The sequence below is a fragment of the Pseudomonas ovata genome, assembly GCF_003131185.1.
Lineage (GTDB): Bacteria > Pseudomonadota > Gammaproteobacteria > Pseudomonadales > Pseudomonadaceae > Aquipseudomonas > Aquipseudomonas ovata.
The window spans coordinates 1-52,503 of record NZ_QFFU01000035.1 but is presented as its reverse complement, the minus strand read 5'-3'; the positions used below and the strand labels follow the sequence as shown (position 1 = coordinate 52,503).

General features: G+C 63.0%; 50 protein-coding genes and 3 tRNA genes. 26 read left to right on the top strand and 27 right to left on the bottom strand.

Annotated features, from left to right (window positions below; all coding sequences use genetic code 11):
* The first annotated feature begins 185 nt into the window (after positions 1 to 185).
* The 4 genes from DGA31_RS28010 to DGA31_RS28000 are packed head-to-tail and all read left to right on the top strand — an operon-like array spanning position 186 to position 2,060.
* Positions 186 to 1,109: a DNA cytosine methyltransferase gene (locus DGA31_RS28010; protein ID WP_109514715.1), complete on the top strand. Its 924-nt coding sequence runs from the start codon at positions 186 to 188 to the stop codon at positions 1,107 to 1,109.
* Complete coding sequence (locus DGA31_RS30045) at positions 1,106 to 1,258, top strand: hypothetical protein (protein WP_153811682.1); 153 nt, start codon at positions 1,106 to 1,108, stop codon at positions 1,256 to 1,258. Before DGA31_RS28010 ends, DGA31_RS30045 begins: the two co-directional genes overlap by 4 nt.
* Before the next feature lie 56 nt (positions 1,259 to 1,314).
* Positions 1,315 to 1,701: a hypothetical protein gene (locus DGA31_RS28005; RefSeq protein WP_193551529.1), complete on the top strand. Its 387-nt coding sequence runs from the start codon at positions 1,315 to 1,317 to the stop codon at positions 1,699 to 1,701.
* Positions 1,698 to 2,060, top strand: coding sequence for a hypothetical protein (locus DGA31_RS28000; RefSeq protein ID WP_152035086.1), 363 nt, complete (start codon positions 1,698 to 1,700; stop codon positions 2,058 to 2,060). The genes DGA31_RS28005 and DGA31_RS28000 overlap by 4 nt, the downstream gene beginning before the upstream one ends.
* Before the next feature lie 4 nt (positions 2,061 to 2,064).
* Here DGA31_RS28000 and DGA31_RS27995 read toward each other — a convergent pair whose 3' ends face one another.
* Positions 2,065 to 2,301 (bottom strand): hypothetical protein, encoded by a 237-nt coding sequence (locus DGA31_RS27995; RefSeq protein WP_109514713.1) that lies wholly within the window; start codon positions 2,299 to 2,301, stop codon positions 2,065 to 2,067.
* Positions 2,302 to 2,385: 84 nt separating this feature from the next.
* Between DGA31_RS27995 and DGA31_RS27990 the strand changes: the two genes are divergently transcribed.
* Positions 2,386 to 2,697: a helix-turn-helix domain-containing protein gene (locus DGA31_RS27990; protein ID WP_161959242.1), complete on the top strand. Its 312-nt coding sequence runs from the start codon at positions 2,386 to 2,388 to the stop codon at positions 2,695 to 2,697.
* The gene (locus DGA31_RS27985; RefSeq protein ID WP_109514711.1) at positions 2,589 to 3,680 is read left to right on the top strand and encodes a tyrosine-type recombinase/integrase; all 1,092 of its coding nucleotides are present in this window, start codon (positions 2,589 to 2,591) and stop codon (positions 3,678 to 3,680) included. The genes DGA31_RS27990 and DGA31_RS27985 overlap by 109 nt, the downstream gene beginning before the upstream one ends.
* Positions 3,681 to 3,689: 9 nt before the next feature.
* Here the strand turns inward: DGA31_RS27985 and DGA31_RS27980 are convergent.
* The 3 genes from DGA31_RS27980 to DGA31_RS27970 all read right to left on the bottom strand — a co-directional run bounded on the left by DGA31_RS27980 (position 3,690) and on the right by DGA31_RS27970 (position 4,017).
* Positions 3,690 to 3,774: transfer RNA gene (locus DGA31_RS27980), tRNA-Leu, on the bottom strand.
* Positions 3,775 to 3,828: 54 nt separating this feature from the next.
* Positions 3,829 to 3,904 (bottom strand) — tRNA-His (locus DGA31_RS27975).
* 36 nt (positions 3,905 to 3,940) lie between these two features.
* Positions 3,941 to 4,017, bottom strand: a tRNA-Arg gene (locus DGA31_RS27970).
* 298 nt (positions 4,018 to 4,315) lie between these two features.
* On the opposite strand from DGA31_RS27970, the gene folD reads away from it, so the two are divergent.
* Positions 4,316 to 5,170 carry a bifunctional methylenetetrahydrofolate dehydrogenase/methenyltetrahydrofolate cyclohydrolase FolD gene (gene folD, locus DGA31_RS27965; protein WP_056840390.1) on the top strand — a complete coding sequence of 285 codons (855 nt, stop codon included), beginning with the start codon at positions 4,316 to 4,318 and terminating at the stop codon, positions 5,168 to 5,170.
* A gap of 59 nt (positions 5,171 to 5,229) precedes the next feature.
* Here the strand turns inward: folD and cysS are convergent, their stop codons facing one another.
* Positions 5,230 to 6,612 carry a cysteine--tRNA ligase gene (cysS, locus tag DGA31_RS27960; protein WP_056840391.1) on the bottom strand — a complete coding sequence of 461 codons (1,383 nt, stop codon included), beginning with the start codon at positions 6,610 to 6,612 and terminating at the stop codon, positions 5,230 to 5,232.
* A 9-nt stretch (positions 6,613 to 6,621) separates the two neighbouring features.
* Positions 6,622 to 8,316: a glutamine--tRNA ligase/YqeY domain fusion protein gene (locus tag DGA31_RS27955; protein WP_056840392.1), complete on the bottom strand. Its 1,695-nt coding sequence runs from the start codon at positions 8,314 to 8,316 to the stop codon at positions 6,622 to 6,624.
* A gap of 233 nt (positions 8,317 to 8,549) precedes the next feature.
* On the opposite strand from DGA31_RS27955, the gene DGA31_RS27950 reads away from it, so the two are divergent.
* Positions 8,550 to 9,053 carry a peptidylprolyl isomerase gene (locus DGA31_RS27950; protein WP_109514710.1) on the top strand — a complete coding sequence of 168 codons (504 nt, stop codon included), beginning with the start codon at positions 8,550 to 8,552 and terminating at the stop codon, positions 9,051 to 9,053.
* Positions 9,050 to 9,796 carry a UDP-2,3-diacylglucosamine diphosphatase gene (gene lpxH, locus DGA31_RS27945; RefSeq protein WP_109514709.1) on the top strand — a complete coding sequence of 249 codons (747 nt, stop codon included), beginning with the start codon at positions 9,050 to 9,052 and terminating at the stop codon, positions 9,794 to 9,796. The genes DGA31_RS27950 and lpxH overlap by 4 nt, the downstream gene beginning before the upstream one ends.
* On the opposite strand, the gene DGA31_RS27940 is transcribed toward lpxH, so the two are convergent.
* Positions 9,782 to 10,969, bottom strand: coding sequence for a Bcr/CflA family multidrug efflux MFS transporter (locus DGA31_RS27940; RefSeq protein ID WP_109514708.1), 1,188 nt, complete (start codon positions 10,967 to 10,969; stop codon positions 9,782 to 9,784). The two genes, lpxH and DGA31_RS27940, sit on opposite strands and share 15 nt — an antisense overlap.
* 150 nt (positions 10,970 to 11,119) lie before the next feature.
* Here DGA31_RS27940 and DGA31_RS27935 point away from each other — a divergent pair, with 150 nt between their 5' ends.
* From DGA31_RS27935 to DGA31_RS27910, 6 genes are all read left to right on the top strand, one after another.
* Positions 11,120 to 11,782 (top strand): helix-turn-helix transcriptional regulator, encoded by a 663-nt coding sequence (locus DGA31_RS27935; RefSeq protein WP_056840808.1) that lies wholly within the window; start codon positions 11,120 to 11,122, stop codon positions 11,780 to 11,782.
* A 90-nt stretch (positions 11,783 to 11,872) separates the two neighbouring features.
* Positions 11,873 to 12,697 carry a molybdenum cofactor biosynthesis F family protein gene (locus DGA31_RS27930; RefSeq protein WP_056840396.1) on the top strand — a complete coding sequence of 275 codons (825 nt, stop codon included), beginning with the start codon at positions 11,873 to 11,875 and terminating at the stop codon, positions 12,695 to 12,697.
* Positions 12,690 to 13,478: an SDR family NAD(P)-dependent oxidoreductase gene (locus tag DGA31_RS27925; RefSeq protein ID WP_109514707.1), complete on the top strand. Its 789-nt coding sequence runs from the start codon at positions 12,690 to 12,692 to the stop codon at positions 13,476 to 13,478. Before DGA31_RS27930 ends, DGA31_RS27925 begins: the two co-directional genes overlap by 8 nt.
* Positions 13,478 to 14,239, top strand: coding sequence for an SDR family oxidoreductase (locus tag DGA31_RS27920; protein WP_056840398.1), 762 nt, complete (start codon positions 13,478 to 13,480; stop codon positions 14,237 to 14,239). Before DGA31_RS27925 ends, DGA31_RS27920 begins: the two co-directional genes overlap by 1 nt.
* 134 nt (positions 14,240 to 14,373) lie before the next feature.
* Complete coding sequence (locus DGA31_RS27915; protein WP_109514706.1) at positions 14,374 to 15,672, top strand: NAD(P)/FAD-dependent oxidoreductase; 1,299 nt, start codon at positions 14,374 to 14,376, stop codon at positions 15,670 to 15,672.
* A gap of 28 nt (positions 15,673 to 15,700) precedes the next feature.
* Complete coding sequence (locus DGA31_RS27910) at positions 15,701 to 16,066, top strand: cupin domain-containing protein (protein ID WP_109514705.1); 366 nt, start codon at positions 15,701 to 15,703, stop codon at positions 16,064 to 16,066.
* Between the two features lie 6 nt (positions 16,067 to 16,072).
* Here DGA31_RS27910 and DGA31_RS27905 read toward each other — a convergent pair whose 3' ends face one another.
* The 4 genes from DGA31_RS27905 to DGA31_RS27890 all read right to left on the bottom strand — a co-directional run bounded on the left by DGA31_RS27905 (position 16,073) and on the right by DGA31_RS27890 (position 19,905).
* Positions 16,073 to 16,663, bottom strand: coding sequence for a TetR/AcrR family transcriptional regulator (locus tag DGA31_RS27905; protein WP_109514704.1), 591 nt, complete (start codon positions 16,661 to 16,663; stop codon positions 16,073 to 16,075).
* Positions 16,664 to 16,769: 106 nt separating this feature from the next.
* Complete coding sequence (gene feaR / locus DGA31_RS27900) at positions 16,770 to 17,732, bottom strand: transcriptional regulator FeaR (protein ID WP_056840402.1); 963 nt, start codon at positions 17,730 to 17,732, stop codon at positions 16,770 to 16,772.
* A 114-nt stretch (positions 17,733 to 17,846) separates the two neighbouring features.
* Entirely contained in the window at positions 17,847 to 18,425 is a 579-nt protein-coding gene (locus DGA31_RS27895; protein WP_056840809.1) for a DUF3156 family protein, read from the bottom strand.
* Positions 18,406 to 19,905 (bottom strand): APC family permease, encoded by a 1,500-nt coding sequence (locus DGA31_RS27890; protein ID WP_109514716.1) that lies wholly within the window; start codon positions 19,903 to 19,905, stop codon positions 18,406 to 18,408. The genes DGA31_RS27895 and DGA31_RS27890 overlap by 20 nt, the downstream gene beginning before the upstream one ends.
* Before the next feature lie 289 nt (positions 19,906 to 20,194).
* Here DGA31_RS27890 and DGA31_RS27885 point away from each other — a divergent pair, with 289 nt between their 5' ends.
* Positions 20,195 to 21,523, top strand: coding sequence for an alginate export family protein (locus DGA31_RS27885; RefSeq protein ID WP_109514703.1), 1,329 nt, complete (start codon positions 20,195 to 20,197; stop codon positions 21,521 to 21,523).
* Between the two features lie 264 nt (positions 21,524 to 21,787).
* On the opposite strand, the gene DGA31_RS27880 is transcribed toward DGA31_RS27885, so the two are convergent.
* Positions 21,788 to 26,641 carry an NAD-glutamate dehydrogenase gene (locus tag DGA31_RS27880; protein WP_109514702.1) on the bottom strand — a complete coding sequence of 1,618 codons (4,854 nt, stop codon included), beginning with the start codon at positions 26,639 to 26,641 and terminating at the stop codon, positions 21,788 to 21,790.
* Between the two features lie 444 nt (positions 26,642 to 27,085).
* Here DGA31_RS27880 and DGA31_RS27875 point away from each other — a divergent pair, with 444 nt between their 5' ends.
* From DGA31_RS27875 to DGA31_RS27830, 10 genes are all read left to right on the top strand, one after another.
* Positions 27,086 to 27,445 carry a hypothetical protein gene (locus DGA31_RS27875; protein WP_109514701.1) on the top strand — a complete coding sequence of 120 codons (360 nt, stop codon included), beginning with the start codon at positions 27,086 to 27,088 and terminating at the stop codon, positions 27,443 to 27,445.
* 42 nt (positions 27,446 to 27,487) lie between these two features.
* Complete coding sequence (locus DGA31_RS27870) at positions 27,488 to 28,246, top strand: amidohydrolase family protein (protein WP_109514700.1); 759 nt, start codon at positions 27,488 to 27,490, stop codon at positions 28,244 to 28,246.
* A gap of 209 nt (positions 28,247 to 28,455) precedes the next feature.
* Positions 28,456 to 29,415, top strand: coding sequence for an AAA family ATPase (locus DGA31_RS27865; RefSeq protein ID WP_056840408.1), 960 nt, complete (start codon positions 28,456 to 28,458; stop codon positions 29,413 to 29,415).
* A gap of 4 nt (positions 29,416 to 29,419) precedes the next feature.
* Complete coding sequence (locus DGA31_RS27860; RefSeq protein ID WP_056840409.1) at positions 29,420 to 30,364, top strand: DUF58 domain-containing protein; 945 nt, start codon at positions 29,420 to 29,422, stop codon at positions 30,362 to 30,364.
* A complete protein-coding gene (locus DGA31_RS27855) occupies positions 30,361 to 30,855 on the top strand; it encodes a DUF4381 domain-containing protein (RefSeq protein ID WP_056840410.1) in 495 nt (164 codons plus the stop codon). The genes DGA31_RS27860 and DGA31_RS27855 overlap by 4 nt, the downstream gene beginning before the upstream one ends.
* Entirely contained in the window at positions 30,848 to 31,924 is a 1,077-nt protein-coding gene (locus tag DGA31_RS27850; protein ID WP_056840411.1) for a vWA domain-containing protein, read from the top strand. The genes DGA31_RS27855 and DGA31_RS27850 overlap by 8 nt, the downstream gene beginning before the upstream one ends.
* On the top strand, positions 31,921 to 33,651 hold the full coding sequence (locus tag DGA31_RS27845) for a VWA domain-containing protein (protein ID WP_109514699.1): 1,731 nt from the start codon (positions 31,921 to 31,923) through the stop codon (positions 33,649 to 33,651). Before DGA31_RS27850 ends, DGA31_RS27845 begins: the two co-directional genes overlap by 4 nt.
* Positions 33,648 to 35,297, top strand: coding sequence for a BatD family protein (locus DGA31_RS27840; RefSeq protein WP_109514698.1), 1,650 nt, complete (start codon positions 33,648 to 33,650; stop codon positions 35,295 to 35,297). The genes DGA31_RS27845 and DGA31_RS27840 overlap by 4 nt, the downstream gene beginning before the upstream one ends.
* Positions 35,298 to 35,327: 30 nt before the next feature.
* Positions 35,328 to 36,572 (top strand): exonuclease SbcCD subunit D C-terminal domain-containing protein, encoded by a 1,245-nt coding sequence (locus tag DGA31_RS27835; RefSeq protein WP_109514697.1) that lies wholly within the window; start codon positions 35,328 to 35,330, stop codon positions 36,570 to 36,572.
* Positions 36,569 to 40,210: an AAA family ATPase gene (locus DGA31_RS27830; RefSeq protein WP_109514696.1), complete on the top strand. Its 3,642-nt coding sequence runs from the start codon at positions 36,569 to 36,571 to the stop codon at positions 40,208 to 40,210. The genes DGA31_RS27835 and DGA31_RS27830 overlap by 4 nt, the downstream gene beginning before the upstream one ends.
* 20 nt (positions 40,211 to 40,230) lie before the next feature.
* Here DGA31_RS27830 and DGA31_RS29835 read toward each other — a convergent pair whose 3' ends face one another.
* The 15 genes from DGA31_RS29835 to DGA31_RS30985 form a co-directional block, all read right to left on the bottom strand.
* Positions 40,231 to 40,401 (bottom strand): hypothetical protein, encoded by a 171-nt coding sequence (locus DGA31_RS29835; RefSeq protein ID WP_153811681.1) that lies wholly within the window; start codon positions 40,399 to 40,401, stop codon positions 40,231 to 40,233.
* A gap of 298 nt (positions 40,402 to 40,699) precedes the next feature.
* Positions 40,700 to 40,888: a hypothetical protein gene (locus DGA31_RS27825; RefSeq protein WP_056840416.1), complete on the bottom strand. Its 189-nt coding sequence runs from the start codon at positions 40,886 to 40,888 to the stop codon at positions 40,700 to 40,702.
* Positions 40,889 to 41,049: 161 nt separating this feature from the next.
* Positions 41,050 to 42,225, bottom strand: coding sequence for a lactonase family protein (locus DGA31_RS27820; protein ID WP_109514695.1), 1,176 nt, complete (start codon positions 42,223 to 42,225; stop codon positions 41,050 to 41,052).
* A 61-nt stretch (positions 42,226 to 42,286) separates the two neighbouring features.
* Complete coding sequence (locus DGA31_RS27815) at positions 42,287 to 42,823, bottom strand: hypothetical protein (RefSeq protein ID WP_109514694.1); 537 nt, start codon at positions 42,821 to 42,823, stop codon at positions 42,287 to 42,289.
* 240 nt (positions 42,824 to 43,063) lie between these two features.
* Positions 43,064 to 43,342 (bottom strand): DUF5629 family protein, encoded by a 279-nt coding sequence (locus DGA31_RS27810; protein WP_056840419.1) that lies wholly within the window; start codon positions 43,340 to 43,342, stop codon positions 43,064 to 43,066.
* A 59-nt stretch (positions 43,343 to 43,401) separates the two neighbouring features.
* A complete protein-coding gene (locus DGA31_RS27805) occupies positions 43,402 to 45,795 on the bottom strand; it encodes an efflux RND transporter permease subunit (protein WP_109514693.1) in 2,394 nt (797 codons plus the stop codon).
* Between the two features lie 26 nt (positions 45,796 to 45,821).
* The gene (locus DGA31_RS27800) at positions 45,822 to 46,826 is read right to left on the bottom strand and encodes a WD40/YVTN/BNR-like repeat-containing protein (RefSeq protein WP_109514692.1); all 1,005 of its coding nucleotides are present in this window, start codon (positions 46,824 to 46,826) and stop codon (positions 45,822 to 45,824) included.
* A 261-nt stretch (positions 46,827 to 47,087) separates the two neighbouring features.
* Entirely contained in the window at positions 47,088 to 48,245 is a 1,158-nt protein-coding gene (locus DGA31_RS27795; protein WP_109514691.1) for a glutathionylspermidine synthase family protein, read from the bottom strand.
* An 11-nt stretch (positions 48,246 to 48,256) separates the two neighbouring features.
* The gene (locus DGA31_RS27790; protein WP_109514690.1) at positions 48,257 to 48,988 is read right to left on the bottom strand and encodes a DUF1190 domain-containing protein; all 732 of its coding nucleotides are present in this window, start codon (positions 48,986 to 48,988) and stop codon (positions 48,257 to 48,259) included.
* Between the two features lie 16 nt (positions 48,989 to 49,004).
* Entirely contained in the window at positions 49,005 to 49,430 is a 426-nt protein-coding gene (locus tag DGA31_RS27785; RefSeq protein ID WP_056840424.1) for a DUF350 domain-containing protein, read from the bottom strand.
* Positions 49,431 to 49,459: 29 nt separating this feature from the next.
* Entirely contained in the window at positions 49,460 to 50,119 is a 660-nt protein-coding gene (locus tag DGA31_RS27780; protein WP_056840425.1) for a YjfK family protein, read from the bottom strand.
* 61 nt (positions 50,120 to 50,180) lie between these two features.
* Positions 50,181 to 50,681, bottom strand: a complete 501-nt coding sequence (locus DGA31_RS27775) for a rhomboid family intramembrane serine protease (protein ID WP_056840810.1) — start codon at positions 50,679 to 50,681, stop codon at positions 50,181 to 50,183.
* A gap of 48 nt (positions 50,682 to 50,729) precedes the next feature.
* On the bottom strand, positions 50,730 to 51,434 hold the full coding sequence (locus DGA31_RS27770; RefSeq protein WP_056840426.1) for a PspA/IM30 family protein: 705 nt from the start codon (positions 51,432 to 51,434) through the stop codon (positions 50,730 to 50,732).
* Between the two features lie 34 nt (positions 51,435 to 51,468).
* On the bottom strand, positions 51,469 to 52,122 hold the full coding sequence (locus tag DGA31_RS27765; protein ID WP_109514688.1) for a YjfI family protein: 654 nt from the start codon (positions 52,120 to 52,122) through the stop codon (positions 51,469 to 51,471).
* Between the two features lie 290 nt (positions 52,123 to 52,412).
* The coding region (locus DGA31_RS30985; protein ID WP_152035069.1) for an IS3 family transposase at positions 52,413 to 52,503 on the bottom strand (91 nt) is incomplete at its 5' end.

Genomic DNA, 52,503 nt, shown 5'->3' with positions numbered 1-52,503 from the left:
CTCATCGAGTCCTATCTGGCATCGCAGGAAATTGGCCAGCACCGAAAGCGGCCAGAAGTAGAGCTTGATCTGGACGCGCAGATCGCCGGCATGCTGGCAGGCATGAGGGTAGATCTCCATGCAGGCCTGGCCACAGGCGCCGGCACCACACCGCAAATATCTCAGGCCTGAGCGAGTTATCCCAAATGACCACAGCAATCGACCTGTTCGCCGGCCTCGGCGGATGGAGCACCGGCGCGCGCGCCGCAGGCGTCAAGGTCCTCTGGGCCGCGAATCACTCACCGGCCGCAGTTGAATGGCACGCAGCCAACCACCCCGACACCCAGCACATCTGCCAGGACCTGCACCAGGCGCAATGGGAGAAAGTGCCGGCTCACGATCTGCTGCTGGCATCGCCTTGCTGCCAAGGCCATTCGAAGGCTCGCGGCAAAGCCTCGGGCAACCCGCAGCATGACTCAAGCCGGTCCACGGCCTGGGCGGTTGTGTCAGCTCTGGAGTTTCACAGGCCGCAAGCGGCGCTAGTCGAGAACGTGCCCGAGTTCACTGACTGGGCGCTCTATCCGGCCTGGGTGGCCGCAGTGCAGGCGCTGGGCTACCAGGCTGCGCCGCATGTCGTGGACTGTGCCGACCTGGGCGTGCCACAGCACCGCGTTCGCCTGTTCATCGTGTTGACCCGCAGTCGAGCACCTTTGATGCTTGAGCTGCACAAGCGACAGCATGTGCCGGCCTCGACCTTCCTGGACTTCAACGCCGGCCGCTGGTCACCCATCGTGCGAGAGGGCCGAGCGCCAGCCACGTTGCTACGTGTCGAGAATGGCCGAAAGCGCTTCGGCGACCGATTCATCATGCCGTACTACGGCAAGGGCTCTGGCCTCACTGGGCGCTGTACTGAGCGTCCTATCGGCACTATCACTACCTTGGATCGCTGGGCCCTGGTACGCGGCGACGAGATGCGAATGCTCAGCGCCAGCGAAGCCCTGGCCGCCCAGACCTTCCCGTTCGACACTCTGCGCCCCGACAACCACCGACTCACGATGCACATGGCAGGCAACGCGGTACCGCCGCTGGCGGGCCAGAGGGTTATCCAAGCGCTCATGGAGGCAGCATGACGTGGAATCAGTGGTGGGCCGAACTGCTAGAGCTGGCAGCCAAGCAAGGCCACCACCCCGGTCAGCCCGAAATGTGGAAAAAGTACAACTGGGCGCGCGGACAAACCCCGAAAGAAGCCTATGAGGCTGAATACACGCCGGGGTTCTAGCCCTTCCTCTATCCCCTATCTCTTGATGCTGCCCGGTGGGCGGCAAGGATGAAGTCATGCTGACAGAAAGCAAACTGGCGGAATTAAAAGCTGAAATTGTGAAATATTCGGTTGGCAGTCCACAAATTGAATTGATCCAGTCTGCGAAAGTGGTTCGCGACGAAAACGGCTTCTTCCAGCACCCAGATCTGCCCGACTTTGATGAGGGTGATGGTGAACGCTGCAAGGCCTGGATCGCTGAGCAGGGCCTGCAAGTAAAAATGGTCTCGCTCGAATATCACAGCGATGAATCAATCTCTGAGCGCTACTTTGAAGCAGGCGACCCGGATTGCAGTTACTGGGAGCCTGATCGCCCTGATGGACAAGACTGGTTCTGCCTAGCCATTCACGACACGGACGATGGTCCGGTGTGCTGGTGGGCTCGCCGGGTGGTGACGCCATGAGCGTTTTCGAAATTGTAAGCAGCGGCGACCGCCGGAGCCTGGTTGAGCGCTTCAGCCGGAAATCCAAGCAGCAGGCGATCAGTGAGCTGGTCGACATCCACCTGACGCACTGCACGCGCATTGAGAGGCTTGAGGCCGAGAACGAAACCCTAAAAGCCGCAGCGATGAGCATTCGTGATGTCTGGCGCGAAGATTCGGCCATGAAAGATGTCCTGAGCAAATCGCTCAAAGCCCTTGTAACCGGCGAGTGCGGCCAGCAACTTCTGCAAAATTTTGACAGCGGCCAGGGCTCGGCAACCGACGACGGCAAAGCATGGCTGGCGGCTCGCGCCCTCATGGCCGAGGCGGTGCCGACATGAAGCGCTACAGCCCGGCTTCATCCACCAGGCGCTTTCCAAGCTCGCGGCCTGCAGACTGGGCGTACATGCGATCGACATAGGTCTGCTCGGGCTCAACGGCAGGAATCACCACCTCATCGCGCCCGCGTCTGACCTCAACCTTGATCTGCCACACCTCGCGGCCTTCCTCGTCCTTTTCGCACGTCATGTAATTCCAGAGCCTGAGGCCCTTGTACTCATCGTAGATGTTGTGCTGCGGCATTGTCTGGCCCTCGTGATTGGCCGCGATCCTAACACCCTTCCCTTCCTTTATATGCCTGCCGTCCGGCGGCAACGGAGTACCCACATGCGCCTGATTTCAATTTCCCAAGCGGCCGAGATGCTGAGCATCGGGCGCACCACCGCTTATGCACTGGCAAAGAGCGGAAAGCTTCCATGCGTGCGCGGCCTCGGCCCGCTGCGCGTCCATTACGACAAGCTGGTCAAGATGATCGAGGCCAGCATCCCTGATACCCTCCCCGACGCGGGCGGCGTATCCAAGGAGAGGGCATGCCATACAAAAGAGGAAAAACTTGGTGGATCAGTTTCACCGCAGCAGATGGCACGTACATTAGACGCTCTGCTGGCACCGAGGACTACGCAGCAGCCAAGGCCATAGAGCAGGAACACAGGGGCGCGGCGTGGCGCCAGAGAGAGCTGGGCGTTGATCCGCCCAGGACTTTCGAAGAGGTCATGATTGAATACCTTGACCATGCAGCTACCTCGCAGAAAAGCTTTGATACCACCCAACATCGGGTCAAGGCACTGCGAGAGCATTTTTCGGGCGTGGTGATGAACGACCTGGCGGGTAAGGATATTCGCGAGTACTCATCAGGCAGGACAAAGGCCGGCAAGTCGCCGGCAACCATCAACCGGGAGCTGGCCGCGTTGTCGGCGGCAATCAACTGGTGCGTGGTAGAGCTGGAATGGAAGCTGCCCAACCCGGTGAAGGGGCGGACGCTCAAAGAGCCTGAAAGCCGTGTGCGCTGGATTACCCGCGCAGAAGTTGATGGCCTTTGCCGTACCGCACGCAAGCAGCGGTTCGGTGTGATGCTGGAAGACTTCGTGCGCCTGGCAGTCAACACAGGATGTCGCAAAGAGGAAATGCTGGGGCTGGAGTGGCGCCGGGTCGATTTTGCCAACCGGCTGATTTACCTGGACGGGGTGCATACAAAGGCGGCGAAGCGCCGAAGTATCCCGCTGAATGAAGGGTCGTTGGCCGCGCTGAAAAGCAGGATGGCCGAACGGGCAGAGCATTGTCCGTCGACACCCTGGGTTTTCGCTCGCAAGAACGGCGCGCGCGTCTCCGACCTTTCTGAGGGGTTTGAGCGTGCGTGCGAAAAATCAGGTATCACGGACTTCACGATTCACGATCTGCGACACACCTGTGCAGCATGGCTGGTGTCAGCCGGTGTGCCACTGATCGAGATTCGCGATTTGCTGGGTCATTCGACGATTCAAATGACAGAGAAGTATGCACATCTTGCGCCGGCCAGGGTGCGGGATGCTGTGAGCATCCTCGATATGCCTTTGTCACAATCTCGCTACACCGATACTCCAGTGGGCCTAGGAGAGCCCTGCCTAAAGCTGGTAAAGCATTGATTTATAAGATGGTGCGGAAGGAGAGACTCGAACTCTCACGTCTTGCGACGCTGGAACCTAAATCCAGTGTGTCTACCAATTCCACCACTTCCGCGCGAAACACTTAAAGCAAAGGCGCCAGATTATGAGTCTGGCGCCTTTTCGAATATGGGGTGGACGATGGGGATCGAACCCACGACAACAGGAGTCACAATCCTGCGCTCTACCAACTGAGCTACGCCCACCATATTGCGCGTTACCTGTGCCAAAGCTGCCAGTTATGGCGCACCCGGCAGGACTCGAACCTGCGACCATCCGCTTAGAAGGCGGATGCTCTATCCAGCTGAGCTACGGGCACTTATATAATCTGCATCTTGAACGACGACAAATTAAAGGCTTCAGACCACATCGAAAAAGGCTTTAACCCACCCGACCTGATCAGCATTAACCAGCACCGCATCAAGCTGTGCTTGGCTCTGCCCGACAAGTGCGACGAATCTTATAGACGAGCCAAAAGGTCGTCAACCTCTTTTTAAAAAAAACTCAGGCAGATAAAGGGCTTAGCCACATCGGCAAGCCAAGCGTCTTTGCCATGACGTCATGTCATGCGAGAATACGCGCTCTTTTCAATCCCTCTCGATGGTTATCATCCGTCTATGACTGCAAAACTAATCGACGGCAAAGCGATCGCCGCCAGCCTGCGCCAGCAGATCGCCGAACGTGTCGCCGAACGTCGCCAACAAGGCCTGCGTACACCTGGCCTCGCGGTGATCCTGGTGGGCAGCGATCCCGCCTCCCAGGTCTACGTCTCGCATAAACGCAAGGATTGCGAAGAAGTAGGCTTCCTCTCCCAGGCTTATGACCTGCCGGCGACGACCACTCAGGTCGAGCTGACCGACCTGATCGATCGCCTCAACGATGACACTCAGGTCGATGGCATTCTGCTGCAATTGCCGCTGCCAGCACACCTGGATGCCTCGCTGCTGCTCGAACGCATTCGCCCCGACAAGGACGTGGACGGCTTCCACCCCTATAACGTCGGGCGCCTGGCCCAGCGCATTCCGCTGCTGCGTCCGTGCACGCCCAAGGGCATCATCACCCTGCTGCAAAGCACCGGTGTCGACCTTTATGGGCTGGATGCGGTGGTGGTCGGTGCGTCGAACATCGTCGGCCGGCCAATGGCCATGGAGCTGCTGCTGGCCGGCTGCACCGTGACCGTGACCCACCGTTTCACCCAGGACCTGGCCGGCCATGTGGCCCGCGCCGACCTGGTGGTGGTGGCCGCCGGCAAGCCGGGACTGGTCAAGGGCGAGTGGATCAAGCCGGGCGCCATCGTGATCGATGTCGGCATCAACCGTCAGGCCGATGGCAAACTGGTGGGCGATGTGGTCTACGACACCGCCCTGCCCCGTGCCGGCTGGATCACTCCAGTGCCAGGCGGTGTAGGCCCGATGACCCGTGCCTGCCTGCTGGAAAACACCCTGTATGCGGCTGAAACCCTGCATCAATAAGGCGTTTTTCGCGTACAAAAAACGGCACCCTCGGGTGCCGTTTTTCATTGCAGCGCGTATCAGTCAGCCAGACGCCAGGTTGTACCACCCTTGCCGTCTTCCAGCACCACACCCATGGCGGTGAGCTGGTCACGGAGGCGGTCCGATTCGGCCCAGTTCTTCTCGGCGCGTGCGGTCAGGCGTGCCTGGATCAAGGCCTCGACCTCGGCGGCATCGACCTTGCCTTCAGCGCCGGCACGCAAGAACTCGTCGGCCTCCAGTTGCAGCACGCCCAATACACTGGCCAGCTGCTTCAGGCGGGCCGCCAGACCGGCCGCTGCCGCCGCATCGCTGTCGCGCAGGCGGTTGATCTCGCGGACCATCTCGAACAACACCGCACAGGCTTCGGGGGTACCGAAGTCATCGTCCATCGCCGCCTTGAAACGCTCGACAAAGGCCTCGCCACCGCTCGCTTCGACCGCCGGCAAGCCCTTGAGCGCGTGATAGAAACGCTCCAGCGCGCCCTTGGACTCGCGCAGGCTGTCTTCGGAGTAGTTGATCGCGCTGCGGTAATGGCTCGACACCAGCAGGTAGCGCACCACTTCGGGGTGGTATTTATCCAGCACGTCGCGGATGGTGAAGAAGTTGTTCAATGACTTGGACATCTTCTCGCCATTGATGCGGATCATGCCGCAGTGCAGCCAGGCATTGGCGTAGGTCTGGCCGGTGGCCGCCTCGCTCTGGGCGATTTCGTTTTCGTGGTGCGGAAACTCAAGGTCACTGCCGCCACCATGAATGTCGAAGGTGTCGCCCAGGCAGCAGGTCGACATCACCGAGCACTCGATGTGCCAGCCCGGACGTCCAGGGCCCCACGGCGAATCCCAGCTCGGCTCGCCCGGCTTGACACCTTTCCAGAGCACGAAGTCCAGCGGGTCGTCCTTGGACTCGTCGACCTCGATGCGCGCACCGATGCGCAGGTCTTCGATCTTCTTGCGCGACAGCTTGCCGTAGCCCTGGAACTTGCCGACGCGGTAGTACACGTCGCCATTGCCAGGTGCATAGGCATAACCCTTGTCGATCAGGGTCTGGATCATCGCATGCATGCCGGCAATGTGCCCGGTAGCGCGCGGCTCCATGTCCGGCTTGAGAATGTTCAGGCGCGCCTCATCCTCGTGCATCGCCGCAATCATGCGCTCGGTCAGGTGCTCGAACGGCTCGCCGTTGTCACGCGCCCGATTGATGATCTTGTCGTCGATGTCGGTGATGTTGCGCACATAGGTCAGGTCATAACCGCTGAAGCGCAGCCAGCGGGTCACCACGTCGAAGGCAACCATGCTGCGCCCGTGGCCCAGGTGGCAGTAGTCGTAGACGGTCATGCCGCACACGTACATGCGCACATGGTTGCCGTCGAGTGGCTTGAAGACTTCTTTGCTCTTGGTGAGCGTGTTGTAGATCGAAAGCACTTTCTACCCTCAGCTCCACGAATCGCGAAGCGTTACTGTGCGGTTGAACACCGGTCGGCCAGGCTGCGAGTCCTTGATGTCGGCGCAGAAGTAACCTTCGCGCTCGAACTGGAAACGGTCCTCCGGCTGCGCATTGGCCAGCGAAGGTTCAGCACGACAACCTGTCAGCACTTGCAGGGAGTCAGGGTTGATGTTGTCCAGGAAGCTGGCACCCTCTTCGGCCTTTTCAGGCGAGGCGGAGCGGAACAGGCGGTCATAGAGGCGCACTTCGCACTCGACGCTTGCAGCGGCGGGTACCCAGTGGATCACGCCCTTGACCTTGCGACCCTCAGGGTTCTTGCCCAGGGTGTCGGGGTCGTACGAGCAGCGCAGTTCGACGATAGTGCCGTCGGCATCCTTGATCGCTTCGTCGGCACGGATCACATAGCTGCCGCGCAGGCGCACTTCGCCGTTGGGCTCCAGGCGCTTGTAACCCTTGGGCGGCTCTTCCATGTAGTCGTCGCGGTCGATGTAGATTTCGCGGGCAAATGGCAGCTCGCGCACGCCCAGGTCTTCCTTGGGGTGACGCGGCAGTTCAAGCGTCTCGACCTGGCCTTCAGGGTAATTGGTGATTACCACTTTGATTGGGCGCAAGACGCACATGGCACGCGGCGCACTGCGGTCCAGATCATCGCGGATGCTGAATTCGAGCATGGCGAAGTCGACCACGCCGTCGGAACGGTTGGTGCCGATCATCTCGCAGAAGTTACGGATCGAAGCCGGCGTGTAGCCACGACGGCGGAAACCCGACAGGGTCGACATGCGCGGATCGTCCCAGCCCTGCACGTGCTTTTCGTCGACCAGTTGCTTGAGCTTGCGCTTGCTGGTGACCGTATAGCTCAGGTTCAGGCGCGAAAACTCATACTGGCGCGGCTTGCACGGCACCGGCAGGTTATCCAGGAACCAGTCGTACAGCGGACGATGGCTTTCGAACTCCAGGGTGCAGATCGAGTGGGTGATGCCTTCGATGGCGTCCGACTGACCATGGGTGAAGTCATAGATCGGGTAGATGCACCATTTGTCGCCGGTCTGGTGGTGATGGGCATGCCGAATGCGGTACAGGATCGGGTCGCGCAGGTTCATGTTCGGCGAAGCCATGTCGATTCTGGCACGCAGCACACGGGCGCCGTCTTCGAACTCGCCGGCCTTCATGCGCGCGAACAGGTCCAGGTTTTCCTCGACGCTGCGCTCGCGGAACGGGCTGTTCTTGCCAGGCTCGGTCAGGGTGCCGCGGTATTCGCGGGCCTGCTCGGGGGTCAGGTCGTCAACGTAGGCCTTGCCGGCCTTGATCAGCTCGACCGCCCAGTCGTGCAACTGGTCGAAGTACTGCGAGGCATAGCGCACCTCACCGGCCCACTGGAAGCCCAGCCACTTGACGTCACTCATGATGGCGTCGATGTATTCCTGGTCTTCCTTGGCCGGATTGGTGTCATCGAAACGCAGGTGCGTAGCGCCGCCGAACTCGTTGGCCAGGCCGAAGTTCACGCAGATCGACTTGGCGTGACCGATGTGCAGATAGCCGTTGGGCTCGGGCGGGAAGCGGGTGATGATTTTGCTGTGCTTGCCCGCGTCCAGGTCGGCCTGCACGATCGGGCGCAGGAAATTGGTAGGGACGACAGGGCCTGCCTTTGCGTTCGCAGCGGATTCTGGGGTGGGCTTGCTCATGGGATCCTTGGGCATACGGTTTCGCGGCCAGGAAGGGCCGGTCAAATCAAAGCGCCTATCATAGCCGATGCTGTCAAGCCCCTGACAACACACTGAGCGAAAACTGCCGCTTCTGGCGCGGCGAGGATGAGCGAACGCACAAAAACCCTGAAAAAAGATGTATCGCACACGTTAAACTGCGCGTCAGGGTGACATTACACCTGTTCATGAATGCCAGAGAGAGCGACTTTTTTATGTCCAAAGTAAAACTGACCACCAACCACGGTGACATCGTCCTGCAACTGAACGCTGAAAAGGCGCCGATCACCGCCGCCAACTTCATCGAATACGTGAACGCCGGCCACTACAGCAACACCGTTTTCCACCGCGTCATCGGCAACTTCATGATCCAGGGCGGCGGTTTCGAGCCGGGCATGAAAGAAAAGAAAGACAAGCGCCCGAGCATCCAGAACGAAGCCGACAACGGCCTGCCGAACAAGAAGTACAGCGTGGCCATGGCCCGTACCATGGACCCGCATTCGGCCTCGGCGCAGTTCTTCATCAACGTCGCCGACAACAGCTTCCTCAACCACAGCGGCAAGACCACCCAGGGCTGGGGCTATGCCGTGTTCGCTGAAGTGATCAAAGGCACTGACGTGGTCGACAAGATCAAAGGCGAGAAGACCACCAGCAAGGCAGGCCATCAGGACGTGCCGGTTGAAGACGTGATCATCGAGAAAGCCGAGATCGTTGAGTGATTCTGCTGATCTCCGATCTTCATCTTGAAGAGGAGCGCCCGGACATTACCCGGGCGTTCCTGGATCTGCTGGCCGGCCCTGCCCGCACGGCCCAGGCGCTGTATATCCTCGGGGACTTCTTCGAAGTCTGGATCGGTGACGATGCCATGTCGCCGTTCCAGACCTCGATCTGCCAGGCCCTGCGCGCACTCAGCGACAGTGGCACACCCCTGTTCCTGATGCATGGCAATCGCGATTTCATGCTCGGCAAGCGCTTTTGCAAGGCCGCCGGCTGCACCCTGTTGCCCGACCCCAGCGTCGTATCGCTCAACGGTGAGCAGGTGCTGCTGATGCACGGCGACAGCCTGTGCACCCGCGATGTCGGCTATATCAAGATGCGTCGCGTGCTGCGCAATCGGTTGGTGCTGTTCATCCTGCGCCATCTGCCACTGCGTACCCGGCACAAGCTGGCACGCAAGCTGCGCAATGAAAGTCGTACCCAGGTCAGCATGAAGACCAATGACATCGTCGATGTCACCCCCGATGAAGTGCCGCGTGTGATGCAGCAATACGGGGTGCGCACCCTGATTCATGGCCACACCCACAGGCCGGCGATCCACAAGCTGCAGATCGGCGACCACACCGGCCAACGCATCGTCCTGGGTGACTGGGACCGCGAAGCCTGGGTGCTGCAGGTCGACGAACACGGGTTCGCCCTGCACGCCACAAGCCTTGCGCCCGAGCCCCTGCTACAACTGAGCTGAGACCTTCTGGCGGCGGGCAAAGCGCAACGCCAGCCAGGTGCCGAGACCGGACGCGCCCATGATCAGGCACATTGGTAGCGGCGTACCGTCGTACAGCGCGCCCACCAGCGCACTGCAGGCCATGCCCAGCCCGAACTGACACGCCACCGCCAGCCCGGCCGACGCGCCGGCCTGATGTGGAAAGGCGGCCAGAAGGCTGGCCAGGCAATTGGCCCCCAGCAAGCCGGTGATGCTGACATACAGCACTACGCCCGCCGCCACGGCCGGCAGACCGCCCCAGCCGCTGATCCCGACCACCAGCAAGGCTGCGCCCGCCAGCGCCGCGATCGTCGTACCGATACTGAGCAGCCGCTGCGGCCCAAGGCGCTTGACCAGCCGGGCATTGAGCCAGGTGGCAATGATGATGCCCAGGATATTCAGGCCGAACAGCCAGCCGTAGCCCAGTGGCGACAGGCCAAAATAGTCGATGTAGACGAACGGCGAAGCGGTGATGAACGCGAACATGCCACCAAAGCCCAGGCCCATGCACAGGATGTAGCCGATCGCCAGCGGCTGCACGGCCATACGCCCATAGGCACGAAACACCTGCCCCACCGAGGCGCCGCGCTTGGCGGGCGGCAGGGTCTCCGGAATTTTCCAGGCCACGGCCACAAGGCACACGGCGGAAAACACCGCCAGCAACACAAACAGCGAACGCCAGCCTGCCAGCAGCATCAGGTAACCGCCGATCAAGGGTGCCGCCAGGGTCGCCAGCATGCTCACCAGGTGCATCAGCGACAGCACCCGTGCCGCCTCATCGAGGGGAAACAGGTCACGCACAAGGGTGCGCCCCAGCACCGACGCCGCCGCCCCACCCAGTGCCTGGAGAAAACGCCAGAACAGCAGATGTTCCACCTGCGCGGCCAGGGCACAGCCGAGGCTGGCCAGCAGGTACAGCACGATCCCGCCCAGCAGCAGGCGCCGACGGCCGAACCGGTCCGACAATGGCCCGTACAGCAACATGCCCAGGCACAGCCCCCCGAGAAATACGCCGATGGTCATCTGCACCTGGGCATGCCGGGCACCAAGATCGTCGGCAATGGCAGGCAGGCTGGGCAGGTACATGTCGACCGACAGCGGGCCGAACGCGACCAGCGCGGCCAGCAGGACAATGAGGCGTTGCGGCTTGAGCATCGAAGACTCCGACAAATAACGATTCCGTTAACAAGTTAACTTTTTAATCGCAATTTCTGCAATGCCCTGGCAGCCACAGGCAAGACACCAGGTCGTGCCTCGGTGAATAATGCCGGCCTGTGCCTGATCACTGCCTGTGAGGGTCGCTCCATGAATGTGTGTCGCCATGAACTGGCCCGTCATTGCCTGAACGCCTTCACCCGCCAGGTGCCGGCGGCGTTGGGCGCGTTCTACCGCATCGACGATCATCTGCAGGCCTGCGACTTCCAGTTGCTGGGCATGCAGCCGCCGATGCATGACGCCTGGCTGCAGCACTACCGCTGGCTGGACCCGTTGCAACCCAGCGCCTGCACGGCCATCGGCCAGCCGGTGATTGCCCTGCGCGAGGGTCTGGCGCATCAGGACGCCTACAGTAGCGACCAATACCAGCGGTTTTTACGGCGTCACCAAGTGGTCGACGTAGTGGAAGTCATCGCCCAGGTCGAGGGTCGCCCGCTGCTGGGCATTTCACTGTTGCGCTGCGAGGGCCAGGGTCTGTTCCAGCCCCATGAGCTGGACAGCCTGCTGCCGTTGCATGGACTGATGCAGATGGCCGCGCACAGCCTGCCGCAGGCCACCGCGACCGACCGCCTGCAAGGCCTGACCCCGCGTGAGCGGCAAATCGCCGTACTGTTGCAGGACGGCGCCAGCAACAAGCACCTGGCGCGCCAGCTCGACCTTGGCCTGCCCACGGTCAAGACCCACCTGATCAACCTGTTTCGCAAGGTCGGCGTGAAAAGCCGTACCGAACTGGTCAGCCGCCTTTTTCTGTAAAACCGTCTGCCTCAACCATCCGGTTGATACCGCCCGCGCCCCTGCCCCGGCACCATCGTGCTCATCATTCACCGCACGAGTACTTAACCGATGAGCACCCAAAACGACTGGATCACCGTCGGCGCCCTGGCCGATGGCTTTGCCACCGAATCCTTCATTCTGCCCAACGTTGTCGAACTGGCAGGCCAGGCGTTCGAACTCAATTTCGCCAATGGCTGGCAGATCAGCCACCGCTTCGATGCCGAGCAGGTGCACTGGCAGGCGGCCGATGGCCACAGCACCGGCAGTGCGCCATACCGCGCCACCTCCTTGCGGGCAGGCATCTACCTGGTGGATTTCCTCAAGCATGAAGGCGGCCAGCACTGGTCGATCAGCCTGGTACTCGACACCCTGAGCGCTTCGTTCACCGCCGTGATCGGACGCCTGCCCGAAGCCGCCGACACCCGCGAAGGCCTGTATGCCCGCGCCCTGGCCGGCAAGCAACTGACCGGTGTACAAGCCGAATTCCTGCACGGCAGCCTCAATCAACCCTGGCAGGAAGGCGCCTGCCCGCATGCGCCCACCGATGAACTGACCGGTGTGCGCAACCTGTACCGCTACAGCCCCACTGAGGTCTACGAGCACATCTACCTGAACCGCGACTATTACACCTGGCAGTGCATCAAGGGGGTGGAACAGGGTTTGTGCGACACCGACCGTGCGCATTACTACAAGATTGCCGAGCAACTGTACCTGTTCGTGTGGCGCGAAAAGATCGTGCCGACCCTGGGCCTGATCGTCATCGACCTGCAGCAGCATCGCAGCGACGGCAAGATCTACGGCTATGCCGGCGATACCTTTGACACGCTGAGCAACTTCCCCGTGGCCTCGTACTGCCGCCTGCTCAATGTCACGGAGTACGGCGACGATGCCTGAGACCTTCCTGATCACCGGGGCCGGCACCGGCATCGGCGAAGCCTGTGCCCGGCGCCTGGCCGCCGACGGCGCCAACCTGGTGCTGGTGGGGCGCCGCCGCGAACCGCTGGAGCGCGTCGCGGCCGACACCGGCGCCCTGGTGCTGGTCGGCGACGCTGCATGCCCAAGCACCTGGGACAGTTTCATCGAACAGATTCGCCAGCGTTTCGGTGGCCTCAATGCACTGCTGGCCTGTGCCGGCGGCCACGGCCTGGGCAGCGCCACCGAAACCAGCCCCGAATCGTGGCAAGCGGCACTGCGCAGCAACCTGGACAGCGCGTTCTACAGTGCCCGGGCCTGCCTGCCGCTGCTGATCGAGCGGCGTGGCAGCATCGTGCTGCTGGGCTCGATCGCCTCGGTGGCGGCCGGCCCTGAAGTGTGCGGCTACACCACTGCCAAACACGCATTGCTGGGCCTGAACCGCTCGCTGGCCCGCGACTACGGGCCGCTGGGCGTTCGGGTCAATTGCGTGTGCCCCGGCTGGGTACGCACACCGATGGCCGATGAAGAAATGCAGCCGTTGATGGCGCACTACGCCGAAGACCTGGACGCGGCCTATGCCCGGGTGACTGCCGATGTACCGCTGCGCCGCCCGGCCCTGCCGGAAGAAATCGCCAGCCTGTGCCGCTTTCTGATCAGCAGCGAGGCCAGCATCATCACCGGCGCCATGCTGGTGGCCGATGGCGGCTCCAGCGTCGTCGATGTGCCCACACTGGCCTACACCCACCTGGGAGGTGCCTGATGCTCGACTTTACCGGACACACCGTACTGGTCACCGGTGGTGCCCAAGGCATCGGCCAGGCCATCGTCGAAGCCTTCAGCGCCCGGGGTGCCCGGGTGGTGATTGCCGACCTGAACCTGCAGGGGGCCGAGACGCTGGCCCACAACCTGCGCCAACAGGGCCGTCAGGTCGAGGCCCAGGGCGTCGACCTGGCCGACCGCGAGGCTATCGTGGCCTTGCTCACCCGCCTGGACCGGCTTGATGTGCTGGTGCACAACGCCGGCTACTTTCCGCTGACACCGTTCGAGCAGATCACCCCGGCCATTCTGCAGCGCACGCTGGATGTGAACCTTTCAGCGCTGTTCTGGCTGACCCAGGCCGCCCTGCCGCACTTCAGGCAGCAAGGGCGCGGCACTGTGCTGGTCACCTCCTCGGTCACAGGTCCCAGGGTCGCGTTTCCAGGCCTGAGCCATTACGCCGCGTCCAAGGCCGGGGTCAACGGCTTCATCCGCAGCGCCGCCCTGGAACTGGCACCCCTGGGTATCCGGGTCAACGGTGTGGAGCCGGGCATGATCGCCACCCCGGCCATGGGCAACCTGGGTGATAACGGCCTCAGCGAACGCATTGCCAAGGGCGTGCCACTGGGCCGGCTGGGCGCCCCGGCCGACATTGCCAACGCCATGCTTTACCTGGCATCGGACCTGGCCGGCTATGTCACCGGCCAGACGATCATTGTTGATGGCGGGGCCACGCTGCCCGAGACACTGGCAAACATCGACTGAAGGCTGGCAAACACATACAAGTCCGCCGTCACACTCAGGCAAGACAGCCTGTGGCCTGCTGGCCCTTAATAAGCCTCATCGGCGCAGCGCTTCACGGCGCGGCCGTTGAGTCTTCATTACCCTGGGCCTGCACCATGATCACTATCGAAACGCCGACCTATTACTCAGCGACGAAAAAATACAACCTGAGTTTTCCGACGCTCGAACACGACGTCGAGGCCGACGTGGTAGTCATCGGCGGCGGTTTCTCGGGCATCAATACCGCGCTTGAGCTGGCTGAAAAAGGCATCACCAACATCGTGGTGCTCGAAGCACGCTACCTGGGGTTTGGCGGCACCGGGCGCAATGGCGGGCAGATCATGGCCGGCATCGGCCACGACCTGGAGAAGATCCGCAGCAGCGTCGGCGAAAGCGGCATCCGCGAGATCTTCGAGATCAGCGAGCTGGGCGCCGGGATCATCAAGGAGCGCATCGCCCGCTACGACATCGACGCCGACTTCTGCCACGGCTACGGCTACCTGGGCTTCAACAAGCGCCAGGAGCAGACCCTGCGCAACTGGGAGCGCGACTTCAAGTCAATCAACAACAAGGACGAGATCCGCTTTCTGGCCGGTGCCGAGGTGAAGCAGATCATCGGCTCCGATGTCTATGGCAGCGCCCTGCTGCACATGGGCGGCGGCCATGTGCATTCGCTGAACCTGCTGCTGGGCGAGGCCAAGGCCCTGAGCGGGCTGGGCGTGCGCATTTATGAACACAGCCCGGCGCTGGAGGTGCAATACGGCAAGCGCATTACCGTGCGCACCGGGCGCGGCTCGGTCAAGGCCAGCAAGCTGCTGTGGGCCTGCGACAGTTTCCTCAACAAGCTCGAACCGCAACTGCACAGAACCACCGTCAACACCTATGCCTTCCAGATGGTCACCGAGCCATTGCCGGAAGAACTGATCCAGCGCATCAGCCCGATTCGCGGTGCCTACAGCGACATTCGGCCGGTGATCGACTATTACCGGGTCACCCGCGAAAACCGCCTGCTGTTCGGCTCGGCCACGCCGTTCATCGAGCACATCCCCCGCGACCTCAAGGCCTGGAACCGGCGCCTGATGCTCAAGGTGTTCCCGTACCTCAAGGACGTCAGGATCGACCTGGCCTGGGGCGGACCGATGGCCACCGGTGCCAACCTGTTTCCGCAACTGGGCACGCTCAACGGCCGGCGCAATGTGTTCTACGTGCAGGGCTACTCGGGATTTGGCGTCACCCCCAGCCACATCATCTGCAAGGTGCTGGCCGAGGGCATGAGCGAGGGCTCCGCGCGCTATGACCTGCTCAGCGCCATCCGCCACCCCGACATCATCGCCAAGGACCTGCTGCGCCCGCTGCTGCTGACCGGCGGCAAGACCTTTCACCAATTATCCGGCTACTTCAACGGTCGCCGCTGATTCATTTCATTCCTACAGGAGCACTGCCATGACCCTTACCGTAATCAACAAAGCTGTCCAATTGAGCGAACTCGATGCCTGGGGCCCTGTAGCCGATATGGGCTCGACCGTGCTGGAAGGCGATGTCCAGGCCTTCGGCAAGATGACCTTCGGCGCACCGACCGATCCGGTCAGCAGTGCCTACTTCGGCACCACCCAGGGCAAGTTCCGCATGGTCTACCCATTCGATGAACACGCCACCGTGGTCACCGGCGAGCTGGTGCTGACCGATGAATCGACCGGTGCCGTCAGCCGCTACCAGCCCGGCGACAGCTGGTTTGTGAACAAAGGCACGCCGGTGCTGTGGGAAGTGGTCAGCGAGAGCTTCGTGAAGCATTACTTCGCAGTGGCCTGATCGGCCTCAACGCTGCATCAGCGACAATGAATCGCAGAACAGACGCCACAGCGCCTTGAGCCTTCTGTCATAGGCTTCGGGCGTGGCGTAGATCAACTCCACATGCAGGCTGTCGACGATGCCCTGGTAGGCATCGGCGAGCAGCTGCCGGTCGCCCTCGTCCATAAAGGGGTAACGCTGCCCGAGCAAATGCACAAAGCGTTCGCGCAGCACCGCCAGATAGCCCTCGAACCCGGCACTGATCACCGGGCGCAACGCCGTGGGCGGATAGAACGCCGCACGCAGTAAAAAGCGCAGCGATGCCGAGGTCCGGTGACGCTCGGCCATCTGCTCGACATGCTCGCGGCCCGGCACGGCATTCAGTTCACTGTCAGCGCTGAAACCACTTTCCATGTACAGCCGCTCGTTTTCCAGGGCTCGCTCGAACACGATCAGGTACAGGTCATCCTTGCTGGCAAAGTGCGCGTAGAGCGACGGCTTGCGCATATTGGCCAGGGTCGCAATGTCATTGAGCGACGAGCCGTCATAGCCACGCTCGGCAAAATGCTCGATGGCCAGGCCACAGATTCGCTCGGCCGAAGCACTCAGGGTTTTCATCAATCCATGTCCTGGCAAAGTGCGCGACCTAACGATAGGTCGCAAAACGGGCCACTATAAGAGTCCCTTCTGCACGGGTCAAACCGCACGCCGGAACCTGCACCCGTCACGCCGCCCCCGCTGCATGGGTCAGCCGATAACTGCGAAAGTCCTTGGGCGATTGCTCGAACTGTTTCTTGAACGAGCGGCTGAAATGCGCCGAATCGGTAAAGCCCCACTTGTAGGCAATGGTGGTGATCGACTCGCTGCGCAAAAAAGGATTGGCCAGGTCTTCGGCGCTGCGCTTGAGCCGTGCGCGCTGGATATAGCGGCACACGCTGTCGCCTTCATCTTCGAACAGGCGGTACAGGTGCCGTACGGAAATATTCAGGCGTGTGGCCAGGGCCGATGGCGTCAGGCCCGGCTGGCCGAGGGACTCGTCGATAAGCTTCTGCACATAACTGCGCAGGTTGGCATTGCCCAGCGCCCCGAGTTCCGGACACTGCGCCTGGCTGTGTTCCAGCGCCGAGGGCAACAGGGAAACCAGTGCGTTCTGCAAGCCGTGCTCGTCGCTGTCGGGCATTTCTTCGGCGCCGGTGTCCTTGCACATCTGGTCCATCAGCACATGCAACATGCGCCCACAAGTGCGAGTGGCCGAGACTTTGCCGAAGGTCAGGCGTTCGTGCTTCATGGCCTTGAGCACATCCTGGCGCGGCAAGGACAGCGAAGCGTGCTCAATCAGGCCGAACGGGGTGATTTCACAGGAGCCGGTGGAATCCATCAGCAACAGGTCGCCCGGCGCCAGCTTGATGCTCAGGCCATGCTGGGTGACCTGCGAATACCCGCTGCGCTGGCTGACCAGAAAACAGTCCTGGTCGTTGTCCTGGTCGGCACTGCCGGCCTGACGCAGGATATTGCCGGCATTGGTGCGCAGGCTGGCCAGTTCAAGACCGGAGCGGGACCAGGTGTGAATTTCACCGATGAACAGTGAACGATTGAATGCCAGCTCGGTGTCGAAGCGACCACAGATGGCGTGCAGCCTGGCATTCCATTGCTCAAGGCCATTACGGGCGGTTTGATCAGCGTGCATACCTACCTCTCTGATAAGTCATTCTTGTTATGTGCGCATTGATAACATGTTAACAATATACGCACAACAGGGATGCGACTGACCGGATAAAGGCAGGATACGTGCCAGATGTTTCTAGATCTGCGCCAACACCCTTTGCAGGGCTTTCAACGCTGCAAACAACGCGGCTTTCTGCTCGCCGGCAATGCTGATATAGCGCCTGAACGCCGGCATGCGATTGACCACTTCGCTGCCGCCCATGTGTTCCAGGCGCACGATCCACTGGCCCGCGGCCGCCTCCAGGGTCAGGCGCTTGAAGTCCAGCGGCATCAGCGCCTCGATCAGCGGGCGATCCAGTTCCAGCGCCTGACGCAATGCCGCCAGGGCTGTGTCGTCACCACCGCGATGCCGACAGCGCAGCCCGGTGCGACGAATCGACCCGGTATGGTGCATATCGTAACGACCGCTGCACCGGGTTACAGCGGGCACCGTCAAGACGAACTCACTCATCACCAGGTGCATCAGCAATTGCGACTCGGTGCGCTCGCGCACTTCACAGCTCAGGTCCGGCAGGCTCAGGCGCGCCTTGCGCGGCTCGATCAGTTGCCAGGCCGCGATGCCCAGGTTGCGGCGCAGGTGCTCAAGCGTTACGCCGGGACGGTAACCGCTGGGGTCACGTTCGGCGCTCAGGCCTTCAAACAGTCTTGAGAGCAGCACGGTCAGCCTCCTGTGCCTGCAAGCCGGGTTCGCTGGCGAACTCTTTGGCCAGCACTTCTTCGACCGAGGCGGGCCTGAACGGATGAACGCGCTGCACCACCAGCGTCCAGAACAGCGCATAGGCCGCCGTGGCCGCCAGCATGATGCCGAACGGCACATAGATATCGGCCGGGTTCATGCCCGGTGGCGTAATGAACCACATGCCCAGCAGAATACCGACGCTGGAGACGATCTGCGGCAACGGGAACCACGGTGAACGGTAGGCGCGCGGCAGGTCGGGACGGCGGATACGCAGGCTGACCACCGAGATTGTCACCAACAGGTAGGCGGTGCTCCAGGCACAGACGGCGGCCAGTACCAGGTGAATCATATTGTCGGCGTTGCCACCCAGCCACCAGGCGTGCAGGCATGGAATCAGCATCGCCACCAGAATGCACAGCAGCGGCGTCTTGAAGCGCGGGCTCAGGTAGGTGAACACCTTGGGCAACGCGCCATCGACGGCCATGCCATAGATGATCCGCGGCACACCGGCCATCAGGGTATTGATGGTCGCCGCGCCTGCAAACAGAAAACCGATGCCCAGCCAGATCGGGCCGATGTCGCCCATCACCTGCTCGGCAAATTTCGGAATGGCCATCGGCGTGTCCAGCAGGTGCACGCCGGTGGCGGCATCGAGCAACACGTTTTCGACCTGGCGCTTCATCGCGGCGCCATAGATGAACATGCAGGCGGCCACGCCGAGCAGGCCGAGAATCATCGCCTTGGGCAGCACCCTGGCCGACTGGCGCAGGTCCGGTGCCAGCGGTGTAACGAATTCGCAGCCCACGAACATGAACATCGCCATGCCGACCAGCGACAGGATGGTGATCAGGTCGGTGCCCACCAGTGATACGCCGAACAGGCCGTCCAGTTCGACGGCGGGCGCTGCGATCAGGCCCAGCACACCGAAGGTCATCAGCGTCACCCACATGCCGAAGGTCAGGATGATTTCCACCTTGCTGAACGCGCTGACACCAAACGCGTTGAGGACCCCCAGTACCACGACAAAACCCACGCCCAGCAGCCAGGAGCCACCGGCCGACTCCGCCAGAGTATTGAGGTGCTCGAAATTCACCAGCGCCATGACCCCGGCCAGGATCGTCTCGGCGGTGCCGGCAAACACATGCACGATCAGGTAGGCCGACAGTGTGCCGGTGATCGCGAAAAAGCGCCCCATGCCACAGTTAATGTAGTCGTACACCGAACCGGTGGTCGGCAGGATCGAAGCGGCTTCGGCAAAGGTGGTGGCCTGGGCCAGCATCATGATCACCGCCACGATCATGGCCAGGGCGAAGGCGCTGCCGCCGATGCCGAAGCCCATGGTGGCGGTGAGGATGACCGGGCTGGCCATGATCAGGCCAATGGTGCTGGCCAGGGCGGTAGGAAAACCGACCGTGCCGCGATTCAGATGCTCGGTGAGCTGTTGGTTGAGTGACATGCTGCGCCCCTGCACAGGAGATGGACATAGGCAGTGCTGACGATCATTGGCGACGCTTGAACCTCTGCGCGTCGCCGATGATCGTGGCACTGCGGCATACCAGCCACTTTGCGCCGCCGGTAGCCCTCAGTCTTGCCCGTGGCTGACGGTGATTTTGTTGCAGGCTGCCAACCGTGCAGTGCTGGCGAGCAGAAACAAACCGCTGGCACGCGCTGCAAAGACTTGCACCCCCCGCATGCCCCTAACTGGCAGGGCACTCATTACAGACCACCACCAAGGGGGCAACACCATGGAGCGCTTCACTCGACGCAACACCTTGCCAACACTGATCGGCCTGGGCCTGGCCGGCCTGATGAGCGCCGGCAGCGCACAGGCCATCGAACTGTACAGCGATGAAGACACCACGCTGACCGGCAATTTTCTCGCTGTATACGGCCACTTCAACAGCCGCAAGAACTACGACGGCACCGCCGGCGGCTCGACCTGGCGCGAAGGTTTCATCAAGTACGGGCTGAGCGGCACCCAGGGTATTGGCCTGTTCGGCAGCCTGTACGGCACCGCCAACCTGGTCAGCTCCGCCACCTGGGGCGACGGCGATGCGGCCGGCTTTACCGATGGCAGCGAGCGCACCACAAAATTCGATGAAGCCTTCGTGGGCTGGAAATCGGGTGATCTGTTCCCGGTACTGGGCAAGGATGGCGTCGACCTGTCGTGGGGCCGGCAGATCATTACCCTGGGTGACGGCTTTATCATCAACGACGATGGCCTCAACCTGGGCAAGGGCCCGGCCGATGGCGACCTGAACCGCGGCGGTGCCTACTATCTGGCCGCCCGGCACGCCTTCGACAAGACCGTCGCGCTGCGCCTGGGCGGCAAGGAAGGCCTGCACGGCAGCCTGCTGTGGTTCGAATCGGACAACCACGCCCAGGCCAACACCGAAATGGCCGCCGCGACCCTGGAATACACCGCGGCCCCCGGCACCCTGGGGCTGACCTGGATCCATGGCCTGAATGTGGACGAGCGCTATGCCAGCGACTTTCAGCGCCAGCGCGACGGCATGAACATCTACAGCCTGCGTGGTGCCGGCAACGCCGGGATCGAGAACGCCCACTTCTCGTTCGAATACGCCCGGCAGAACAAGAACGCCGGTGACGAGAACGCCTGGTACCTTGAAGGCGGCTACACCTTCGCCGACCTGCCCTGGAGTCCGGACCTGACCTACCGCTACAGCCGCTACTCCGAAGGCTGGGACTCGATGTTCACCGGCCTGAACCGTGGCTTCGGCACCTGGTTCCAGGGCGAAGTGGCGGCCAACTATTCCGGACCGTTCAACAGCAACACCGGCATTCATCATGTGGGCCTGAAGGTCAAGCCGCTGGAAAACCTGACCCTGGGCGCGCTGTTCTTCGATTTCAAGACTCTGGACACCCGTGCGGCCTTGAACCTGGACGGGCGTGAACTGGACGTATATGCCGAGTGGGCGGTCAACGAGCACCTGATCATCACCCCACTGGTAGGCCTGTACAAACCGCGCAAGGACCAGGACACCGGCGGCAACCAGTTCGGCGGCAACGGCAGCAACCTGTACAGCCAGGTGATCGTGGCCGTACCGTTCTGATTCAACACTATCGCGCAGCAAACAGGGGCCCGGGTAGGAGCGCGCTTGCCCGCGACCGGCTGCGTTAGCAGTCGTAAAATTGTGGCGTTTCCGAGATATTGAATGTGTTTGCAATCAAAAAATTGCAGCGTTTGACACATTTTGCGAGCGCTACGCACTCGGTCGCGGGCAAGCGCGCTCCTACGAAGCGCCGCCGTGGCGTAAAAGCAAAAAACCCCGCCTTTCTCAAGGCGGGGTTTTTCGTTTTACCGCAGCCTCAACCCGTTACAGCGGGTTGGCCTGCGCGCTCATCGCCAGGTCCAGCAACTCGCGGTTGGCCACCGCGTACATGGCGTAGTCGGTGCCGCTGGCCGCACGCAGCTCGACCAGCATGGCACGCCAGCGCTCGACCATGGCCGAATGCTGCTCCAGCCACAGCGCCAGGCGCTCTTCCACGTCTGCCGGACCATCGACCATCTGCAAGACAGAGATGGTGATCGCCCGCTGCTGCCAGTCGATGTCGTCGCGGAACGCCTCGCGGGCCAGGGCCTGCCAGTTGTTTTCCACCGGCAGGCTGCTGATCTGCTGCAGGTACCAGGTGATTTCCAGGGCACTGCCCACCGCAAAGTAGGTCTTGGCCACGTCGGCGGCGTTCTGCCCGGTGACGTCGGAAGCCTCGATGATCGGCAACAGGGTGTACAGGTGCGTGGTGCCAGCCACCATGCGCGCGAGCAATTCCGGCACGCCGGACTCCACGTACGCCTCGTAGCGTTCCTGCCAGACCGTACGGGTACGGCCTTCGAGCAGACCGTCCAGCTTCAGGCCCAGGGCCGCGATGTGCGGACCGAAGTGCGCCACGTCGCGCGCCGCATCCAGCTCGTTGCGGCGGCTGCGCAGGAACCAGCGGGTGGCCCGGCGACCCAGGCGCATCAGCTCGTCCATCAGCGCCAGCTGGATCTCGGCCGGCACCTTGTAGTCCAGCGCTTCGATCTGGCGGAACCAGTGCGGCAGGTGGAAGATGTCACGCACGATCACGTAGGCACCGGCCACGGCGGCGGCGCTCATGCCGGTGGACTCCTTCAGGCGCTGCACGAAGGTGATGCCCATGTGGTTGACCAGGTCGTTGGCGATCTGGGTGCTGACAATCTCGCGCTTGAGGCGGTGATTGCGCATGGCCACAGAGAAGTTGGCCGCCAGCGACGACGGGAACGCGGTTTCCATGTCCCGTGCCAGGTAATCGTCATCCGGCACGCGCGATTCCAGCAGCGCTTCCTTGAGGTCGATCTTGCTATAGGAGATCAGCACCGACAGCTCGGCACGGGTCAGGCCATGGCCGGCCGCCACGCGCTCGGCAATCTGCTCTTCGGACGGCAGGAACTCAATGACGCGGTCCAGCTTGCCACGCAGTTCCAGGTCGTTCATCAGGCGCTTGTATTCGGCAATCCGGTCGTAGGCACGCCGGGCCGCCAGGGACAACGCCTGGGTCTGCTTGTAGTTGTTGCCCAGCACCAGATGGCCGACATCGTCGGTCATGCTTTCGAGCAGCTGGTTGCGCTGCTTCTGGGTCATGTCGCCGGCCTGGACCACTTCGTTGATCAGGATCTTGATGTTCACTTCGTGGTCGGAGCAGTCCACACCACCGGCGTTATCGATGAAGTCGGTGTTGGTCGCGCCGCCATGCAGGCCGAACTCGACACGGCCCAGTTGGGTCATGCCCAGGTTACCGCCCTCGCCCACCACCTTGCAGCGCAGCTCGTTGCCATTGACGCGCAAGGCGTCGTTGGCCTTGTCGCCGACATCGGCGTGGCTTTCTTCGCTGGACTTGACGTAGGTGCCGATGCCGCCGTTCCACAACAGGTCCACTGGCGCCTTGAGCAAGGCGTGCAGCAGTTCGGTCGGGGTCAGCTTGTCGGCCTTGATGTCAAAGCGCGCCTTGATCTGCTCGCTCAACGCGATGCTCTTGGCGCTGCGCGGGAAGATACCGCCGCCCTCGGAGATCAGGCTGGCATCGTAGTCGGTCCAGGCCGAACGCGGCAGGTCGAACAAGCGCTGGCGCTCGGCGAAGCTGGCGGCCGGGTCCGGATTGGGGTCGATGAAGATATGCAGGTGGTTGAAGGCTGCGACCAGCTTGAGCTTGTCGGACATCAACAGGCCGTTGCCGAACACGTCACCGGCCATGTCGCCGATGCCGATCACCGTGATGCTGTCCTGCTGGACATTGATGTCACGTTCACGGAAGTGACGCTGCACGCCCACCCACGCGCCCTTGGCGGTGATGCCCATCTTCTTGTGGTCGTAACCGGCCGAACCGCCCGAGGCAAAGGCGTCGCCCAGCCAGAAGCCGTAGTCGATGGCAATGCCGTTGGCGATGTCGGAGAAGGTCGCGGTGCCCTTGTCGGCCGCCACGACCAGGTACGGGTCGTCGTCATCGTGACGCACCACGTTGACCGGCGGCACCAGCACGCCTTCCTTGAGGTTGTCGGTGATGTCCAGCAGGCCGGAAATGAAGATGCGGTAGCAGGCGATGGCCTCGGCCTGGATCTCGTCGCGACCGCCAGTGGTCGGCAGCCGGCGCGGCACGAAACCGCCCTTGGCACCGACCGGCACGATCACCGAGTTCTTGACCTGCTGGGCCTTGACCAGACCCAGCACCTCGGTGCGGAAGTCTTCTTCACGGTCCGACCAGCGCAGACCGCCGCGGGCCACGTTGCCGAAGCGCAGGTGCACGCCTTCAACGCGCGGCGAATAGACGAAAATCTCGAACTTGGGCACCGGCTTGGGCAGCTCGGGAATCAGGCGCGGGTTGAACTTGAAGCTGAAGTAGCCCTTGCTCTGGCCGTTGGCATCGGTCTGGTAGAAGTTGGTGCGCAGGGTGGCCTTGATCAGGTCCAGGTAGCGACGCAGGATGCGGTCTTCGTTGAGCACCTGGACATCGTCCAGGGCCGTGAGGATCGCCTGCTCCAGACGCAACTGCTTGTCGTCCAGGTCGTCGGCACCCAGCTTGCGCGCCAGGTAGAAGCGGGTCTTGAACAACCGGGTCAACTCGCGAGCGATGTCGGTGTGGTTGTTCAGGGTGCTGGCGATGTACCCCAGGTCGAAGCCCAGGCGGATCTGCTTGAGGTAGCGGGCGTAGGCACGCAGCAGTGCCACGTCGCGCCACGGCAGGCCGGCGGTCAGCACCAGGCGGTTGAAAGCGTCGTTCTCGGCATCGCCACGCACGATGTGCACGAAAGCGTCCTGCAGCACGTCGTTGAGCTGCTGGATGTCCAGGTTCAGGCCTTCGGCGGTGAAGGCAAAGTCATGAATCCAGAACTCGCGGCCATTGACGTGGCGCAGGCGGTACGGAAACTCGCCGAGCACGCGCAGGCCGAGGTTCTCCAGGATCGGCAGCACGTCCGACAACGCCAGCGGGGTGTCGGCGTGGTACAGCTTGCAATGCAGTTGCTGGCGGCTGCCCGACAGCGGCTGGTAGAAGCTCATCACCAGCGGATTGGTTTCCGACAGGCTCTGCACGTGCTGCATGTCGACCACGGCCGAATGCGCGGCAAAGCGCTCGCGGTAGCCGGCCGGGAAGCCCTTGGGGAAGTCTTCCAGCACGTTGGTACCGTTGGCCTCGCCGAAGCTTTCGATCACCAGGCTGGCGTAGTCGTCCTTCCACGAACGGCAGGCCTGGATGACTTCGTTTTCCAGTTGCAGCGGATCGATTTCCAGATTGATCTTGGGGTCGACACGCAGGATCAACTGCACACGGGCCAGTACCGACTCGGAGAAGAAGGTCCAGAACTCGCAGTCGCTGGCCTTGAGGCGGTCCATCAACACCTGCTGGATCTTCTGCCGTACTTCGGTGGAGTACACGTCACGCGGCACATAGGCCAGGCAGTAGCAGAAACGGCCATACGGATCCTTGCGCAGGAACACACGGATCTTGTTGCGTTCCTGGATCTGCACGATCGACATCACGGTGCCGAACAGGTCGTCCACCGGGGTCTGGAACAGGTCGTCGCGCGGCAGCACTTCCAGGACCTGCGCCAGCTCCTTGCCCAGGTGGGCCTTGGCGTCGAAGCCGGAGCGGCGCTCGACTTCCGCGACCTTGCGGCGGATATAGGGAATCTGGTGCACGCTCTGGCCATACACGCTGGAGGTGTACAGGCCCATGAAACGGCATTCCTTGACCACAGTACCTTCGGCGTCGATCAGACGGATCGATACATAGTCAGGATAGGCCGGGCGGTGGACGCGGCTTGGCAAGGCGGCCTTGGTGAACGACAGCAGGGTCGGCTCCTGCAGGTACTTCACCGCATAGTCTTCGATGTGCAGCTCTTCGGTGCTCAGGCCCACGCGCAGCAGCTTGGTCAGGCCCAGGAGAGACGACGGGTCGTATTCGATCTGACCGCCATCGGTCTCACCGTGGACCTTGAATTCTTCATAGCCCAGGAAGGTGAAGTGGTTGTCGAGCAACCACTGCAGGAACACCTTGACCTCGGATTTCTCTTCGCCGTCGATGCTGTATTCACTGTTGTCGATGGCAGCCAGCACATCGTTGACACGGGCCTTCATGGCCTCGAAATCTTCGACCACCACGCGCACTTCGCCCAGTACCAGCTCCAGCTCGCGCGCCAGGGTGTTCAACTCGCTGGCATTGGAGCAGCGGTCGATTTCCAGGTACATCAACGACTCTTGCTTCACATCAGGGCCGGTGGTGCCCTTGGGCAGCAGCTCCAGCAACTCGCCTTGCGGCCCGCGACGCACGCTCAGCACGGTGGTCTGCAGGGTGTGGATGCTGTAGCTGCGGCGGTTCAGTTCGGTGCGGACCGAGTCGACCAAAAATGGCAGGTCGTGGTGCAGCACTTCGATCACGGTGTGGGTCGATTGCCAGCCGTGACGTTCGTAGTCGGGGTTGTAGGCGCGTACTTGCGGGGTTTGGTGCTCGAAGCGTTCCAGCAGTCGCCAGGCCGACAGGGTGCAGCCCGCCAGGTCGGAAAGGCGACGCTGGGTCAGTTCGTCCAGGGAAATGATGCCGAAGAATTGTTCGGCGAACAGCGCCACTTGTGGCAGTGCCTGTTCACTGATGTGCTGAGCCAGGGCCGCCTGCAGTTGATGCTGGAAGTCGGCCTTGCTGGCTGCGGTGAAGAACGCCATCGATGATACTCCGCTTTGCTTTTATAGAGGGAGGCTTGGAGCAGGTGTCGCGATCAGGGCATGATCGAGTGTAGAGCCAAACGGGCGAAGCCTGCGTGCCGGGCTCCAGCCTTTGTGAATTCCGGGAAGTACGTCAGAAAAAAGCGACGAACCGGTGTCGTCCATGCGCAAGCCGTTCGTCGCCTTTCAGCTTAACGATAGCGGTGCATACAGGGCGTACAAGGCTGCGACATATTCGGTCATCGTGTGACTGCCCGGGTCTGTAGCTGTTTCGAAGTGATGCATTTATGGAGTTCGACAGGGACTGTCTTGTTATTGGGTCGGGGGGCTCACTGACACACCCAGGCAGCCCCGATTACCCGACCGCCCATCCCACTGCAGCAATGTTCATCAAGGACTGGCAAACTCACCGCTTTGCCAGCCGCCTGCCCAGGAAGTCACCCCATGCTTATCAATACCCCCTGCCTGATCGCCAACCCGTGCGACGACGAATACGACGACATGGCCCTGCTCTGCTGCCACGGCGAAGACGGCGACCTGTTCTCCCTCAGCCGCTTCCCCGACGAAAACGAAATCGAAATCAGCCTGGGCGACGACAAGACCCTGGCCGTCACCCACCTGAAAGTCACCTTCGGCGCCGAACGCCTGCTGGTCGAGCTGGACGCTGCCGATGCGGCCAGACTCGGGGGTGACACGCTGTACGAGATCCGCCACGCCAGCGATGCCCTCGACCTGCGCGAAGCCGACGACACATTGCGCATCATTCTTGCCAATGTCGGTATATATGTCAGCGAGATCGCCTGATCCGGGGGAGTAAAGTCAGGCGTCCTCTTTCTGGAGCCTGCCATGACCGCCCCCCGCTTCGACGCCCACTGCCATATCTTCAACCCGAGGTTCCGACTCAAGACCCACCTTGAGTCGCCACCCGAGCCCTTTACCGTCCAGAACTACCGGGACTGTGTCGTGCCACTGGGGTTCAGTGGCGGCGTCGTGGTCTCCAGTGCCCTGCAGGGTTACCAGCAAGGCCACCTGCTGGACTCACTGCGCTGGCTGGGACCGGGCTTCGTGGGCGTGACCCAGGTCTCGCCGATGATCACCCATGCCGAACTCGACACCCTGAACGGCTTCGGCATCCGCGGCCTGCGCCTGACCCTGCGCCGCGGCGGGGCCCTGTTGCCCGAACAGGTGCTGGACCTGGCCCGGCGCGTCCACAGTCATGTCGGCTGGCACACCGAACTGGCGATCGAGGCCCGCGAACTGGCCGAACTGCAAGAAACATTGCTGCAGCTCCCGGCCCTGAGCCTGGATCACCGGGCGCTCAGCCGGCCGGCGCTGCCGACCCTGCTGCGCCTGGCCGAGCAGGGTGTGCACCTCAAGGTCTGCGCACCAGGACGCTTCAGTCCGGGGCTGGCCTCGATCCTGCGGGATCTGCACGACGCCAACCCGAACGTGCTGATGTTCGGCAGCGGAGCGCCCCTGATTCCCGGGCAACGCGGCATTACCAAGCGGGACATCGACCTGCTGTACGACATTCTGGGCGACGCCGGCGCGCAACGGACGCTATGGCACAACGCCTTTAGCTTCTACCGCCTGCAAACTTCTTGAGAAAAAGCCGGGGCTCCATGCCTTGTCAAGGCATGACCGCCCCCCTGGACGCATAAAAAACACCTGCCGTCGTTAGTGGTTCAAGCCCCGGATGCATTAAAGTATCGCCCCCGGTCCAGGGTCTGAACGAAGGTCGGCAAGCAAAGCCCGGCAATCGCCCCTGACCGTTATCCGACATAACGGCACCCGCCTGCCAGGAACCATCACCGATGGAACATCGTGAAGCGCTGAATGCGCTGCGAACCTTTCTTTCCACCCAGATCCTCGGTCAGGAAAAGCTGGTCGAGCGCCTGCTGATCGCCCTGCTTGCCGACGGCCACATGCTGGTTGAAGGCGCGCCGGGGCTGGCCAAGACCAAGGCCATCAAGGAACTGGCCGAAGGCATCGAGGCGCAGTTCCATCGCATTCAGTTCACCCCCGACCTGCTGCCCGCCGACATCACCGGCACCGAAATCTACCGGCCGGAAACCGGCAGCTTCGTGTTCCAGCAAGGGCCGATCTTCCATAACCTGGTGCTGGCCGACGAAATCAACCGCGCCCCGGCCAAGGTCCAGTCGGCCTTGCTCGAGGCCATGGCCGAGCGCCAGGTCAGCGTCGGGCGCAGTACCTATGACCTCTCGCCGCTGTTCCTGGTCATGGCCACCCAGAACCCGATCGAACAGGAAGGCACCTACCCGCTGCCCGAAGCGCAGCTCGACCGCTTTCTGATGCACGTCAAGATCGGCTTCCCGGATGCTGCCGTGGAACGCAAGATCCTCCAGCAGGCGCGTGGCGAAGCCCTGAACGGCGAGACCAAGCCCGAGCGCCGGGTCAGCCAGCAAGCCATCTTTGCCGCACGCAAGGAAATCCTGGGTCTGTACATGGCCGACGCTGTCGAGGAATACCTGGTGCAACTGGTGATGGCCACCCGCACCCCGGCCAAGTTCGACCCGGAGCTGGCCGAGTGGATCGCCTACGGCGCCAGCCCCCGTGGCTCCATCGCCCTGGACCGCTGCTCACGGGCCCATGCCTGGCTGGCCGGGCGCGATTTTGTCAGCCCCGAAGACATCCAGGCCGTGCTGTTCGATGTCTTGCGCCACCGGATCATCCTGTCCTTCGAAGCCGAGGCGGCCGGCATCGACCAGGACCGGGTGACCCAGCGTATCCTCGACGTCGTCGCTGTCGCTTGACGCCATGCAGAGCGAGCTGATTGCCCCGCCCGGTATTAGGGTCAGCCTGCGTGAGCTGATCGAAATGCGCCATCGCGTGCGTGAGGTGCAGTTATTCTCCACCCCGACCCGGCGCAGCCCATTGATGGGCCTGCACCACTCCAAGCTGCGCGGGCGCGGGGTGGATTTCGATCAGGTGCGCGTGTACCAGGCCGGCGACGATGTACGCAATATCGACTGGCGCGTCACCGCCCGCACCCAGGAGCCACACACCAAGCTGTTTCATGAAGAACGCGAACGGCCGATCTTCCTGCTGGTCGAGCAGAGCCGCCGGCTGTTCTTCGGCTCCGGGATGATGTTCAAGTCAGTGCTGGCCGCCCAGGCCGCCGCCTTGCTGGGCTGGGCGGCACTTGAGCATAACGACCGGGTGGGCGGGCTGGTGTTCGGCGACCGCGAGCATTACGAAATCAAGCCAAGGCGCAGCAAGCAGAGCCTGTTGCAACTGCTCAACCGGCTGGTGCGTATCAACCAGTCGCTGCACACCGAAATCGCCGCCGACCATGAGGCCTTCGGCACGGCCTTGCGCCGCGCCCGCGAGGTGCTGCGCCCCGGCAGCCTGGTGATTGTGCTGTGTGACGAACGGGCGCTGAGCGATGCCGCCGAACAGCAACTGAGCCTGTTGTCGCGCCATTGCGACCTGTTGCTGCTGCCGCTGTCCGACCCGCTGGACCGCGCCCTGCCCGCCGCCGGCCTGCTACGCTTTGCCGAGCGTGGCGCCAGCCTTGAGCTCGACACCCTGGATGCCGAGCTGCGCAAGCATTACCGCGATCAGGGCATCGATCGCTGCGCACGCTGGGAACGGCTGGCCAAGAAATTGCGCGTACTGCTGATGCCCTTGAGCACCCAGACCGATCTGATCGAACAACTGCAGCAGTTCCTCAACCCCCGGCGTCCGGGCAAACCCTCATGAACCCGCTGGAACAACTGCAACCGCTGATCGCTCCGCCCCCCGTCAGCGGGTGGCCACCGGCCCCGGGCTGGTGGCTGCTGGCCCTGCTGCTGCCGCTGGCGGTCTACGGCCTGTGGCGCCTGCACCGGGTGCTGCGCACCAAGGCGCCGCTGTCGCGCGCCGAACAACCGCTGGACCCGTTGCGCGTGGCGGCCCTGGCCGAGCTGGCCAGCCTGCCCAAGCCCTACGACGGCGCCCCGGCCGGCGCCTGGCTGCAGCACATCAACGGCCTGCTCAAACGCTTGTGCCGCAACCAGTACCCCTACAGCCAGAGCCACACCCTGAACGGGCGCAAGTGGCTGGCGTTTCTCGACAACCGCTGCCCCGCCGCCGGCCTGACCCGCTGGATGGTGCTGGTCGAAGGCGCCTACAAGCCTGAATGCAAGCTCGACGACAAGGCCATCAGCGGCCTGACCCAGGCCGTCGACACCTGGATTCGCAAGCATGTTTGAATTCGCCTGGCCGTGGATCTTCGCCCTGCTGCCGCTGCCCTGGCTGATGCGCTGGCTGTTGCCGGTGGCCGATAACGGCGAAGCCGCACTCAAGGTCAGCTTTCTCAACGAACTCGAAAGCCTGAGCGGTCGGCGCGCCAAGGCCAACCTGCCCGTCTGGCGCCAGGCCGGGCCGCTGCTGTTGATCTGGCTGCTGTTGCTGGCCGCCGCGGCCCGTCCGCAATGGCTGGGCGACCCGTTGCCGATCGCCGCCAGTGGGCGCGACCTGCTGGTGGCGGTGGACGTCTCGGGCTCGATGGACTACCCGGACATGCAATGGCAGGACGAGGACGTCACCCGCCTGGCGCTGGTACAGAAGCTGCTGGGTGACTTTCTGGAGGGTCGCGAGGGCGACCGGGTCGGCCTGATCCTGTTCGGCAGTCAGGCCTTCGTGCAGGCGCCCCTGACCTTCGACCGCCATACCGTGCGCGTCTGGCTGGACGAAGCACGCATTGGCATCGCCGGCAAGAACACCGCCATCGGCGACGCCATTGGCCTGGGCCTCAAGCGCTTGCGCCAGCGTCCGGCCGAAAGCCGGGTGCTGGTGCTGGTCACCGACGGCGCCAACAATGGTGGACAGATCGACCCGGTGACCGCCGCCAGGCTGGCCGCCGAAGCCGGCGTGCGCATCTATCCGATCGGCATTGGCGCCGACCCCGACAGCACCGGCGTGCAAAGCCTGCTGGGCCTCAATCCGAGCCTGGACCTGGACGAACCGACCCTCAAGCGCATCGCCCAGCTCAGTGGCGGCCAGTACTTCCGGGCACGCGACGGCGACCAGTTGCAACGCATCCGTACCGCCCTCGACGCCCTGGAGCCGGTGGCCCAACAGCCGACCCAGGCCCGTCCGGCGCTGGCGCTCTATGCCTGGCCGCTGGCCCTGGCCCTGTGGCTAAGCCTGCTCTGGGTCATCGTCGAACTCTGGCCCAACAACGCTCTGCAACGCCTGCACACCTGGCTGCGCCAGAAACTGGCAGCGCAGCTGCAACACGTTCGACAACGCCTCAAACAGCTACGGAGCCCGAAATGATCAGCCTCTGGCCACACTGGCTGCGCCCCGCCTGGCTGCTGGTCGTACCGCTGCTGGCGTGGCTGCTGTACAAGCTCTGGCACCGGCAGAAACGCGCCGGGCGCTGGCAGATGATCCTGCCACCGGCCTTTCATCATGTCCTGCTCGGCGGCGGTCATGGCCGCGACAGCAAGACCCACTGGATCGTGCTCGGGATCGCCTGGCTGCTGGCGGTGCTGGCGCTGGTCGGCCCGAGCTGGCAGCGCCTGGAACAGTTTGGCCAGAAGCCCATCGACCCGCTGGTGGTGGTGCTGGAGCTGACCCCGCAGATGCTGGCCAGCGACACCCCGCCCAACCGCCTGGAACTGGCCAAACGCAAGCTGCGCGACCTGTTGGCAACCCGCAACGATGCGCAGACGGCGATCGTGGTCTACGCCGGCAGCGCCCACACCCTGGTGCCGCTGTCCGACGACCTGGCCACCAGCCATAACCTGCTGGAAACCATCAAGCCATCGATCATGCCACTGGCCGGCCAGCGGGCCGACCTGGCCATCGGCAAGGCCCTGGCCTTGTTGCACCAGGCCGACGTGGGCCAGGGCCGTATCCTGCTGATCGGCACATCACTCAGCGAACAGGAGCGCCAGGGCATTCGGGGTGCCCTGGCCGGGCAAGGCACCCCGTTGCTGATTCTGGGCATGGGCAGCCGCGACGGTGCACCAGTCAGCCTGGACAACGGCGGCCTGCTACGCGACGAACACGGTGCAATCGTGCTGTCACGCCTGGACGGCGCCAGCCTCGATGACGTTGCCACGTCGATGGGCGGACACTACCAACAGGCCCGTAGCGACCTGCTGGACCTGCAAGGCCTGGGCCTGCTCGACAACCCGCAGCGTGTGCTCAACGACGGGCGTCGCCTGCGGCTGGACACCTGGGCCGATCAGGGCCACTGGCTGCTGTTGCCGCTGCTGCTGCTGGCCGCCTGCGCCATGCGCCGTGGCTGGCTGTTCGGGCTGGCCTTTTTATGCGTCTTGCCGCGCGAAAGCCTGGCATTCGACTGGCAGGACCTGTGGCTGCGCCCGGACCAGCAAGGCCAGCGCCTGTTGGAGCGCCAGCGCCCGGCCGAGGCCGCACAACGCTTCGAGAACGTGCAATGGCAAGGCATGGCGCTGTTTGCCGCCGGTGACTACGCCGGTGCTGCCCAGCGTTTTGCGGCCGGCGACAGCCCCGCCGACCATTACAACCGTGGCACTGCCCTGGCCTTGAGTGGTGAGCTGGAGGGCGCCCTGGACGCGTTCGACCAGGCCCTTGAGCGCCAGCCGGATTTTCCGGCCGCACAAATCAACCGGCTGTTGGTGCAGCAGGCCCGCGATCAGGCCCAGGCCGCCGATGAACCGCCGCCCGATGAGCCCACCGAAAATGAAGATCCGGCCACACAGACCGACGCGGCAGAGCAGAATGCCGCGTCAGCCGATGGCCAGAGCGACGCCCAACCCGGCGAGCAGGCGGACACCCCGAGCGCGTCAAGCGACCGCGACACACCCAATGAAAGCGACACCGTGAGCGGCACGCCGATTTCCGACGACGCCGACAATACCACGCGTCCGCCGCTGCAAACCGGCGACGCGCCCCTGGACGGCGAACGGCGCCAGGCCCTGGAACACTGGCTGCGACAGATCCCGGACGATCCCGGCGAGTTGTTGCGGCGCAAGTTCCGCTACGAACAGCAGCATCAGGAAACCACCCCATGAGTCGTGCGTCATTGTTTGTCGGTTTGTTGCTCGGGGTGTTCATGCTCCCGGCCCAGGCGGCGGAATTGACCGCCCAGGTCGACCGCACGCGCCTGAGCGCGGGCGAAACCGTGGAACTGACCCTGGAAACCAACGACGTGACGCAGTTCGGCAAGCCCGACCTGAGCGTACTGGACACCGACTTCGAGGTGCGCGACACCCGCCAGGTCAACCGCCTGACGACCCTGGACGGCGCCAGCCAGGCCAATACCCGCTGGCTGATCACCCTGCTGCCCCGGCAGACCGGCAGTGTGCAGATTCCGCCCCTGACCCTGGGCGAACTGAGCAGCCAGCCGATCACCCTGCAGGTGCTGCCCGGCAACGTGCAGGAGCCGGCCAACGAACTGGCGCCGGTATTCATCGAGGCCAGCCTGGATCACGACAGCGTCTATGTGCAGGCCCAGGCCGTGCTGACCCTGCGCATCTATCATTCGGTGGCGCTGTTCGACGACAGCAACCTCAGCCCGTTGCAACTGCCCGAGGCGCGCATCGAAAAACTCGGTGAGCCGCGCACCTATGAGAAGCTCATCAACGGCATTCGCCACGGGGTGATCGAAACCCGCTACGCCATCTACCCGCAGCGCAGTGGCGTGCTGCAGATTCCGGCGCTGGTGTTCAGTGCCACCCAGGTGCAGACCGCGGCGGCCATCGGCCCCGGTCAGCAACAGGCGCCCAACCCCTATGGCCCACAACCGGGCAAGGCGTTGCAGGTCAGTTCGGCCGAGATCACCCTGACCGTCAAGCCGACGCCCCACGACTGGCCGGCGCACCTGCCCTGGCTGCCGGCACGCAACGTGACCCTGGAAGAAAACTGGAACCCCGACACAGTCAATACCCAAGTCGGTGATTCGTTGACCCGCACCCTGAGCCTGCAGGTCGAAGGCCTGTCGGCGGCGCAACTGCCGCCCTTGACCAACCCGGACCTGCCAGGCCTGCGCCGCTACCCCGATCAACCGCAACTGAGCAACGAGGCCAATGAACGCGGATTGATCGGCCGCCGTCAGGAGAGCGAAGCGCTGGTGCCCAACCGTACAGGTGCCATGGAACTGCCAAGCATCGAGATCACCTGGTGGAACACCCAGCAAGAACACATCGAACACAGCAGCCTGCCGGCGCGCACCCTGCAAGTCACCAACAACCCGGGGCTTGCGGTCGACACGCCCGTGGGCGGCGATCACAGTGCCCTGGCACCGTGGCTGTGGGTCTGGCAACTGAGTACGCTGTTCTTTGCCTTCACCACCCTGTTGGGCGCGGTGTTCTGGTGGCGCGCCAGGGGCCAGCCGGCGGTGGCCCGCAGCGCCCAGAGCGGCCCCAGCCCGCGCACGGTGCTGGACGACCTCAAGCGCGCCTGCCAGGCCAACGACCCGCACGCCACCCGCCAGGCCCTGGACGCCTGGGCCCGCCAGCAACCGGAAACCCTGGCCGAAATGGCCGCCCGCTTCGTGCCGCTGTCCGATGCCCTGGACGGCCTGAACGGCGCGCTGTACAGCGAGGCCGGCCAGTTCTGGCTGGGCGAGGACCTGTGGCGCGCCATCGGCACCCTGCCGGCCAGCGAACGCTTACATGCCAATGGCGAGGCCGGACTGCCGCCGTTGTACCCCAAATAACGCGTTGCAGGTCAATCACAAGGTAATCACATGCGTCTGTTTCACACCTCTGACTGGCATCTGGGTCAGCACCTGCATGGCCAGGAGCGGGACTTCGAGCACCAGGCCTTCCTGACCTGGCTGCTGGCCCGCCTGGCCGAGCGCCGGCCCGATGTGCTGTTGATCGCCGGTGACATCTTCGACACCGTCAACCCACCGGTCAAAGCCCAGGAACGCCTCTACGAATTCATCGTCGACGCCCACGAGCAACAGCCGCAGCTGACCATCGTGATGATTGCCGGCAACCACGACTCCGGCTCGCGCATCGAGCTGCCTGCGCCATTGATGCGCCGCTTGCGCACCCATGCGCTGGGCCGCGTGCTGTGGCTGGATGACGGCCGCCTGGACGCCGAGCGTCTGTTGCTGCCGCTGCCTGACGCCAGCGGCGAGGTGCGGGCCTGGTGCCTGGCCTTGCCGTTCCTGCGTCCGGCCGAAGTGACCGGGGCGCTGTCGGGCGATGACTACCTGCACGGCATCGCCCAGGTTCACCGCCTGCTGATCGACGCCGCCCTGGCCAAACGCCAGCCAGGCCAGGCACTGATCGCGGTCAGCCACGCGCACATGGCCGGCGGTTCGGTGTCCGAAGACTCCGAGCGCAGCCTGATCATCGGCAACGCCGAGGCCCTGCCCGCCAGCCTGTTCGTACCCGACATCACCTACGTCGCCCTTGGCCACCTGCACAAGCCTCAGCAAGTCAATGGCGAAGAGCGCATCCGCTACAGCGGCTCGCCCATTCCATTGTCGTTTTCGGAAATCGGTTACAAGCACCAGATACTGGAAATTACCTGCGACGGTGAACGGCTGGTCAGCGTCGAGCCCTTGCTGATCCCGCGCACCGTGCCCTTGCAGCGCCTGGGCCCGTTGCCGCTTGATGAACTGCTGGTGCAACTGGCTGCCCTGGCCAATCTCGACCTGCTCGCCGAAGCCGAGCGCCAGCCCTGGCTTGAGGTGCGCGTGCGCCTGGACCAGCCACAGCCGGACCTGCGCAGCCGCATCGAGGCGGCCCTGCAGGGCAAGGCCGTGCGCCTGGTACGCATTGCCGCCGAATACGCCAGCGCCCGTGACGATGACCCGGACACAGCCGGCGTCGAACTGATCGACCTGGACCAACTGACCCCGCAGGAGCTGTTCAGCCGGGCCTGGCAGGACACCTACGGCAATGCGGTAGACGAACAGACCCTCAGCGATTTCGCCACGCTGCTGCGTGAAGTCCAGCACGAGAGCGAAGCCCCATGAAAATCCTTGCCATCCGCCTGAAAAACCTCGCCTCGCTGGCCGGCCCGTTCGAGGTCGACTTCACCGCCGAGCCCCTGGCCAGCGCTGGCTTGTTCGCCATTACCGGCCCCACCGGCGCCGGCAAGAGCACCCTGCTCGATGCGCTGTGCCTGGCGCTGTTCGGTGCCATTCCACGGCTGAGCCGTATCACCGCCTCCAAGGTGCCGGACATCGACGGCGAGATCACCACCAGTGACCCGCGCACCTTGCTGCGCCGCGGCACCGGCAGTGGTTACGCCGAGGTCGACTTCATCGGCATCGATCAGCGCCGCTACCGTGCCCGCTGGGAAACCAACCGTGCCCGCGACAACGCTGCCAAGAAACTGCAGGCCAGCCGCCAGACCCTGACCGACCTGGACAGCGAACAGGTGCTGAGCAACCAGAGCAAACGCGAGTTCGAGCAACTGGTCGAGCAACGCCTGGGCCTGAACTTCGAGCAGTTCACCCGCGCCGTGATGCTGGCCCAGAGCGAGTTCAGCGCCTTCTTGAAGGCCGACGACAAGGAACGCAGCGAACTGCTGGAAAAGCTCACCAACACGGCGATCTACAGCCAGTTGGGCAAGCGCGCCTACCTCAAGGCCAACGACGCCAAAAAAGCGCTGGACGACCTGAACCTGCAAGCCACCGGCGTCGCGCCCATGAGTGTCGAAGAGCGCGCCGAACTGGACCGGCGTGTGCTCGACGCGCAAACGCAGTTCAAGGCGCAACAGGCCAGGCTGCGCGCGCTGGAGCTACAACAGCAATGGCTGGCGCAACTGCAACGCTTGGGCGATGAAGCCCTTGAGGCGCGCCACACCCTGACGACCGCCGAGCAGGACTGGCAACAGCTCGGTGAGCTGCGCCAGCAGTTGGAGCATCTGCAAACGCTGGCGCCACAGCGTCATCACTTTGCCCGCCAGGCCTCACTGCACGCACAACTGACGCCGCTGGCCGAGCGTATCGCTCAACAACAAGCCCGCCGGATCGAACTGGACGCCCAGGCCACAGACCTGCAAGCGCGCCGCGACAGCGCGCATACCACGCTACAGGCCGCCCAGCAGCAGCTCGTCGAGGTCCGGCCACGCCTGCAGCAGGCGTTCGATGCCCAGAACACCTTGAGTCACCTGGCCGAGGGGCTGGACAAGGCCCGTACGCAACAGCAACACAGTGCACAAGCGTATGAACAGGGCCAGGCGCAACTGAAGGCGCTGCTCGACCGACAGCAACAGGTCGCCCAGCGCCTGGAGACAATCACCGGGCAACTGCAGGCCAGCACATCGCTGGCGCCGCTGACCCAGGCCTGGAGCGCCTGGCGTGATCGCCTCAAAACCCTGACCCTGACTGCCAACCGCGTGCGCCAGGGGCAGCACGAGTTACCGGCCCTGGTGCAGCGGGCGATGGAAGCCGAGCAGCAATTGGGGGTGCAACGCAGCGCGCTGGACGTGCTCTACCGCGAAGCGGATGTCGAGCCTCAGGCGGTCACCGAGCACCTGCAATTGCTCGGTGGCCTGCTGCAGGACAACCGCAAGCAGCACCGCGCCATCGAAGATCTCAGCCGCCTGTGGAGCAGCCGGCAAGCCCTCGATGCGCCCTTGCAGGCGCTGGGCGAGCAATTGCACAGCGCCCAGCAGGAACGCGAACACCTCACGGCCCAGGGCATGGCCGTGGCCGAGCAACTCAAGGTCGCCGAACAGACGCTGATCGTCACCCGACAATTGCTTGATCGCCAGCGCCTGGCCCGCAGTGCCAGTGTCGAGGCTCTGCGCAGCCAGTTGCAAAACCTGCAGCCCTGCCCGGTGTGCGGCAGCGCCGATCACCCCTGGCACAAGCCCGAGGCGGTGCTGCAAGGCCTGGCCGAGCATGATGAAAGCGAGCAAAGCCGTGCCGAAAAGGCCGTGGACGAACTCAAGGACCAGCGCAGCCAGCTGCGTGAACAGGTCGGCGTAGTCATTGCGCGGCAAAAGGATGCCTTGCAGCAGCACAAACAGTTGCAAGACCAGCAACAGCAGTTGACCGCGCAGTTGCAGGACCATCCGCAGGCCGCTGCCGTGCTCGATCGCGCCGAGGCCGAGCGCAGCGCCTGGCTGGCCCGCCAGCTCGACCAGCTCAACGAAGTGATTCTCAAGGACGAACAGCGCCAGCAGGCCCTGCTCACGCTGCAACAGGACGCCGCTCAGTTGCAGCATCAGTTGCAACAGGCGCAGCTGACCAGCCAGGACGCCACTCGGCAGGTCGAAGAGCAACAGCGGCAACTGCACGCTGACCGCGAACGCCTTGAGGAAGCGCTTGATGCACTGGCCGGTGTCCTGCCCGATGACACCCTGGCGGCCTTGCGCGACGACACCAGTGCCAGCGTCATGCGCCTGGAACAACAGGTGGGCGAGCGCCTGGCACTGATCGAACAGCAGCAGGATGAGGAGCAGGAACAGGCCGAGCGGCAGAAGGCTGTCGAGCAACTCCAGCACACGTTGAGCAGCGACCGGCAGCGCCAGCTCGAACTGCAACAGCACGTGCAGCAATTGAGCGATCAGCAGCACGCCAGCCAGGCGGCCTTGAGCGACTTGCTGGGCACGCATGCCCGTGCCGAACACTGGCAACAGGCACTGGAGCAAGGTGTCGAACAGGCCCGCAGTGCGCAAGCCGAGGCCGCACAGGCCTTTCAGGACAATCAGGCGCAGCTCATCCAGCTGGCAGCCGAACTGAACGCCGGCCAGCAACAGCACCAGGACCTGCAAAGTGAATACCTTGGACTGCTCGAACAGCTCGCTGCCTGGCGCAACGCCCATTCGCAACTGGACGACAATACCCTGCAGGCCTTGCTGGATTTCGATCCGGCACAGGTCGAGCCTTTGCGCCAGCGCCTGCACGCCAGCGACAAAGCCCTGGAACAGGCCAGGGTATTGGTCCAGGAGCGCGAGCAGCGCCTGAGTCAGCATGAAGCGCAACAGTCCGGTAGCGATGCCGCGGCCCTGGCCGAGGCACTGCTGAGCACTCAGGCCGAGCTCGCCCTGAGCGAGCAAGTGTGCGCCGACCTGCGCGCACAGGTCAGTGAAGACCAGCGGCGCCAGGCCGAAAGTGGTGAATTGCAGGCGCGTATCGAATGGGCCAGTGCCGAGCGGCTGCGCTGGGGGCGCCTGGCCGAGCTGATCGGTTCGGCCGAGGGTGATCGCTTCCGCAAGCTGGCCCAGGCCTACAACCTCGACCTGCTGGTGCACCACGCCAACGCCCAGTTGCGTCAACTGGTGCGCCGCTACCGCCTGAAGCGTGGTGGCAGCCTGCTGGGCCTGCTGGTGCTGGACACCGAGATGGGTGACGAGATGCGTTCGGTGCATTCGCTGTCGGGCGGCGAAACGTTCCTGGTGTCGCTGGCGTTGGCACTGGGGCTGGCGTCGATGGCGTCCAGCACCTTGCGCATCGAGTCGCTGTTCATCGACGAAGGTTTCGGCAGCCTGGACCCCGAATCACTGCAACTGGCCATGGATGCGCTGGATGGCCTGCAGGCACAGGGGCGCAAGGTCGGGGTGATTTCCCATGTGCAGGAAATGCACGAGCGCATCGCCGTGCAGATCCGGGTCAAGCGCCAGGGCAATGGCCTGAGCACGCTGGAGGTAGGGTCATGAGCAACCCCACTCGACGGCCGTCAGGACGCGTGAGCGGTGGCTGGCTCGGCGCTGTGCACCACCACCGGCGCCTGGGCGTCGGTCAGGCTCGGGCTCATGCTGGTCACAGTGACCACACCAATGAGCACCACGTACAGGGCAATGGCAATCCAGGCGCCTTGCTTGATCGAATGAAGCAGTGCAGTGGCCATGTTTGAATTCCTCGTCTTTGCGTCGCACCAGAGTGCTTCAAAGGTTGATCCATGAGAAAGCATGTCTTTGCATACCGGCGATCACTGGTATTGATGCCTGCCGGTCCTGAAAGTTGAATCTTTTGTATGGCCCAAAAGAAACATCCCCGCAGAGAGTACCCTGCGGGGATGACGAATATAAGCGAAGCTTTCGCGAACCGGCTGGCCGACGAGGTCTGCGTAGTCTGCTGCGCGATGAGCAGGGGTCGCCAGGAAAGTGGGCTAACAGGCTCGCGAAAGCTTCATTGAGTGCTGTGTTTCAACGCACGCTTTTATGATCAAGGGCGGCGTAAAAGTTGGCGCTCTGTTGCAGGTACTGCGGGGTGTAGCTCTGGGTCTGGTTGGCATGCAGTCTTTTTTCGGTGATTTCCGAACTGGCGCTGGCAGGCAGGGCAACAGTGGCAGAGATGGCCGATGCAGCAATGATGGAAAACATATTGAAGTTCATGGGGCGATTCCTCGGAAGGGGTTTCAGGTCCGGGCCGCTGGGGCCATGGGTCAAACTTACTCCCGAGGCGGGTCTGGCAAAAATCTTTTGCAGCACTAGCTTCTATCACTGCGAATGATAATGGCTGTAGCCCGCCAACGGCGCGGGCCAGAGCCGTTGGCTTACTGCGGGTCGGGCAGAAAGACCAGTGATGACGGCGCATCGAAATCCAGTGCCTGCACGATATCGCCCAACAGGCCGGTCTGCGGATCGCGGCGCAAGGTGACGATCTGGTTGCTTTTCTGGTTGGCGATCAGCAGGAACTTGCCGGAGGGATCGATACTGAATTCACGCGGCTCACGTCCTTCGACCGAACGCCGCTGGATTTCCTTCAACTGGCCAGTGGTGGGGTCGATGCTGAACACCAGCATCTCGTTGACCTCGCCACGGTTGGCCACATACAGAAAACGCCCGTCCGCCGATGCATGCAGGCCGCTGGCGCCATTGGCCTTGCGCTCGGCGCCCTTGAGGTCGACCAGTTGCGTGCGGCGAAACTTGCCATCCAGGTAATCGAACACCGCCACCTGCCCGGACATTTCCAGGGTCAGCCAGGCATGCAAGCCGTCCTTGCTGAACAACAGGTGTCGTGGCCCGCTGCCTTTGGGCAGGACAACGTTCGATTGCTTTTTCATCCACTGCAGCGGTTGCGGCTGGTCGGCGTGATAGCGATAAACAAACAAGCGGTCGGCGCCCAGGTCGGCGGCCACGACATACTTGCCCTCAGGGTCGGGCACCACCGAGTGCACATGCGACGAGGCTTGTCGCTCACGATTGACCTTGCTGGGCGCATTGGGCCCGTGCGTTTGCACCGCGTCCCCGAGTTGCCCACCCTCACCCACCGGCAACACCGTCAGCAAGCCGCCCGGTTTTGACTGAACCGCATAATTGGCCACCAGCAAAAAGCGTTGGTCCGGGGTCAGGCTGGCGTGGGTCGGCTCATCGCTCTGGCTGGCCACCTGATTGATCAGCGTCAGCTGCCGGGTAGCGGGATCAATGCTGTAACTGCTGACCTTGCCTCGCTCATCACGCTGGCCGGGGCCGTTCTCGTTGACGGCGAACAGGTAATGTCCTTCTCGCGACAGCGTCAGCCAGGAGGGGTTGTCGGTCTGCACCACCTGGCGCGGTCCGGGCTCGATCAGCCCGGTCTGGCTGTCGAACCCCATGCGATAGATCCCCTGGCTGCTGCCTTGGGTGTAGGTGCCCACTAATAGATCGGTGTCTGACATACCCTGAGCCTGAGCGCAAAAGAGACTGAGTGCCCCGGCAAGCGCCAGCCAGGGCCGTGAAGATTGGATCATGATGGCCTCCTTTTTATTGTCATAGTCTGTTCAGACAGGACAATGCGCCAGTCATCAAGGTTCAACCTTCAGGCACCAGCACTGCCGTGGCCTCCATGGCCAGAGGCAGCCCATTGATACTGGGAATGAACAAGGTGGCCAGCCCGCGATAATCGGGACGGTACTGGCGAATCTGGGCCAGCGGGTCCAGGGAAACGCCGGTGATGGCCAGCGCAACCACCAGGTGCGTCAGGGAAAACGGCCGGCGCATCGGCTTGAGGCCTTGCCGGGCGATGGGTGCCAGCAACACCATGCCGATCAGCAGCCAGATGAACAATCGCGGCATCAGTTGCTGGCGATCCAGGCCCAGGTCCCACAACGACCAGACCGTACACAGCGACAGGCACAGGCTGAACAGCCAGATGGCCACGCGCAGCGCCAGCAACAGCAGCAGGCCGCACATCACCAGACCCAGCCCGGACAGCAGGAAGTAACACGAACCGCCGAGGCTGACGAGCTGGTAACCGGCGATGATCTGCACCACGCCCAGCACCAGCAGCGAGGCCCCGAGAAATGTCGGAAACAGCCGTGCACGGCTCAACGCACCTTGAATAGACATTGAAACTCCCTGTTTTTTCTTGTCGTTCGATTTCATGAAACCGAGGCGCGGCCAAAAGCCGGCGCGGCAAACGTCGTTACCCCGTGAGCGGGGCAAGAAAAGGCAAGCACATCCGTGTGTAGTGCCCGAAAGGCTCCGGGCACCCTACCAACCGATGCCGGGCCCCTGAGCATTGATTGTCAGCGGGCCGGCACGCCGGGGCAGTCTAGCGGTTGAAGCGTGGCCAAAGACTGATCTGGATCAATCCTCGTCGGCTTCTTCGTCATCGTTGGGGCTGAAAGCATCAAGGCAGACCACGCGATGATCGGACTCACCATTGTTGATGACCCAGCTTTGCAGCGATTCGTCGAAGGACGCAGCCTGCACCTGCTCGGCGCTGAAGGTCCAGACCTTGCGCGCGCGGCCATCCATACACTCGATCTGCAGACCGTTTTCGAGGCTGAAATCCGAGGCATACAGCCCGTCGATCTCAAGCAGGGTGGTGGCTTGCAGGGTTTGCAGAAAGCTGGAAGTTGTCATATGCACTCACGAAACGGCGGATAAAGGCCGCCATGATAGGGCAAAGCGCTGTGCCAGGCTCAATGGGAAAACAGCGAATGCCCCACCTTGCCGGCCATCTTCTGCGGCTTGAGCAGAAAGTGCGCCAGCGCCGGCAGCAGCCACAGCGCCCCGAACATGTTCCACAGCAACATGAAGGTCAGCATCAGGCCCATGTCGGCCTGGAACTTGATGGCCGAGAATATCCAGGTGCACACGCCGATCGCCAGGCACAACCCGGTAAACAGCACCGCCTTGCCGGTGGACTTGAGGGTCTGGTAATAGGCTTCCTGCAACGGCAGCCCGGCACGCAGGAAGCTTTCCAGACGGCTGTAGATATAGATGCCGTAGTCGACCCCGATCCCGACCCCCAGGGCGATCACCGGCAAGGTCGCGACCTTGACGCCGATGCCCAGCAGCGCCATCAGCGCATTGCCCAGCACCGAGGTCAACACCAGCGGCAGCACAATGCACAAGGTCGCCGCCCAGGAGCGGAAGGTGAGCAGGCACATGCCGGCCACGCACAGGTACACCAGCAGCAGAATCAGAAACTCCGATTGCTTGATGACCTGGTTGGTGGCCGCCTCGATCCCGGCATTGCCCGCCGCCAGCAGGAACTCCAGCTGCGGGTCGGGATGCTGGTCGGCAAACGCCTGCACCGCCTGCACGGCGCGGTCCAGGGTTTCGGCCTTGTGGTCGTTGAGGAAAATCATCAGCGGCGCCAGCGAGCAATCGGTGTTGTACAACCCCTCGGCACGGGCAATCGAGCTGTTGAGCACATCCTTGTTGCGCGACAGCGTCTCCCATTTCAGGCTGCCCTCGTTCATGCCCTTGATCACCTGGCGCGACACGTTGACCAGCGACACGGTCGACTGCACGCCAGGGGTGTTTTCCATCTTCCAGGCCAACTCGCCCATCGCCGCCAGGGTGGTGTAGGCCGAGCAACCCTCGGGCGGAGTCTTGACCATGACCACCAGCACGTCGGAACTGGTCGAGTAATGCCGGATGATGAAGGCATTGTCCTGGTTGTAGCGCGAGTCCGGGCGCAACTCCGGCGCGCCCTGGTCCAGGTCGCCGATCTTCAGGTTCTGGCTGTACCAGAGCCCGCCGGCGAAGGCCAGCAACGCCAGCACCACCGACACCCGCGCCACGCCCGGGCTGGCAAAGCCGGACAGGCGGCGCCAGAACGGGTGCTCGCTGATTGCATCCTGCTTGCTGCGACTGATCGCCCGCGGGCTGATGCCCACATAGGAGATCGCCACCGGCAGCAGGATCAGGTTGGTGAACACAATGACTGCTACACCGATCGAGGCGCCGATGGCGAGTTCGCGAATCACGCCGATGTCGATGATCAACAAGGTAATAAAGCCCACGGCGTCGGCCAGGATCGCGATCATGCCCGGCAGGAACAATTGCCGGAACGTACGCCGTGCGGCGGTCAGCGCGTTGTCGGCAGCGCCCGACTGCAGGGCGATGCCATTGATTTTCTGCACGCCGTGGGAAATGCCGATGGCAAAGATCAAAAACGGCACCAGCATCGAATACGGGTCGATACCGAAGCCGACCACGTGCATCAGCCCCAGTTGCCAGAGCACGGCGATCATCGTGGTGCTGAGCACCGCAATGGTGCTGCGGATGCAGCGGGTGAACCAGATCAGCAGCACCAGGGTGATGGCAAAGGCGATGGCAAAGAACGCCACGACCATGAACAGACCATCGATCAGGTCACCGACCTTCTTGGCAAAGCCGACGATATGCACCTTGATGTCAGGGTTTTGCGTCTGATACTTGTCGCGGATCTTTTCTTCAAGCTGATGGGAGAATTGCTGGTAGTCCAGGCTGAGCAAGGTGCCCTGGTCGTTGGGGTCCGGGTAGGCCTCAAGCAGCGGCACCTCGACGATGCTGGACTTGAAATCGTTAGCCACCAGGCGCCCGACCTGTCCGGACTTGAGCACGTTGTTGCGCAGCGCGTCCAGGCTGGCCTCGGTGCCGTCATAGGTCTTGGGAATCACTTCGCCGCCGGCAAAGCCCTCTTCGGTGACTTCGGTCCAGCGCACGCTGGGGCTCCACAGCGACTTGAGCCCAGCGCGGTCGACGCCGGGAATGTAGAACGCCTCATCATGGATGCCGCGCAGGGTCTCCATGTACGTCTTCGAAAAGATATCCCCTTGGGTCGCTTCGACCGAGATACGCACCGTATTGCCCAGGTTCGCCAGGTCATTGCGATGCGCCAGCATGTTCTGGATGTAGGGATGCGCCAGCGGGATCATCTTCTCGAAGCTGGTCGAGGGCCGGACCTGCAAGGCCTGCCAGCCCAGCACCAGGCTGGTCAGCAGGCAGAGGATGATCACCACAGGGCGATTGTTGAAGATCAAGCGTTCAAGCAGGGTCGCTCGCTCATCGGAGTGCTGCCGGGAATGCTGGAGATCGGTCATGCCTGCCATCCTTGTTCGTATTCTTGTCATGGAGTCGACACAGCACCGGTGGCCGAGCCGGAGCGCACCCCGCCCTGCCCGACCAGAATCAGCTCGCCCTGGGCATTGCCGGCCACGGCGGCCAGGGCCAGCCGGTCGGGACGGTTGAACACGGTGAAACTCTGCCCATCATCATGGCTGCGCAGCACACTGCCATTGTTGCCGACCAGCACCAGCGAACCATCAGCCAGCAGGCTTGCCCCGGACAGGCTGGCCTCCAGACGACCGCGCCCGGCATTCAATTCGATGCGCTGCCAGGTGTCGCCAAAGTCGCTGGAGCGCAGCAGGTTGCCACGCAGGCCGTAGATCAGCAGGGTTCGTGGGCTGGCCGTGCCGATCACACCGAACAGCGAGCCCTGGTAAGGGCCGGGCAGCTTCTCCCAGCGCTGGCCCAGATCGGCGGAGCGGTACAGACCGCCGGCCTCGCCGACGATGAACAGCCCGGCCTCGCGCACGAACGCAATGGCATTGAGGTGGTACTGGTCTTCATTGTCCAGACGGTCGCTGACATCCTCCCAGTGCTGGCCGCCATCCAGCGTGGTGAGCAAGGCCCCGTAGGCGCCCACGGCAAAGCCGGTGTTCACATCCTGGAACCAGACGTCCAGCAAGGGCGCCTCACGGGCAAGGTCTTCGAACTGTTTCTGCCAGGTCTGGCCACCGTCGCGGCTGGCCAGAATCTGCGCATCGTGGCCCACTGCCCAGCCATGCTGGGCGTCGACGAAATACACGGCGGTCAATAGTTGGCGGGTCGGCACCCGGGCCTGCTGCCATTGCCGGCCCTGGTCGTCGGAATACAGGATATGGCCGTGATCGCCCACCGCCACCAACCGGGAGCCGGCCTGTGTGACATCGATCAACAAGGTACTGGCAGCCTTGGGCGATTCGATGGACCCGGTCTGGGCGTCAGTAGCGCCAAGCGCCACACTACTGGCCAGCCCCAGTGCCAGGCTGATCGCAAGCCGGCGTATCTGCCGCATGAAAACATTGCTCATGGACCACTCCTTGTTGTTGTTCTTATACCGACACGGCCTGTTCAAGGCCGTACACGACCTTGTGGGAGGCGGCTTGCCGGCGATTGCTGCGGTCACCTCACAGGCCCTGTCGCGGGCAGAACCCCCTCCCACACGCCAGATAGGCCCGAGCAACCACGAGTGTAGCCGGGAAAAGACAGCACCTGCTTCCCGTAGGACCGGCTTCAGCCGGGAAAGGGCGGCGCCTGCTTCCCGGCTGAAGCCAGTCCTGCACCCGCTCGGTCAGTCGATCACCGCATGGGGCAAGAAACGGCTGCTGTCCTTGGTGATCAGGCTGTCGTCTTCACGGATGCCGATGCCTGAAGCCTGGTCACCGATCACCCACGACCCGACCAGTGTGTAGCTGTCGCCAAAGCGCGGCAACGGCGCGTAGCGTTGCAGGATGTAGGGCGCGTCGGTGTAGGGCCCGTCCTCGGCGATCACTTCGTCGCCCGGGGTGCGAATCTCGATATTGGCGCCTTCGCGCGAGAAGAACGGCTTGCGCACCCAGCCTTTGGGCACGGCACGACCGGGGTGAGTGTCGACAAAGGATGGCAGCAGGTTGGGATGGCCTTCGTTGAACTGCCACAGCAGCGGCAGAATGCCCTTGTTGCTCAGGATCGCTTTCCAGGCCGGCTCGACGAAGCGCGTGCCGCTGGCCGCCACATGCTGGCCAAAGGGCTCGTGAAAGATGTGCTCCCAGGCATGCAGCTTGAACAGGCGCTCGATGGTCCGGCCCTGCAGGTCGACGAAGCGACCCTGGCCATCGAGCCCGATGTCCTCGATGTCGATATGCCGGGTCTCGATGCCGGCGTGGGCAGCCATGCGCCGCATGAATTCGGTGGTGCCGCGATCCTCGGCCGAGCCGGACATCGCCGAAAAGTAGAACGGTGCCGGCCCCTTGAACGGCTTGAAGGCGGTGATCAGGTCTTCGGCAATGGCATTGAACTGGCTGGCATGGGCCGGCAAGACGCCACGCTCGACCTGCTCGTCCAGCCACAACAACTGAAAGGCCGCAGCCTCCATCAGGCTGGTGGGCGTGTCGGCGTTGATCTCGTACATCTTCGCCGGCCCCGTGCCGTCGTAGGCAAAGTCGAAACGGGCGTAAAGATGGTGGTGGCCCTCTTTCCAGGAGCGACGGATCAGGTCGAAGAAGGCTTCAGGGATGGCCAGTTGCCTGAGCAGTGCCTCGCTGTCGACCACTCGCGCCACTGCATCCAGGCACAGCTGGTGCAGCGCCTGGGTCGGCACCTCGAGGTCGCGGGTGATCTGCTGTTCGTTGAACAGGTAGTAATGCCGCTCGTCCCAGTAGCGCTCGCCGTCGATGGTGTGAAAGTCAAAGCCTTCACGCTCGGCAGTGACACGCCAGTCGGGGCGTTCTTCGAGGCTGATCCGTTTCATGGCTGCAACTCCTAGCCGCCGGAGCTGGAACGGCTGCTGCTACTGCTTTTGCCACCCCAGCCGCTGCGGGCGGTGGCCTGGCTGCCGAAACCGCCGCGCGACACGGTCGAAGACACCGACGAGCCGCCCCCCAGGCTGCGCCCGAGCGTGGACTTGCTGTAGGTCTTTTCCGAGCTGTAGCGCGCCTGAGTGGAACGGCTGAAGGTCTTGCCCCGGTCGATGTGGGTGTACAGCGACGAGTTGTAGTAGCCACCGCGATCATCGCGGCCCATGTACACCGGCTGGCCATAGTAGCGGCTGTTGCCGCCAAAGCCATTGCTGAGCAAATGACCGATCAGCAGGCCGGTCAGCAGGTTGCCGGTGGCGCCGCTGTTGCTCTGGGCGATCTGCTGGTTGGCCTGGTCCAGGGTCTGCTGCGGCACGTTGCCGGCAAACGACAGCTCGAAGCCGCCCAGTTTCGGCGTGTACTTGCCGTCGGAGTTGATCTGGCAATAGTCCGGCACGAAGTCGGCATCACAAGAGGCCTTGTCATCGTAGACCGGCGCGATGCGGCGGTGGTCGGCCAGCGCTTCCATGTAGGCGTCCGAACAGACATCCACCGGCACTTTGGCCTCGGTGCATTGCTGCACCGAATTGAACGTGGTCTTGGCGGTGAAATTCGGCTCGTCGTCCGAATCGCCGCAGGCGCTGAGCGCCAGGGGCAGCGCGCTGACCAGCACCAGTTTGGCGGAACTGCGTCTCATGGTGATCTCCCTGAAATCAGACCGAAGGCGTCATGCACGCCGCATTGAGCATGCCGACGCTGACGGCCACGCTGGCCGCGTAGATGGCCGCAGCCAGTTCACCCCGGGCAATGCGCGCCGACAGCCCCTTGAGCACCAGGCTGGTGGCACCGAAGGCCAGCAATTGGACCACGGCGGCAATCAGTGCCCAGACCACGACGTCCAGGATGCTGATGCTGTAGGCGATGATATTGCTGGCCGGCAGGGCAAAACCGATCAGCGAGCCACCCAGCGCCAGGGCAGCAGCGCTGTTGTTGTCGCGGATCAGCTCGAATTCCTTGTGCGGTGTGATCCGGCTGTAGATGAACTGAAACACCGCAAACAGCAGGGCCGCTACCAGGATGTAGAGGATAAAACCCAATACCGCCTGGGCATTGAGCGACAATCGCAGCGCGTCGAGCATGAAGACTTCCTTCTCTTGTGAAACCGCCCTTACAGAACGGTGATGTCGGTGGATTGCAGCGTGACGCCTACGGCGGTGGTAAGGCTGATATTACCCTCCTCGTCCTCTTCGACCGAGAACAGCAGGAACTCGCGGCGATCGATCAGCCCGGTTTCGCGGGCATAGAGCATGCTCAGGTGCTTGACGCGGTAGGCGCTGTCGGGGCTGACCACGTGCTCGTCCATCGGTGTCAGTTCGGTCTGGCCGGTCTCGGTGCCCCACTGGCGCTCGAAGACCTCGCCTTCATGTTCAAAGGTCGGCAGGCCGATCTTCGAGGCCGGTCCCGTCAGGCGCAACAGCTCGTCGCGACTGTTGATCGGCGTGGCGCTGTAGTAGCCGAACAGAATGATGTCCTGGATATCTTCAGGCAGTGGCCCGTTGCTGAGCATCTGGAGAAAATAGTCTTCGTTGTCCAGGTAGAACCGCCGCAGAGTCATGGACTGGCCCAGATCGATCTCGCCCACCGCCCAGACCTTTTCGTCACCCGGCAGGTCGACCTGCGAATGACCGTCCAGCAGGATCTTCAGCGAAGTGTCCAGGCACAGCATGCTGCCGCTGCGCAGCCCCAGGGGGCTGGACGTCGTGGCGGTACCGGCACGCCCCGTGGACGTCGGCGCTTCCAGGCCCATCATCCGTTTGAACCAACTCATTGCGCATCTCCTTGATCATGGATGCCCTGTAGAAACGACCCGATCCGGGACCGGTATTCTTTTAGCGCGGCTCATCCCTGGCGTGTATCAGCCGGGCAACGATCACACCGGCCAGGGCGCCGGCGGCATGCGACTCGAACGAAACACCCGGCACCGGCACGAAGCCGACGATCAGACCGCTGTAGGCGAACAATGTCACCAGCGCCACCAGCAGACTGGCAACACTGCGTTGATACCAGACCCTGGCCAGCAAATAGGCCCACAGGCCGAAGATCAGGCCGCTGGCGCCGACATGCAGGCTGGTGCGCCCGAACAGCCAGACCAGCGCCCCGCCCAGCAGGCAGACCAGCACCATTACCCAGGCGTAACGCTTGACGCCTTCGGTCGCCACCAGCCAGCTCAACACCATGAACGGCAGCAGGTTACTGAGCAAGTGCGCGAACGAGCCGTGCAGCCACGGTGCAAAGACAATGCCCTGCAACCCCCACAGCGTGCGCGGCAGAATACCGTGCTGCACCAGGCTGTAGCTGGTTACGGCGTTGACCAACTGCACCCCGGCCATCAGCAGTGACAGGCCCAGGATCAGGCGAAAACGGCTCGAGAGCGCCACTTATTGCGGGGTCTGGCTCTTGGCTTTCAGCCGCGCCAGCACGTCGTCGGCGCCACTGCTGCGGGCGCCGATGCCGGCCTCCTGCAAGCGACGCTCCAGATCGCCACCATTGGCCTGACTGGCCAGTTCTTCGGCCGCCTCCAGCTTGGCGTCCTGTTCATCCTGGCGCTGCTTGAGGCGTGCCAGCGAACCGACCGCCGTTTCGACCGAGCCATTGGCGCCGCCGGTGGCATTGGCCGTGGCGACACGGGCGCGCTGCACGGTTTCCCGGGCCTTGGCCATTTCGACCTGCTGCTTGAGACCGCGAATCCGCGCCTCGGCCTTGAGCACCTGCTCCTGCAATACACCAGCCTGCTTGCCGAACTGGTCGGCCAGGGCCTGCTCCTGAGCGCGCAGGGCCTCGATGTCGGCGATCTTGGCCGCGCATTCGCCGGCCAGGGCTTCCTCACCCTTGTTAAGGGCCTGCAGGGCACGGTTTTCCCAGTTGGCGATATTGCTGTTGTGTTCTTCCAGGCGCTGGGCCGACAGCTTGTGCTTGGCCTTGATGCCGACCAGGCCTTCGCGGGCCTTGACCAGCGCATTGTCGGCGTCACGGATTTCCTGGTCGAGGATGCGCAGGGCGTTGGCGTCGATGACCGCCTCGCCCACTTCGGAAGCACCGCCACGCACGGCAGTGACCAGTTTTTTCCAGATGCTTGTACTCATGAATGCGTTTCTCCAGAACAGCGCGAAGGCCGTATCAGTCGATGAAGTGGTCGTCGAAGGCCTCGGCGGCGCGAATCACGTTGTCCGCCAGGGTGAGGATTTCCTGGACGATCACGGTCAGGCTGGATGCCGCGCTCAGGGCGCCGAACAGGCAATAGACTTCCTGGCCATCGGCCAGTGTCTCGATGCCCACCGCCGACAAAGGGAACAGGTCACGGCTGCGCAACACCACCTCGTTGAAGGCGGCGGTGTCCTTGATGCGGCTGACTTCGATCAGGGTGGTGTCGGCCAGGATCTGGTCGCCGACCACGGCCAGGTACACCGGCAGATCGCCGAATTCGCACAGGGTCAGGCGAATACCGTGCTCGGTGGTGTCGCACAGGCTCAGTTCGATCCGGCCTTCAGTCACCAGGTCCAGGTCGCCCAGGGCCTTGTGCAATGAATCGATGGTCCAGTTGGCATTCTCGGTCATGAAATCCTCCAGTTTGATTCGTGTTCCGAGGAAAGGCTGTCGCAGGGCTTTTTCGATGCCCCGCAACGCATCGGTGTTTTCCGGCCGGATCCAGAACTCACGCTTGACCAGCCCGGCCTCCTTGAGGCGCTGGCGCATGTCGCGCATGTAGTCGGTCGAGCTTTTCAGGGCCCTGCCGGTTCCTGCCGTATTCTCGCCCCCGGTCGTGCGAGGCATGGGCACTCCTCCCTTGCTGCGTTCAGACCACAAGAAGTGCACGCTAACAGATGCACCCGACAGACGTAAGTCCTCACATGTGAGGATTTTGTGAGCCACTGCACAGACGCGTGCCAGCGCCCAGCCTGTAGCCGCTTGATCAGCGAACGGCATACAGGGCCTTAGCCATGACGGGTCCTGTGGGAGACGGCTTTTTCGCGACCGAGGGGTCGTTCTCAGCAAAAAATCACTTACTGATTTTATTGGCTATTAAATTCACCCTTTGATCTGACCCCAAAAAGTTGGACAGTCTATTGCCATACGCCTACAGAGCGAGTCCTGAACTCCACAGGACTCAATCCACCAAGCTTTACTTTTATCCGGTCATGATTGTAGTAATGG

Excerpts from the sequence above, each read along its gene's own strand:
- DGA31_RS27920 (WP_056840398.1), top strand. The coding sequence starts at position 13,478 with ATGCTCGACTTTACCGGACACACCGTACTGGTCACCGGTGGTGCCCAA.
- DGA31_RS27985 (WP_109514711.1), top strand. The coding sequence starts at position 2,589 with ATGCCATACAAAAGAGGAAAAACTTGGTGGATCAGTTTCACCGCAGCA.
- DGA31_RS27995 (WP_109514713.1), bottom strand. The coding sequence starts at position 2,301 with ATGCCGCAGCACAACATCTACGATGAGTACAAGGGCCTCAGGCTCTGG.
- folD (WP_056840390.1), top strand. The coding sequence starts at position 4,316 with ATGACTGCAAAACTAATCGACGGCAAAGCGATCGCCGCCAGCCTGCGC.
- DGA31_RS27890 (WP_109514716.1), bottom strand. The coding sequence starts at position 19,905 with ATGTCACTCAACCAACAGCTCACCGAGCATCTGAATCGCGGCACGGTC.
- DGA31_RS27845 (WP_109514699.1), top strand. The coding sequence starts at position 31,921 with ATGATCAGCCTCTGGCCACACTGGCTGCGCCCCGCCTGGCTGCTGGTC.
- DGA31_RS27885 (WP_109514703.1), top strand. The coding sequence starts at position 20,195 with ATGGAGCGCTTCACTCGACGCAACACCTTGCCAACACTGATCGGCCTG.
- DGA31_RS27850 (WP_056840411.1), top strand. The coding sequence starts at position 30,848 with ATGTTTGAATTCGCCTGGCCGTGGATCTTCGCCCTGCTGCCGCTGCCC.
- DGA31_RS27810 (WP_056840419.1), bottom strand. The coding sequence starts at position 43,342 with ATGACAACTTCCAGCTTTCTGCAAACCCTGCAAGCCACCACCCTGCTT.
- DGA31_RS27785 (WP_056840424.1), bottom strand. The coding sequence starts at position 49,430 with ATGCTCGACGCGCTGCGATTGTCGCTCAATGCCCAGGCGGTATTGGGT.
- DGA31_RS27930 (WP_056840396.1), top strand. The coding sequence starts at position 11,873 with ATGAGCACCCAAAACGACTGGATCACCGTCGGCGCCCTGGCCGATGGC.
- DGA31_RS27915 (WP_109514706.1), top strand. The coding sequence starts at position 14,374 with ATGATCACTATCGAAACGCCGACCTATTACTCAGCGACGAAAAAATAC.
- DGA31_RS27775 (WP_056840810.1), bottom strand. The coding sequence starts at position 50,681 with ATGGCCGGGGTGCAGTTGGTCAACGCCGTAACCAGCTACAGCCTGGTG.
- DGA31_RS27940 (WP_109514708.1), bottom strand. The coding sequence starts at position 10,969 with ATGCTCAAGCCGCAACGCCTCATTGTCCTGCTGGCCGCGCTGGTCGCG.
- DGA31_RS27880 (WP_109514702.1), bottom strand. The coding sequence starts at position 26,641 with ATGGCGTTCTTCACCGCAGCCAGCAAGGCCGACTTCCAGCATCAACTG.
- DGA31_RS27910 (WP_109514705.1), top strand. The coding sequence starts at position 15,701 with ATGACCCTTACCGTAATCAACAAAGCTGTCCAATTGAGCGAACTCGAT.
- DGA31_RS27865 (WP_056840408.1), top strand. The coding sequence starts at position 28,456 with ATGGAACATCGTGAAGCGCTGAATGCGCTGCGAACCTTTCTTTCCACC.
- DGA31_RS27780 (WP_056840425.1), bottom strand. The coding sequence starts at position 50,119 with ATGAGTTGGTTCAAACGGATGATGGGCCTGGAAGCGCCGACGTCCACG.
- DGA31_RS27805 (WP_109514693.1), bottom strand. The coding sequence starts at position 45,795 with ATGACCGATCTCCAGCATTCCCGGCAGCACTCCGATGAGCGAGCGACC.
- DGA31_RS28005 (WP_193551529.1), top strand. The coding sequence starts at position 1,315 with ATGCTGACAGAAAGCAAACTGGCGGAATTAAAAGCTGAAATTGTGAAA.
- DGA31_RS27825 (WP_056840416.1), bottom strand. The coding sequence starts at position 40,888 with ATGAACTTCAATATGTTTTCCATCATTGCTGCATCGGCCATCTCTGCC.
- DGA31_RS27820 (WP_109514695.1), bottom strand. The coding sequence starts at position 42,225 with ATGATCCAATCTTCACGGCCCTGGCTGGCGCTTGCCGGGGCACTCAGT.
- DGA31_RS27870 (WP_109514700.1), top strand. The coding sequence starts at position 27,488 with ATGACCGCCCCCCGCTTCGACGCCCACTGCCATATCTTCAACCCGAGG.
- feaR (WP_056840402.1), bottom strand. The coding sequence starts at position 17,732 with ATGCACGCTGATCAAACCGCCCGTAATGGCCTTGAGCAATGGAATGCC.
- DGA31_RS30045 (WP_153811682.1), top strand. The coding sequence starts at position 1,106 with ATGACGTGGAATCAGTGGTGGGCCGAACTGCTAGAGCTGGCAGCCAAG.
- DGA31_RS27875 (WP_109514701.1), top strand. The coding sequence starts at position 27,086 with ATGCTTATCAATACCCCCTGCCTGATCGCCAACCCGTGCGACGACGAA.
- DGA31_RS27770 (WP_056840426.1), bottom strand. The coding sequence starts at position 51,434 with ATGAGTACAAGCATCTGGAAAAAACTGGTCACTGCCGTGCGTGGCGGT.
- DGA31_RS27830 (WP_109514696.1), top strand. The coding sequence starts at position 36,569 with ATGAAAATCCTTGCCATCCGCCTGAAAAACCTCGCCTCGCTGGCCGGC.
- DGA31_RS27935 (WP_056840808.1), top strand. The coding sequence starts at position 11,120 with ATGAATGTGTGTCGCCATGAACTGGCCCGTCATTGCCTGAACGCCTTC.
- DGA31_RS27955 (WP_056840392.1), bottom strand. The coding sequence starts at position 8,316 with ATGAGCAAGCCCACCCCAGAATCCGCTGCGAACGCAAAGGCAGGCCCT.
- DGA31_RS27860 (WP_056840409.1), top strand. The coding sequence starts at position 29,420 with ATGCAGAGCGAGCTGATTGCCCCGCCCGGTATTAGGGTCAGCCTGCGT.
- DGA31_RS27835 (WP_109514697.1), top strand. The coding sequence starts at position 35,328 with ATGCGTCTGTTTCACACCTCTGACTGGCATCTGGGTCAGCACCTGCAT.
- DGA31_RS27795 (WP_109514691.1), bottom strand. The coding sequence starts at position 48,245 with ATGAAACGGATCAGCCTCGAAGAACGCCCCGACTGGCGTGTCACTGCC.
- DGA31_RS27840 (WP_109514698.1), top strand. The coding sequence starts at position 33,648 with ATGAGTCGTGCGTCATTGTTTGTCGGTTTGTTGCTCGGGGTGTTCATG.
- DGA31_RS28010 (WP_109514715.1), top strand. The coding sequence starts at position 186 with ATGACCACAGCAATCGACCTGTTCGCCGGCCTCGGCGGATGGAGCACC.
- DGA31_RS27815 (WP_109514694.1), bottom strand. The coding sequence starts at position 42,823 with ATGTCTATTCAAGGTGCGTTGAGCCGTGCACGGCTGTTTCCGACATTT.
- DGA31_RS27925 (WP_109514707.1), top strand. The coding sequence starts at position 12,690 with ATGCCTGAGACCTTCCTGATCACCGGGGCCGGCACCGGCATCGGCGAA.
- DGA31_RS28000 (WP_152035086.1), top strand. The coding sequence starts at position 1,698 with ATGAGCGTTTTCGAAATTGTAAGCAGCGGCGACCGCCGGAGCCTGGTT.
- DGA31_RS27905 (WP_109514704.1), bottom strand. The coding sequence starts at position 16,663 with ATGAAAACCCTGAGTGCTTCGGCCGAGCGAATCTGTGGCCTGGCCATC.
- DGA31_RS29835 (WP_153811681.1), bottom strand. The coding sequence starts at position 40,401 with ATGGCCACTGCACTGCTTCATTCGATCAAGCAAGGCGCCTGGATTGCC.
- DGA31_RS27765 (WP_109514688.1), bottom strand. The coding sequence starts at position 52,122 with ATGCCTCGCACGACCGGGGGCGAGAATACGGCAGGAACCGGCAGGGCC.
- DGA31_RS27800 (WP_109514692.1), bottom strand. The coding sequence starts at position 46,826 with ATGAGCAATGTTTTCATGCGGCAGATACGCCGGCTTGCGATCAGCCTG.
- DGA31_RS27950 (WP_109514710.1), top strand. The coding sequence starts at position 8,550 with ATGTCCAAAGTAAAACTGACCACCAACCACGGTGACATCGTCCTGCAA.
- DGA31_RS27990 (WP_161959242.1), top strand. The coding sequence starts at position 2,386 with ATGCGCCTGATTTCAATTTCCCAAGCGGCCGAGATGCTGAGCATCGGG.
- DGA31_RS27855 (WP_056840410.1), top strand. The coding sequence starts at position 30,361 with ATGAACCCGCTGGAACAACTGCAACCGCTGATCGCTCCGCCCCCCGTC.
- DGA31_RS27790 (WP_109514690.1), bottom strand. The coding sequence starts at position 48,988 with ATGAGACGCAGTTCCGCCAAACTGGTGCTGGTCAGCGCGCTGCCCCTG.